The organism is Pseudomonas sp. NFX183 (assembly GCF_047943075.1).
In the GTDB taxonomy this organism is placed as follows: Bacteria; Pseudomonadota; Gammaproteobacteria; order Pseudomonadales; family Pseudomonadaceae; genus Aquipseudomonas.
Genome location: NZ_CP181333.1, coordinates 1,354,592 through 1,411,275, shown reverse-complemented (window position 1 = coordinate 1,411,275; position 56,684 = coordinate 1,354,592). Strand labels below are relative to the sequence as shown.

Sequence of the window (56,684 nt, the reverse complement as noted above, 5' to 3'; positions counted from 1 at the left end):
GCTGGTGCGGGCTACGTGGCAGAACCTGACCGGCGCGCGGGTGGTGTCGGGCGGCAGCACCTTGTCGATGCAGGTGGCGAGGCTGCTCGACCCGCACTCGCGCACTTTGCACGGCAAGCTGCGTCAGCTGTGGCGCACTGCGCAGTTGGAATGGCATTTGTCCAAGGACGAGATCCTCAATCTGTACCTGAACCGCGCGCCCTTCGGCGGTACGTTGCAGGGCGTGGCGGCGGCCAGTTGGGCGTATTTGGGCAAGTCCCCGGCGCAGCTGACCCATGCTGAAGCCGCGTTGCTCGCCGTATTGCCTCAGGCGCCGAGCCGTCTGCGCCCGGATCGCCACCCGCAACGCGCCCAGCAGGCCCGCGACAAAGTGCTGCGCCGCCTTGCCGAATTCCAGGTATGGCCGCAATCGGCCGTTGATGAAGCCCTGGAAGAGCCGCTGTTGCTCGCCCCTCGGCTCGAACCCAGCCTCGCGCCGTTGCTGGCCCGCCGTCTCAACCGTCCGGACAGCCCGCCGCTGATCCGCACCACCCTGGACGCTACGCTGCAACGCCGCCTCGAAGACCTGCTGCTGGGTTGGCGCGCGCGGCTGCCGGAACACACCTCCGCCGCCATTCTGGTGGTGGAAGAAGAAACCATGGCCGTGCGCGCTTACCTCGGTTCGGTGGATATCAATGACGCCAAGCGCTTTGGCCATGTGGACATGATCAGCGCGCTGCGCTCGCCCGGCTCCACCTTGAAACCCTTTCTGTATGGCATGGCACTGGACGAGGGGTTGATCCACTCCGAATCGCTGCTGCAGGACGTGCCCCGGCGCTATGGCGATTACCGGCCAGGCAACTTCTCCATGGGTTTCAGCGGCGCAGTGCCGGCGAGTACGGCGCTGTCCAGTTCATTGAATTTGCCGGCGGTGCAGCTGCTGGAGGCCTATGGGCCGAAACGGTTTGCTGCGCAGATGCGCATCGGCGGCGTGCCGCTGGCATTGCCGGCGTTGGCCGAACCGAACCTGGCGCTGATTCTGGGCGGGGCGGGCAGCCGTCTGGAAGACTTGGTCAGCGGTTACAGCGCCTTTGCCCGCGACGGCAGGAGTGCTGCTATCCGATTACAGCCGGACGATACGCTTAAAGAACGGCCTTTATTGTCGCCAGGGGCCGCCTGGATTGTGCGGCGCATCCTCAGCGGCCAGGCGCGGCCCGACCGAGACCCGCGTGCCGAGCTGGTGCAGCGCCCGGTGCTGGCCTGGAAAACCGGCACCAGCTATGGCTTTCGCGATGCCTGGGCGATGGGGGTGGGGCCGCGCTACTTGATCGGCGTGTGGATCGGCCGACCTGACGGCACGCCCGTGCCGGGGCAGTTCGGGCTGGCCTCGGCGGCGCCGTTGATGTTGCAGGTACATGACGTGCTGACCAACCGCGACAGCCAGCGCGGGATCAGCGCGCCCGCCAAGCCGGTGCCTGCCAATGTTGGCGTGGCCGCGATCTGTTGGCCGCTGGGCCAGCCCATGAGCCGCAGCGACCCCAATTGCCGCCGCCAGCGCTTTGCCTGGACGCTGGACAACACCACGCCGCCGACCTTGCAGGCGTTGGACCAGCCGTTGAGCATGGGATTGATGGAAAGCGTGTGGGTCAATGCCAAAGGCTTGCGGGTGGACGCGCATTGCCCTGGGGCAGTGTCAAAAAATATCGCCTTGTGGCCTGCACCGCTGGAGCCCTGGCTGCCTAGGGTGGAGCGCCGCGAGGCGCGCATCCCGGCCACCGACCCCGACTGCCCACCGCCAGCGCTGGCCGCCTCGTCGCCGCTGTCCATCGTCGGCGTACGCGAAGGCGACCAACTGCGCCTGCCCGCCGCCAGCCAGCAGGCCCTGCACTTGAAAATCTCTGCCCTGGGCGGCAGTGGCCGGCGCTGGTGGTTCCTCAACGGCGCGCCACTGGGCGATAGCGCCAACCAGGACAGCATCAACGCCAGCTTCGAACAACTGGGCCGCTACCAGCTCAGCGTCCTCGACGAAGCCGGCCAAACCGCCCGCCTCGAATTCAGCGTCGTCGATTAGCCATCCCCGCCCAACCCCCCCACCCCAACCCAACCCATTGTGGCGAGCGGGCTTGCCCCGCGTTGGGCTGCGCAGCAGCCCCAGAAATGTATCGCGTTGTCAGATTTCAGGGCCGCTTCGCGCCCCAACGCGGGGCAAGCCCGCTCACCACAACAAGCCCGCTCGCCACCACAAGCCGCTCGCCACAACATGCCCGCGAACACCTATCAAATGCAGGCGCTGGCTTGCCTGCGATGCCGCCCTCAAGCACACCACCGGGATTCACTTGCCTTCATCCCTGATCCCCCCGAAGCTATACACCTTCAGGAGCCCCCGCATGAACCTCGAACACCTCACCGAACGCCTGCACCGCATCCGCGATAACAACGACTGGAAGCAGTTCCACAGCCCGAAAAACCTGGCCATGGCCGCCAGTGTGGAAATGGCCGAGCTGGTGGAAATCTTCCAATGGCTGAGCGAAGACCAATCGCGCCAGCTACCCGCCGACACACTCGCCCACGCCGGGCAGGAAGTCGGCGATATCGTGCTGTACCTGCTGTTGCTGTGCAGCGAGTTGGGCCTGGACATGAACGAGGTGGTGCGCGCCAAACTGGCCGACAGCGAACGGCGGTTTGCCCATGAGTGATCGTCATTTCGACCAACTGGCCACGCGCTTTGCCGAGAAAATCTACGGCGGCGCCAAAGGCGCGATTCGCCTGGCGGTGCTCCAGGCCGACCTGATCGAAGCCCTGCCGGACCGTCCATTGCGTGTGCTGGATATCGGCGCGGGCCTGGGGCACATGTCGCTGTGGCTGGCCGAGCGCGGCCACCAAGTGACCTTGGCCGAGCCCGCCGAGCCGATGCTCGAAGGCGCACGCCAACGCTTTGCCGACGCCGGCCAGAGCGCAACCTTTATCCACGCGCCCTGGCAGGAACTGCTCGGCCAACTCACCCAACCTTACGACCTGGTGCTGTGCCACGCCGTGCTGGAATGGCTGGCCGAACCCCATGCGATCCTGCCGGTGCTGCACCAGCTCACCGTGCCGGGCGGCTGGCTGTCGCTGGCGTTCTATAACCGCGATGCGCTGATTTACCGCAACCTGCTCAAAGGTCACTTTCGCAAAATGCGCAAGAACGACATGGCCGGCGAGAAACAGAGCCTCACCCCGCAACAGCCGCTCGACCCACGTGAGTTGGCGGCGCAACTCGAGGGGCTCTGGCAGGTCGAAAGCCAAAGTGGCGTGCGGGTGTTCCACGACTATATGCCGGTGGAATTCCAGGCCCGCGCCGATTTACAGGATTTGTTGGAGATGGAACTCGCTCACCGTCGTCACCCAAGCTTTGCCGGACTTGGGCGTTATTTGCACTGGATGTGCCGTCCGGTTTAAGCGGCCCAGTCTGCGGAGGTCGAAATGCGTCGTCTGTGTTTGATCCTGTTGTCGGTGGGCTTGAGCGCCTGCTCCAGCCCTAATCCCTACGTGGCCGCTTCGGCGCCGATGCCGCCGGCACCGGCCCAGGCGGCCAACACCTTTGATGCCAGCGCCTACCCGGCCCCGGTGCGCGACTATGGCGCCTACCGCAGCTGGGGCTGGCTCAACGGCCAACTGCCGGCGGGCACGGCCTGGGCCGACTCGGCGCAGATTGCCGAGGCGGTCAGCGGCGCCCTCGACCAGCGTGGCCTGCGCCCCTTGCATGACAACCGTGCGCCCGACCTGCTGGTGAGCGCCGATGTGCGTCTGGAAAAACGCCTGCGCCAGGTCCAGGACGACTATGGCTACGGTTACGGCGGCTATAACCGCTATGGCAATGGCTACGGCATGTACAACACCGTACCGGTGGTGCGCACTTATGAAGTGACGGTCGCCGTGGCGCGCATCAGCCTGTTCGATGCCCGCACTCGCCAGCCGGTGTGGAGCACCAGCGCCGAAACCGCCAGCCAGGGCAGCCTGAGCCAACGGGCCGATGCCTTGCGTGAAGCGATGCAGAAGGCAATGAGCGCCTATCCACCCAGTTAGCAGCTATTCTCATTTCAGGCTGAAGCGTCTTTTGGAGATAAACCATGTTTCGTCGCATTGCTGCACTTGCTGTTGTCGTGTTGCTGGGCGGTTGCCAGTCCAACCAGGTCAACCACGACTTTGACGCCAGCCGCGACTTCGGCGCCTACCGCAACTGGGCCTGGAAAGACCCGGCGCTGCAATATCGCCCGGATGATCCGCGGATCAAGAGCGACCTCACCGAGCAGCGCATCCGCCAGGCCGTCGGCGAACAACTTGACCAACGCGGCCTGCGTCCCGCCGCAGCCGGCACCAAGGCCGATCTGAACGTGCAGGCTTACCTGATCGTCGAAGACCGCCAGCAGCAAGTCACCACCAACTACGGCGGCGCCTGGGGTGGCCCATGGAATGGCTATTGGGGCGCGCCGATGTACAACGAAACGCGCAGCATCACCTACAAAGTCGCGACCATCCAGATCGACTTGCTGGACGGCAAGGACGGCAAGCTGGTGTGGCGCGGCAGTGACGAGCAGATGATGGCCAGCAGTCCAAATCCACAGGATCGCAACAACGCCATCCGCACCACCGTCAGCAAAATCCTCTCCAACTACCCACCCCACTAAACCTTTCCCCATTTCCCTGTGGGAGGGGGCTTGCCCCCGATAGCGGAGTGTCAGCCAATAAAGCTGTGACTGACCCACCACTAACTCGGGCAAGCCCGCTCCCACATTGGATCTCCTGCAGCCTTGAGTCAGCGCACCCCTCAGCCCTTGTCTACACTCAAAGACACCCCAGGAGAGTAAGCGCTCGGCGACTCGCCGGCACAGGAGTGCTCGATGTCTCCCCGATTTCATGGCAAGCAGCGCGGCGCCATTGGCTTGATGGCCGCCGGCGTATTGGCGGTGGTGTTGGCGTTTACCCTGCTGGTGATAGACAGCGGCCGTTTGTACCTGGAAAAGCGCAAGTTGCAAGGCGTGGCGGACACCGCAGCGCTGGAAGCCGTCAGCCGCAACGGCACCTGCCTGGCGGGGTTGAGTGCGGCGGCCTACGCCGGGCAAAGCGTGGCGCGCAATTATTTCGTGGTGGGCAACGGCAACACCCTGGTGACCAGCTGTGGCTCCGTCACCACTGGCGCCTCGGGCCAGCGCACGTTCAGCGCAAACCCCGCGTTGTCGTCAGCGATCCAGGTAGTGGCCAGCAAAACCGTCACGACCAGCGTGGCCGGCGGGGTGTGGGCACTGTTTTCCGGCAACCCGGTCAGCCTCAACACGGTCTTGTCAGCCACGGCGGTGGCGGCCAAGCCCACGCCATCCTTGGCCCAACTGACCATCAACAGCACGTTGGCCAGCGTCAACAGCGCCAGCGCAAGCCTGTTGAACCCCTTGTTCAGCGGCTTGCTCGGCGGCAACCTCAACCTGACGCTCGCCGGCTGGAATGGCTTGCTCAACACCAATATCAGCCTGCTCAGTTACCTCGACCAACTGGCGATCAACCTGGGCGTGACCGCAGGTAACTACACCCAACTGCTCAACACCAATGTCACCGCCTCGCAATTGATCCAGGCCGCGATCACGGTGCTCACCGCCAACGGCGCGACGGCGGATGTATTGACGGCCCTGGGCAGCTTGAAAATCGCCGCCATCAACCAGGCCCCGCTGACCCTCGGGCAGATCCTGCAGTTGCAGACGGGCATCACCGCCGCCGCGCTGAATGCCAACCTGCAGGTGTTCCAGCTGATTCAGGGCGTGGTGCAGTTGTCCAACAGCCAGAGTGCGGCTGCCGCGATCTTGCCCGTCAGCCTGCTGGGGCTGGCCAACATCACCACCCAGGTCAAAGTGATCGAGCCGCCGCAACTCTCGGCGATGGGTGACCCGGCGCTGGCCGCGGCCAACCCCCTGGGGCCGAATGCGATTTATGTGCGTACCGCCCAGGTGCGCACCGAGGTGACGGTCAGCCTGCCGGTGCTGAGCAGTTTGTCGGGGCTCACCACGGCCGTGAATAACCTGGTGGGGCCGCTGACGCCGGTGGTCAACAGCCTGTTGAGCCTGAACCTGGTGAGCACGATCAACTCGGCGCTGTGTTTGCTGGGGGCCGGCTGCCAACAACTGGATCTGCTGGCGTTGCCGGGTAACCTGCCGCTCAATATCGTGCTGGATGCCGGCGGCGCCAGCAGCTATGTCACCGCCTACAGTTGCCCGACGGGCAGCGCTGGCACCAAGAGCCTGACGGCCTACACCACCACCTCGCTGGCGTCGCTGAATGTGGGCGCTATCACCAATGCGTTTTCCAGCACGTTACCGATGACCGTGGCGCCTTTGGCGCTGATCGACATCGGCACCAAGACCTGCCATGAAATCCTCGGAGTCGGCACCTGCGGTACGCGTGTACCGTTCGCCGCCGGTGGCGTTGCGATCAAGGTGCTAAGCCCGATTGCGGCGAGCAATCAAACCCTGGTGTTCTCCAGTACTGCGCCATTCGCCACGCCGCCTAACGTGGGCCTCACCCCGACCTATCAGGCGGCCGCGCCGGCGACCAATGTGGTCAGCAGCCTGTCGACCACGCTTAATGGCGTAGGCATTACGGCGTACCAGCCGGTTGGCAGTAACCCGCTGGGCGCACTGGCGGCAAGCGTCGTGTCGCTGCTCGGTGGCGTCAGCGCCATCGTCACCCCGGTGGTGGATAGCCTGCTGGGCCCGCTGCTCAACCCGATCCTCAACAACCTGTTGAACATGTTGGGCATCAGCCTGACGAATGTGAACGTGGGCGCCAACCTCACCTGCGGCCAGACTGGTGAGGCCTACCTGGTGATCTAAGCGTCGGTGGCCCTGGGCAGTTCCACACAAAACCGTGCGCCCTGTTCTCCATTGCTGACGCTGAGGCGTCCGCCCATGTTCTCGACGATGCCGTAGCTCACCGACAGGCCCAGCCCGGTGCCCACGCCAATGGGCTTGGTGGTGAAGAACGGTTCGAAGATCCGCTCCAGCAAGCGTGGGTCAATGCCCCCGCCATTGTCCTCGACCCAGATGCGCACGTGACGGCTATCGTGTTCGGTGTGCACGGCGATCCACGGGCGCAACTCAGGGTTTTTTTCGCGCTGGCCCAGCAGGGCATCGCGGGCGTTGACCATCAGGTTGATCAGCACCTGTTCAAGCTGGTCGACGTAACCTTTGACCTGCACGGGAACGTCCGCCTGGGTCAGGCGGACTTCCACGCCTTTGCCGCGCAGGCCTTCGCTGAGCAGCGAGAGCGTGCCCTCAACTGCCTGCGCCGGGTCGAATGGTTGTTGCTCGACTTCCGAGCGGCGGCCGAACACGCGCATATGGTCCACCACCCGGGCTGCGCGTTGAACCTGGGCGTCGATGCGCTGGAGTTTTTCGGTGAGGTAGTCGACCTGCACGTTGCCACTGCCCAGGCGCTTGAGCACATTGACGACGGCCATGCGCATCACGTTCAGCGGCTGGTTGATCTCATGGGCAAGGCCCGTGGCCATTTCGCCGAGGGTGGCCATTTTTGCGCTTTGCGTCAGTTGCTGCTGCGAGCGACGCACTTCGGTGTTGTCGCGGCCCACGGCCTGCACCTCGACCAGGGCGCCGTGCTCATCGAACACGCCGCGGTCCGACCAGACCCACCAGGCGTGTTCGCGCCCAGGCAGTTGCAGGCTGATTTCGGCGGTGCTGACCGGGAACTCCGGAGTCAACTGCCGGATGCGCTGCACAAACGCCTCGCGCTGTTCGGCTGAGAGCCAGTCGCCCAGGTTCAGCCCGCGCAACTGTGCGGGACGGCATTCGAGGTAGTTGGCCAATGGCGTGTTGCCGAAGGTCAGGGTCAGGTCCGGGCGGTAGCGGCAGATCATCGCCGGGGAGTCTTCCACCAGAATTCGGTAACGCTCCTCGCTGGCTTTGACCTGTTGCGCAGCCACGGTCGCGTCGGTGACGTCCAGCCACAGGCCAATCGCTTCCACCGGCAGGCCCAGGTCGTCGCGCAGCAATTTGGCTTCATCAAGCAGCCAGTGGTAATTGCCCTGTTTGTCCTGCACACGGTAACGACTGCGCACGCTGCCTTCGCGCAGCAGTTGGCGCGTGCGCTGGAAGTACAGGTCGCGGTCGTCGGGATGCACCCACTGCACCAGGCTGTCGTGGCTGCACTCGGCGAGGGTGCGGCCCAGCAACGGCAGCAGGCTGTCACTGAAAAACACCGGCAGCAGCGCGCCGTTCACGTAGCGTTGCACGTAGATCACCGCCGGTGAGCTGGCAATCAGGTTATCCAGGCGAGCATGGGCGGCGTCGGCGTGCACCTGCTGGTTCTTGATGTCGCTGATGTCGAGCATGAACCCGACCCAGCGGCGTTGCTCACCCACGCCCAGCACTTGGCCCTGCACCCGATACCAGGTCGGCGGTTGGGCGCTGTCGCCACGGTTGAGGCGTACGCTGGCGAGCAAAGGCTTGCCCAGGGCTTGCAGGTCGCGCAGGCGGCTGTGCAGTTCCTCTCGGTCGGCGGGGTGGATGAGCGCCAGCCAGGTGTCGAGGGCTTGCCGGGTCGCGGCTTGCTCTGAGTCGATGTTGCGCATCAATTGCGGCGCAAGTTGGATCTCGGCGCTGGCGGGCAGCAACTCGAACCACCCGGTGCCCAACAGGCCTTGCAGGGCTTCGAGGCGCTCCAATTGTTGGTGGTGGCGTTGCTCGCGCAGGCGGCTGAGCAGCGGCGCGGCGATGGCGGCGGCGAGGTTCAGCCAGTCGCGGTCGCGCATGTGCGGCTGGCCGTTGTAGGCCCCGCACAGCAACCACGCGGCCACGCCCTGGCCATCGCGATACGGCACCAGAAACCCGTCGGCATTGCCGAATACGCTGTGCAAACGCGGGTGTTCTCCGCGTCCATAAGGCGCCTGCAAACTCAGTGGGGCAGTGCCGTTGAGGCTGTCCAGGCAGGTGCCGAGGCGCTGCCCGTTGTGCCAGAACAGCGGCGCATCATGGTTGGCGTACTGGCTGTAGATCACCCAGTCCTGGTCCTCTTGATCGAGCAGCGCGAGGGCCACACACGGGATGCGCCAGCGCTGCGCGACGCTGGCCAACTGTTCGTTGAACACGTCGGGCAGCCGGCTGAGGCTGCACACACGCAGGTGTTCACTCACAAGGCTGGCCAATTGCTGATCCTGTTCGCGCTGCTCGGCCAGGTGCCGGCCGTTGAGCAAATCGCCGATGTCCACGGCATGCAGCAGCCAGCCGTTATCCTGGGCTTCAATCGTGCCTCGCGTGTGCAGCACAAGCCCGGCGGCGCCACGGAAATCCAGGTCGAGGTTATGGCGCTGCCAATCGGCAGGAACGCCTTCAACCGCCATCGCGCTGTGGGCACACAGCAGGTCCTGGAGGGGCGGTGAGTCAGTGTATTGCGCCAGGTGTGAGCGCAGTGCACCGCTGATTTCGAGCACGCGGCCGTGCGCGTCCAACCACAGGTGCAGCCCGGCGACAGGCGACGCAGGCGTGTCCAGGGCCAGCGCGCTGCTTCGGCCGAGCAGGCGCCCGAAGAGTTTTTCCCCCGAGGTCAAAACTGCAGGCTCGAGGTTGCCTGCAGCGTCGTCGGCAGCTGCGGTACGGTGCCGATGCCGGGCAGGACAATAAAGGGCATTACCGCCTGCAGATTGGCCGTGGGGTAGTTGATCTTCACTAACAACAAGCCGCTGTTGAAGGTGGTGGTGACTTGCGTCGCAGCGTCGAATTTGTAGGCGGGCGGGATCCACAGCAAACGGTTGGCGACTGCGGTTTTGGCGGTGCTTTGCACGGCGGCGGCGTAGCCCTGCATGTTGGGGTCCAGCGCCACGCTCAGACGCACAGCTTCTGCCGTTGCCTGGTTGAACGACTGCAACAGCAGCAGCGGCAGGCTATAGCTGACCATGCCGTAGAACACGGCGAAAAAAATCACGAACACAGCAATGAATTCGATTGCTGCCGCGCCTTTTTGCTTATCCGGGAGGCTTGTTTTCATCACCGCGTCTACCCTGACGGCTACTACTTGATATCAGCATAGAATCAATCGGCAAAAAGGGATGTTTTTTACGTGATCCATGGCGCAGTGGTGATGGTGTGGTTGGTGCTGTGTGCAGTGCAGGATGCTCGGCAGCGGTTGCTCGCCAATCGTCTGACGCTGGGCGTTGCCTTGTTGGCGTTGGTCTACCTGCTCTGGACGGGCACCACCTGGCTGGGGGCGTCGACCGGGCAGGGGCTGTTGGCGTTTTTTCTGGCGCTGCTGCTGACCTTGCCTGGCTACGCCATCGGTCGTCTGGGAGCGGGCGACGTGAAGCTGCTCGCAGCGTTGGCGCTGGTGTCGGATGCGGAGTACTTGCTGTGGTCGTTTGTAGGGGCGGCAGTCGCCAATTTGCTCTGGCTGATCATTGCGCCAGCGCTTTGGCCGCATATGAATCAATATCTTAAAAAGCATATGGGTTATCTCGCGCCCGGTGCGTCAAAAAAGCAGCCATTCGCCCCGTTTTTACTGGTGGGTTTTGCCGTTGCGTGGTTTTGGATCCATTAGTCGTCAGCGGGTATTAACGCTATGTACATAGTCAGAAAGTGCGTCTACGTTTAATGAGGAGATGTACCGGATATGTGTCGTAAAGGGATGGTCAATCTTTTGGCTTGAAATGCATGGAGTAGCGCGTGAACAAGCTTACCTCTGCGGTAAAAGTGCTCGTTGTCGACGATCAGCCGCTGATCGTGGAAGAACTCTGTGAATTTCTTGAAAGCAGCGGTTACCGCTGCGTCCCCTGTGAATCCAGCCAACAGGCCGTGAAGCGTTTCAGCGAAGATGCCGAGATCGGCCTGGTGCTGTGCGACCTGCATATGCCGGAAATGGATGGGATCGAGTTGGTGCAGGCCCTGCAAAAAATCGCCGGTAAGCAGCGCGCGTTCGAAGCCATTATGTTGACCGGTCGCGCCGACAAGCAGGACGTGATCAAGGCCCTGCGTGCCGGCATCGCGGACTACTACCAGAAGCCCATCAACCTGCACGAGTTGCTCGAAGGCTTGCAGCGCCAGGACGCCGCGCTGCAAGAGCGCAAAAAGGACCTGCAACTGGGTAACTTGAATCAGAAACTGCAGTTTCTTTCCGAGTCCATCAACGACCTGTATCAGGACCTCGATAAAGTGCGCAGCAGTGGGCCTGGACGGGAAAGCGACGAGGCTTCGGCCGAGGATGCCGGGCCGGTGGAAATCCCGGCGATCTTCAACCAGTTGTCGCCACGCCAATTGGATGTCGCACGGCTGGTGGGCAAGGGGCAGACCAACTATCAGATCGCCTGTGAGTTGGGCATCACTGAAAACACGGTGAAGCTGTACGTGTCCCAAGTGCTGCGCCTGACGCACATGCACAACCGCACGCAATTGGCATTGGCGTTATCGCCAAATAATTCATCGCTGCGCCAGCGAGTGACGGCGCACTGATCGGCCTGGTTGGATGCAGTCAAAAATGTGGGAGCGGGCTTGCTCGCGAATGCAGTGTGCCAGTCACCCATAGGTTGGCTGATACACCGCATTCGCGAGCAAGCCCGCTCCCACATTAGAACTGCTGTGTGTCAGTGATAGATCAATTGCTGCCTCCGGTTTTCCCCCCCACCTTCTGCTCGAAATACTCCGGAATCGGATACTTGTAGCTGTCCAGCAAGCGCTGGTGCGCCTTGTCACGTTCGGCCGCGGACGCCTTCTGAGGTGTTTGCGACGCGGCGCTGCCCGTGACCTGCAGCGTCAGCCATTGCTCGGTCAGGGCCTGCTGGGGCGACGACGGGCCGGGCTCGATGGCCATGGCGCTGAAGGGCAACACGAGCATGGCCAGGCTGGCGAGATAAGGTGTTTTCATCATCAATTCCTCGGGGTGCTTGCGGCATCACTGACAGCGGCGACTTGATCCTTGGCTTTGGCGACGGGTGTGCTTGAGCCTTTGAGTTTCTCGGCGCGGGCCTGGGCTTCAGTGACTTGCTCGGGGCTCAGGCCCATCTGGCTGACCAGTTGCGCGGCCTGCTTCCAGTTGTCCTGATAAATCAACAGCGTCACCAGGTTGACCGCCGCCAGCGGGTCGCTCTGCTTGAGTTCCATGGCGGTCATGAATTCAAAGCGCGCGTCTTCCAGGCGCAGTTGGTTGAGGTACACCACGCCCAGGTCGTTGCGGATTTTCTCGTCGGTGGGCGCCAGTCGAGCGGCGCGTTGCAAGTGGGCCATCGCTTGCCCGTTATCACCCTTGGCCGAGGCGACCTGCCCCAGGCCGTGTTCGCCTTCGGCGGCCATGCAGGTGCCGATCAGGCTGCGGTACAACGGCTCGGCTTCGCTGCGCCCGAGCAGGCGATAGGCCTTGGCCTGGCGCAGGCGCACCTGGGGCAGATTGGCCGGCAAGCCTTGCAGGTTGGCGAGGCTGGCGTGCAGCTTGCCGTCGCCGGCCATTTCATCGGCCAGGTTCAGCGACAGCTCCTGATCGGAACTGGGCTTGGGGCAACTGCCGGTGCCGGTAAACGCGCCCCACGGGGTTTGGCCATTGGTGGCGCAGCCACTTAGCAGCAACAGGCTCAAACCGGCTATCAAGGCTTTCATCGGGCGCTCCTCATAAGTTACTCAAGGCCCGGGTGATGCCGATAAAGGCGGGTCCCCCGAGCACGATCAGCAAGGCGGGAAACAAAAACACCATCATCACCACGGACATTTTTGCCGACATCTTCGAGACGAATTCCTGGATCCGCGTGAGGCGTCGGTCGTCGAGCAATTGCTTGAGCGACAGCAGCGATTTCATCGCGCCGCCGCCTTGCTGAACCAGCTGCTGGAGGATGGTGCAGGTGTCGGTGAATTCATCCACGGCCAGCAGCCGCGCGGTCTTGCCCAGCTCCTCGCTCAGCTCAAGGCCCGAGTCGACCCGTGTCAGGATCAAACGCAACTCATGGGTCAGCGCCGGCAACAAGCGTTGCGCTTCAATGCTCAGCACACGCAGCGCTTGCTCAACCGCCATGCCGGATTCGAACAGGATGCGCAGCAGCGGAATGAAGGTCGATACCTCGCGGGAGATGCGCTGCTGGCGCGCCTTGGCGGCCCAGGCCAGAATGCGCTTGGGCAACAGATAACCGATGCCCAGGGCCAGCAACGGCGCCAGCCACGGCGAGCCGGTCGCGGGGTACATCACTTGCTGAACCACCAGGGTCATGATCAACAGCAGCAACGGCGTACCGACCTGGAAGGCGGCGAACATCGAGCGCTGGTTGGCTTTGCGCCAACCGACACGGTTGAGCAGGATCTGGGTTTCGTTGTCCAGGCTCACCGAGCGTTGCGCGAGCGGGCTGCTGCCCAGCTGGCGCATCAGCGTGCCGAACCTGTGTTCGCGCGCCATCTGGCCCTGCAACCGTTGGGCAACCAGGCGCTGGCCGCGCCGGTGTTTTATCAGGTTGGCCAGCACTAACCCGAGGGCGGCGATAAACAGTACAGCGCTGATCAGCAGTGCAATCGCCATCTCATACGCTCCGCAACATGCGCCACAAGGTGAAGCAGCCCAACAACTGCATCACCAGCGCCACGAACAACAGAATGCGCCCGGTGCCGTCGTTCCACATGGTCATCAGGTACGCGGGGTTCACCGCCAGGAAGTAGCCGATCATCGAGATCGGCAGGGCGGTGAGCACATAGGCCGTGACGCGCGTTTCGCCGGTCAAGGCGCGCAGCTGGCGGGCGGCTTGCTCACGTTCGCGGATCATCTTGATCAGGTTTTCCAACAGCTCGCTGGCGTTGCCGCCATAGCGGTGGTTGACCTTCAAACCCAGCGCGAACAGGCGAAACTCATCGCGCTCGTAAAATTCGGCAAAGTCGTGGGCCGACTCCGGCAGGCTCACGCCCAGCTGCACGTTGCGCCGGATACGGCCCATGGCGTGTTGCAGCGGGTCTTCGGTAATCTCGATGCCGCCCAGCACCGCGTCGGCCAGGGTACGCCCGGCCTTGAGGCTGCGCACGGTGTGGTCGAGCAATTGCGGCAGTTGTTCGATCATGCGCTTGATCCGCCGTTGATAGCGCCAGGCGATGTACAGGCGCAGTACCAGCAGCGGCAACACCACCATCACCAACAGACCGATCCAGCCGGCAACCAGCAGGCCCAGGACTGCGCCCAGCGCCCAGATCGCCAGCCACACGCCGAGGTTGTCACTGGGTTTGCCCAGGCCTGCGCGCAGGAACATGCGCTCCACGCCGCTCCACTGGCCGTTCTCTTCAACGAGCTGCGGCTGGCCTTCGGCAAGGCGGCCGAGCACGCGTTCGGTCTGGGCGCGGCGCAAACCGATCTGGAAGGAGCGAATCGACAGGCCGATCAGAATCAGGCAGATGAGCAACAGGATGGCCCCGGTCATGCTTGCGTCCCCTTCAAGGCAGTAACGGTTCGCGGCGCAGCTTTTCACCGGCCGGGTTGACCGCCTCGCGCAGAAAGCCGAAGCCGGTGCGCCGGTCATGGCGGAACAGGGTGTTGGTCACGTACACGTCTTCACGGATGCCGACCACCTCGACCACTTCGCTGACGCAACGACGGCCGTCCGGCAGGCGGGTCAGTTGAATCACCACATCCAGCGCCGCACAGATCATTTGTCGCAGGGTTTTCTCCGCCACCACACGGCCGGTCAAGCCCACCAGGGTTTCCAGGCGCAGCAAGGCATCGGCCGCGTTGTTGGCGTGCACGGTACTCATGGAACCGTCGTGGCCGGTGTTCATGGCGGTCAGTACATCTAGCACTTCCACGCCGCGAATCTCACCCAGAATGATGCGGTCGGGGCGCATCCGCAGGGCGTTGCGGATCAGGTCGCTGGCTTTCACCTCACCATGGCCCTCGGCGTTCGGCGGGCGGGTTTCCAGGCGCACGACGTGAGGGTGACCCAGTTGCAGTTCGGCCACGTCTTCGATGGTGACGAGCCGCTCATGCGGGTTGATCAGCTGGCTGAGAATATTCAGCAGCGTGGTTTTACCGGTGCCGGTGCCGCCGCTGATCAGGATGTTGCAGCGCTTGCCCACCGCCTCCTGGAAGAAGTCGAAGATGTTCTGGTCGATGGTCTGCATGGCCACCAAATCGCTGCTCTTGAGCATGTCCTTGCGAAACTTTCGAATCGACAGACACGGCCCGTCCAGGGCAATCGGCGGGATGATCGCATTGACCCGGCTGCCATCGGGCAGGCGCGCATCCACCATGGGCGACGACTCGTCCAGACGCCGACCCAGAGGCGCGAGGATGCGCTGCATAACGCGCTCCACGTGGTGCGCGTCGATAAAGCGCAGGTCACTTTGATGCAGCACACCGTCCCGCTCGATAAACACTCGGTGCGGGCCGTTGACCAGGATTTCCGTCACCGACGGGTCGCGCAGCAGCACTTCCAGTGGGCCGAAACCGGTCAGTTCATCGACGATTTCTTCGGCCAGGCGCTCCATTTCATAGCGCGAGATCGCCAGGTGCATGCGGTTGATGTATTCGGCCACCTTGTCGATGACAAATTGCGCCAGCAGCGGGCGTGAGCCTTCCAGCAGATTCTTGCCCGACTCTTCGATGGCATCGATGATGTACCGATGCAGCACCAGCTTGAGCCCATCGTGGTCGGTGTTGCCACCGATGCCGCGAGCGGGGGCGCCGAAGAGTTTTTCGCCGTTCATTTGCCGGTGCCCAGCAGGCGGTCAAGCCAGTTGTGAGAAGGTTTTTTCATGCCTTCCGAGCGTTTTGCCAGGCGTTCGCCCAGGGTTTTCAGGCCAAGGGTCAGCGGTTCTCGCGGGGCCAGGGCGAACAAGGTTTGCCCTTGGTTTTTCGCATTCAGGCGTACCTCCGGGCTCAGTGGCAACACGGCAATTACCTCCAGCCCAAAGCTCTTTTCCAGCGCCTCGGAATCGGGGGCGCAGCTTTTGATGTAGCGATCGACCAGCAGCTTGGCGTGCTCCAGTTTCATGCCTTTTTCGCGCCACTGGTTGAGTATCGCGAGGTTGCGACGGCAGTCGAGCACGCTTTGATCGGTGCACCACAACAGCTTGTCGCAGTGGCTGACAAAGGTGCGCAGCGCTTCGCTGTCCTGCTGGCCGGCAAGGTTGACCACGATGTGCTGGAAGTGCTGGCGCAGGGCGCTGAGCAGCATGTACAGCTCGGCGGCGCTGGTCTGCTCCAGCGGCTCATCGTTGGGGGCGTAGGCGAGGATGCGCAGGCCGTCCTCGGCAGAGGTGAAGGCGCTGTTGATCAAGGTCGCGTCCAGCCGCCGCAGGTGGCGCAGGGCATCGCCAAAATTGAACGAGCTTTCCAGCCCCAGCAGCGCCAGGCTGTCACCGCGTGGCAGGCCCAGGTCCAGCAGCAGGGTTTGCTGGCCGCTCTTTTGTACAACCAGCGCCAAGTGACCTGCGAGCAAGGCGCCGTCGGCATTGCTTTGAGTGCCGTACAGCACCGTGAGGCCGCCCAGTTGGGTGTTGGTGGTCACGGGCGGCAGGCGTTTACTCAGGCGGCGCACCAGCCCGGCCACTTCGCTTGAGCGTGAACCATAGGCGACAAAATCCCGCGCCCCGGCGCGCATCGCATTGAGCACCAACTGGTTGTCCATGCCGTCACCGAGGGCGACGATGGCCAGCATCGGTTTGGCTTCCAGCGCGCCTTCGATCAGCGCGCTCTGGGCCACCACATGCTCGCGGTCGAGGCCGATAAACACCAGGTTGGCGAAGGTCACATCGACCAGCGCCAGTAACTCGTCCAGTGTGCCGCTGCCGGCACTGACCACTTGGCCAAGCGGTGCCAGCGCGCCCTGCAGCCACTCAAGGTCAGTGGTGTTGCGGGTGATTGCCAGGAAGGTCTGGCTCAGGCTATCGCTCATTGTGATAACCCATTGTTGCGGTCGAAATTGCCGTTTTCCAGGAAGTACAGGCGGTACCAGTTCGGGTCGTAGTTGCGCAGGTTCTCGCCAGGCAACGACGGCAGTTGGGCGTTGGCGGCCAGCGGCTGAACCAGGTGCGGCGTGACGATCATCAACAGCTCTTTGTCCTGGCGGTTGACCGAGGAATCGCGAAAGAACGCGCCCAGGATCGGGATGTCACCCAGGCCCGGAAACTTGCTGATGTTGGTGGTGTTGTTGCTGCTGATCAGGCCGCTGATCACGAAACTCTCGCCATCGGCCAGGGACACGCTGGTGTCGGTGCGGCGGATGGTCAGCGCCGGTACCTGGATGTTTTGAATGACCACGGCGTTGGTGTAGTCCAGCTCGCTGACTTCCGGTGCCACCTTGAGGGAAATCCGGTTGCGGTCGATGACGGTGGGGGTCAGGGTCAGGCGAATGCCGAACTCTTTGTACTCGATGGAGATGGTGTCACTGCCGCTGCTGGGCACCGGGATCGGGATCTCGCCACCGGCGAGGAAGGTCGCGCTTTGCCCGCTCATGGCCACCAGGCTTGGGCGTGCCAGGGTGTAGGCAAAGCCGCTGCTTTCCAGGGCGTTGATCATCGCCGAGACACGCCCGCCGCCAAAGCCGATGTTGAACTGGTCAGCGCTCACCGGCAGCTTGAAGGTGCTGGACGTGGGAAATAACAGGTTGGGGCTGCCGAGGAAGAAGTTTTTGCCCATGCCCAGGATCTTGGTGCTGGCTTCCTTGAGTTTGGTGCGGCTGACCTCGACAAAGCGGATGTCGGTCTGCACTTGGCTGGGCAGCGAGGGGTCGTCCGCTGGCGCCAGTGACAGGCTGGTCAGCGCCGCTGTGGCTTTGCCTTTGACAAACACCATGCTCTGGCGCGGCGTGTTGGAGCAGGCGGTCCAAACCATCAGGCTGGTGGTGCCGGAGGCGATGCCGGTCAGCAGGAAGCCGCGATCGCCGTTGAGGTGCACGTCGGCGATTTTCGGGTCGCCGATGGCCAGGCGCGTGATCGCCACCGGTGATTGCAGCTCCTGTTGCAGTCCTTCGCCCACCGAAAGGGCTGCGGGTAATTGGCCCAAGCTACTGCAGTTGCCGGTGGCGGCCACGGCCCCGCCCACCGACAGGTTCGACAGCAGCAGGGCACAGGCAATTTTCAGCGTGAACACCGGTGCGAAACGTCGGCTCATGCACAGCATCCTTGTTCAATCAGGCGTTTGTTGGGTGGCTTGGTTGCCGCGGATCACCTCCACACCGGTGCGGTGCGGAGCGCTCTGGGCGACTTTTTTCGGGGCTTGGGCAAAGGCCAGTTGCGTGAACTGGTAAAGGTCGCGATTAGCGCTTTGCAGCTTGTCCGGTGCGTTGCTTTCGCCGGCCCAGTACTGGCTCAGCAAGCGTTCGTCGGCACTGCGCACGGCCAGGCGCAAAGTGCCGGCCTGGGAGGCAAGCATCAGTCGGCTCAGCAGTTGCTCGGGCACCGCCAGCACAACCGTGCGCGAGGGTGCACGGCGTTGGGCTTTTTCTTCGGCGGTCATCGCCGGCGGGGAGGCGGGAGTGCCGTCGTTGGTCAGGCCCATTTGGTCGCCGACGCTGAGCAAGCGCATGGCGGGGACGACCACTTGGGCCGATTGTTCGAGGTTGGCGGTGTCCTGGCGCAGGTAGAGCAACACGTCCACGTAGTCGCCGGGACTCAATTGGCCGGCGGCGCCGATCACTTCATCCACGGCCACCGCCAGGGCGCGTTCGTCAGGGCGGATCATGCGCGCCAGCGGCCCGCCGGGCGTGAAGCTTTCTTCGTTGAGCCAAGTGCCGGCCTGCAATGCGCGCCAGGGCGTGCGGCCAATGGCCTGGTCGACACTGGTCATGCTGCCAGCCGGCACGGTGCGCAGTTTTTCTACACTGAGGTCGGCGGCATTCAGGGCGACAAAGGGCGGTACATCGTGGGCCAGTACGACCACTGGCTGGCGGGTCTGGTCTTCCACCACGGCGACGGCTTTTTCGACCGGCGCGGTCTGTGGAGGCGGTGGCGGCGCCGGGGCAGGTTCACGACTGAGCACCAATCCCCAATAACCGGCAAACAGTGCACCGACCAAAAGCACGCCGGCCAGTATCATACTCAGACGTGTGTTCACGACGGCTCTCCCTTTCCTGTTGCACCACAGCCTGTCTATCCGAACAGGCTAATCACGCAACCGGCTGCTATGAACAGCGGACTAACTATTTCGCTATTTGAAGGTAGTTCAGCTAGGACGAAATGCCATTACTGACAGAAAGATTTCTTCGCCCCGCCATAACTAGCCTTTTAAATCACGGATTTAAGGCGTCAGTAAGGCGACCTCTACTTTGTAATTAATCAGTTCTTACAGTTGTGAGCGCGTGGTTTGTTGACAATGCTCAGGTGGCACATCGCAATTACTGTGCAGGACACTGTGATAGGGCGCCTGGTCGCCAAAGGAGCAGTACAAATGATCCTTGATCTGTTGATTAAACTTCACGTTCAACTCCAGCTGCTTTTTCATCGCAAGGAAGGCGCCACGGCGATTGAATACCTCATTCTCGTGGCAATTGTGGCGTTGGTGATACTGGCAGCCGGTACTACGCTAGGACCGAAGATCACGACGTTCTTTGGCAAAATCCAGACCGCCATTACCACAACGTAAATAATGATTGTGCAAACCCTTGATTGGGCGTTAAGTCGCCAGAGGAGAAGTACGATGGTCCTTGATCTGTTGATGAAACTGCATGTTCAGCTTCAGCTGCTCTTGCGCAATAAAGAGGGGGCGACGGCGATTGAATACCTCATCCTCGTGGCTATTGTGGCGTTGGTGGTACTCGCCGCAGGCACGACACTGGGGCCTCAGATCACGACCTTCTTCGGTAAAATTCAGAGCGCCATTACCACGACGTAAGTCGCAGGCAGCATCTTGTGAGTACGCTCGTTATTGATCGGCTATGCCAGGTAGTGCCCATGAATGCTGCATCTGCACCTTTACGCCAACAGATCCTGTTGGTGGATGACGAAGAAGATGCCCTCGTAGAACTGGCGGAGTCGCTGGAGAACGAGGGCTTCGTTTGTTTTACCGCCACCTCCGTGACCTTCGCGCTGCAGGAGCTGACCCTCAACCCTGACATCGCGCTGGTCATCACCGACCTGCGCATGCCTGAAGAAAGCGGGATCTCGCTGATCAGGCGCCTGCGCGAACATACCGATCGCCAACACCTGCCGGTCATCGTGATGTCGGGCCATGCCGAGATGGATGACGTCAGCGACATGCTGCGCCTGCAGGTGCTGGACCTGTTTCGCAAACCCATCTATCTGGTGCGGTTGATCGATACCCTCAACAGCCTGTTTCCGCTGATCAAACACAAACTGTAGGCGCGGGCTTTCTGCGGCCAGAGGCCTGCCTGTGGCTAGCGTGCTTGTCTGTGGCGAGCGGGCTTGCCCCGCGTTGCGCTGCGAAGCAGCGCCAAAAAACCTGCCAACGCGGTTTTGACTGGGAAAATGCGGCGTCTGGGTCAGGGCCGCTTCGCGACCCAACGCGGGGCAAGCCCGCTCGCCACGGATAAGACCCTGGCGACAGATCAGCCCATTGGCTAAGGACAAGCCACTGACTACAGATAAGTCCACTGGCCAAAGACAAGTCTATTGGCCAGGAACACGCCTGCTCCCGCAAACACTCAAAGTTGATAGCTGAAACTCAGTGTATACCGCGGCCGCCGGTTGAAGCTGTCCAGGGCGATGTCCGACATCGGCTTGGCGGCTTCAAGGGCGATGTTGTAGTACTTGTTGTCGCCAAAGCGCAGTCCCACAGCCGCCGACGACATGTCGTTACCTTTGACCGGCAGCTCGTTGAACCAGGTTTTGGCGCGGTCGAGCACCACGTAGGGTTGCAGGACCTTTACCCAATCGCCGGCACGGTTGAAGCTGTAGTTGACCTCATAGGCCACGCCCCAACCCTTGTCGCCCGAGGCTTGGTCGTCGGGATAGCCGCGGCCGAAATTCTGCCCGCCGAAGGTGGCGCGTTCACTGTCGGGCAAAGTGTCGTCGCTCCAGTAGAACGCCCCCGACAGCACACCTTGCCAGTTATCGAAAAACTTGTCGCTTTGCACGCCGGACAGGCGCAGGCGGAAGAAGTCCAGGTCAGGCTTGGTGACTTCCAGGTCGCTGCGGGTAGTGGCCCCCAGACCATTGATGCCTTGGTACAGGCCGGCGCTGAGGATGCGTAATTGGCGAGTGTCGGCTTTGCGCCAGTCGGCCTCGAACGCCAGCGCGCGCAGATTGGTTTCGATGTCGAATCGGTTGGGGTAGCCCACCAGTTGATAGCGCGTGGTCTGGTCAACGGCATACAGGCGTGTACCCAGGGTCAAGGATTCGGTGGGTGAGGCAATCAGCGGGTGGCTGAGGCCAATGGTGTAGCGATCGATCGCCTGATGTGGCTTGAGTTCGAAGCCGCCGTCCAGCTGTATGTTGCTTTTGGGGTCGGCGCGGTAGCGCTCGGCGCCCAAGACCAGCTGGCTGCCCTCGGCATTGATGAACTGGCTGTAGCCCACACGGTAGTAGTGTTCTTTATCGTCGCCCGGCGGGAACAGGCCGCTGACGTTGAGCTGTTCGCCCATGGAGGTCTGGGAGTTGCTGGTGGCGGTGAGCAGGGCTTGAGTGCCGCCACGGTTTTCGTCGACCAGGCTCATGCTGGTAGTAAACGGCTTGCGTGTGGCTTCGATTTTCATGTGCGTGGCGCCATCCGTGGTGCCCGGCGGTGGCACTTGCGCTTGCAGGGTTACGCCGGGGATACGGCCCATCAGGGTGGTATAGCGCTCGAACGTCTTGCGCGTGAGCGGCCGTTCGGCCAACAGTTTTTCTGCCAGTTTATCGACGTAGGCCGACACCGAGCCGATGTCGCCGCTTTGCTGATAATCCTTGATGTAACCCTCCACCAATACCACGCGCACCAGGCCGTTTTCGAAGGACTGTTGCGGCAGGAACGCGTAGGACAACAGGTAGCCGTCGTCCTGATAGCGACGGGTGATGCTGCGGGTGGCTTCGATCAGTTGCGCAAGGTTGGTCTCATGGCCAATCAGCGATGCGTAGGCCTTGGCCGTGTCCGTCAGTGGGTAGATCGTACCGCCCTCGATCTGCAGCTTGCGGATGGTGACTTTGGTGTCCATCTGCAACGGCTGGTTCTGGGTCGCAGGCGCTTGCGGCACCTGGGTTTGGGGTGTGACCGGTCGATAGGCATCGGCGGGAAGGTTGGGCACCGGCAGGGTGCGAATGGTGTCGTTGCTGTTAAGAAAGCTGGGAAGGGTCTCGGCCTGGACGTAGGCACTGAGGGTTAGCAATAACAACGGCGTCAACACGCGCATAGGACACTCCATGGTCAAACTGCAGCAGCGTTTCGGGCCCGCCGGTTTCTTGGACGCGGTGCGGGAGGGCGCGGCAGTCGTTAACGCCAGCCCATAAAAAAGACGAGAGACTGATAAGGGTCTCTCGTCTCAACCAAGCGTAGGCGCTGTAGGGGAGGCCGTCTAATCGGCCAGGTGCAATTCTATTTTTTGCCGGTCAGGCCGTTGAGCAAACCTCCCAGACCGCCGCTTGTGCCAGTGCTTGCACTGCCATTGGCCGAAGTGCTGGCGCCAGCGCCTACGGTCAGCCCACCGAGCAGACCACCACTGCCACCTGCGCCACTGGTGCCGCCGGTGACCAGGCCGCCCACTGCGCCTACGGTGTTGCCGACGGCCGTGACGGTGGTGCCTACAGCGTTAGTGATCGGGTTGGCATTGGCGGCGGTCAGGTTGGTGCCTATACCGCTGACTGCGCCGCCGACTTGAGTCACCAGGCCGTTGACGGGAGCGCCGACACCTGTGGTGGTGCCGATGTTTTGCGTCAAGGTGCTAACCCCGGTCGTCACAGGATTGAGCGCCGCGCCGACGTTAGTGGCCAAGCCAGCCACCGGTGCGGTGGCGGCGGTGTTGGCGACGCCGGTGCCGCCCAGCACGGTGCCGAGCGAGGCGACCGTGTTGCCCACTGCGCCACCGGTTACACCCGCTGCACTCACTGTGCCGTTGGTGTTGCCGGCATTCAGACCATTACCCACGTTAGCCACCAGGCCACCGACAAACTCCGGCAAGCCAGGCGCCGCAGCGCCACTGGCTGGGGCGACATAACCACCCGACTTGTCGAGCACGCCACCGACGCCGGTCAGCGCACCGCCGACGATCGTGGTGACCGGGTTGCCGGCGCCGCCGGCGCTGGCAACCTGGCCGCCCAGGCCGGTGACCGTGGCGCCAACTTTATCCAGCACACCATTGACCGGGTTGCCCAGGCCCGTTGCCTTGCCGAGGTTGCCGGTGGTGTTTTCCACCAGGGACACCACCGGCACCAGTACTTTGCCGCCAACGGTGTTAGTCAGCGAACCCAATGGGCCCGTGGTACTGGACGTGCTGAGGGTGTCGCCGAGCATCGTGACTGCTTGACCGACGTTATTCACCAGCCCCCCCGCCGCAGTGCCCACACCACCGGTCAGGCCGCCGACAACAGGGATGCCACCCAGTGTGGTGCCCAGGGATTTGCCAGCGCCTGAAACACCGGTGCCCAGGTCGGCAACGCCGTTGGCCACACCGGCAACCGTTTTGCCCAGGGAGTTGCTGTCAGTGCCCAATGAGCCCAGACCGGTCGTTACACCGCTGCCGATGCTGGTCACCGCAGTACCGGCGGAGGTCACCAGGCCGCCAGCGGTGACGCCGACGATAGGAACGCCGTTCAGGGTCGAGCCAATTTCACCGACCGCTGTACCGACATTGCCCACCGTGGTGCCCAAGGTGCCAGCAATCTGGCCTGTTACCAGTGGAGTTGTAATCGAGCCGGTGCCGCCACCAGTGCCACCGCCGGTGCCGCCTCCAGTGCCGCCGCCAGTACCACCACCCGTGCCACCGCCGGTGCCGCCACCAGTGCCACCGCCAGTTCCGCCACCAGTGCCACCGCCGGTTCCGCCATCAGTGCCACCGCCAGTTCCGCCGCCAGTTCCGCCGCCGGTGCCTCCACCAGTGCCACCATCAGTACCGCCGCCGGTTCCACCGCCAGTGCCGCCGCCGGTGCCTCCACCAGTGCCACCATCAGTACCGCCGCCGGTTCCACCGCCAGTGCCGCCACCGGAGCCACCGCCTGTACCGCCTCCGGTACCTGTGCCGGCGCCTGCGTCAGGCGACGACGCGGCCACGCTGCTGTGATGTCCACCGCCACCGCTGCTGCAGCCACCGAGGCTCATCGCCATGATCAGGGCCAGCGCAGTACTTGCTTTCCATAGCACTACTTGAGTTTGAGTTTTCATGATTGAGTTCCCTTGCACCTGTACAACCGTGGTTGTTTCAAACGCTCGTTACTTCTAGGGATAGCGATACGTTTGTCCGTGGGGTTATCACAGACCCGGGCACTCTTTCTCGCAACGCTCAACTTGGTATTAACGATTTATATACGGGTCGCCCGACAGTGCTTAGCGACTAATGCCAAAGGTATAGAGAAGGGAGGTATATCGTTTATAAAACAAAGACTTGAATAAAAAAGCGGACCTTTAAAGGTCCGCTATAACTTAAGGTGTATATATACAATTAATCAGCGTTATTCAGGCAATCGGTTGCCACTTTCCTACCATGTGTTCAATGTTACCCGCGCCGGTTAACAGCAACTCACCGCTGGAACCTGGCGCACTGGCCAGCAACGTTACTTCACTGGGCAGGCGGACCGGTTTCTTGAACTCGACCACGATTTCAATATTGGCCGCAGGCAAGTGTTCACCCAGCGCCGCGAGGGTGCGTGCCGTGTTCCATAGCCCATGCGCGATAGCCTGGGGAAAGCCGAATAACTTGGCGGTCAGGGCGCTCAAGTGGATCGGGTTGTAATCGCCTGACACCCGGGCATAGCGGCGGCCGATATCGGCGGGAGCTTTCCAGCGAGCCAGTTCGGTGACCTGAGTGGGGCTGGGCAACACGTCATTCACCGACTCGCCTTCGAGCTTCACGCCCCGGCAGAGCATCTGGCTTTCGGCTTCCCACAGCAGGCCAAGGGCGTCTTCGACGGTGGTGACCACTTCAAAGGTGGCACCCTTGGCGTGCGGCTTGAGGTTTTGCGCGTGCACGGCCACCGTCAGCTCGCTGACCGCGCCCAATGGGCGATGGACGCGAATACGGTTGCTCAGGTGAATCAACCCCAGCAAAGGGAACGGAAAGTTGTTTGCGGTGAGCAATTGCATCTGCAAACCGAACGCCAGGATGTGCGGGTAAGTGGCCGGCAGAATGGGGCTGTCGGCAAAGCCGCAGACCTTGCGATAGGCCGCCACGGCCTTGGGATTGACGCTTACCCGGCAGCGCAGTCCCTGTTCGGGCAAGGTGCTGCCGGTGATCTTGCGCTTGAGCGCTGCACGCCAGTACAGCGGCGGCAGAAACGGGGTGGTGCCTAAGGTCTGCCAATCCATGCTTATGCTCCCAGCAGGCTTTGCCCACACACCCGCAGCGCTTGGCCGCTGACCGCTCCGGAACCCGGTTGGCCGAGCCAGGCCACTGCCTCGGCCACGTCCTGCGGCAAGCCGCCCTGGCCCAGTGAACTCATGCGCCGCCCGGCTTCGCGCAGGGCGAAGGGAATGTGCGCGGTCATCTGGGTTTCGATGAAGCCAGGCGCCACGGCATTGATGCTGATCCCGCGTTCGCTCAACAAGGGTGCCCAGGCCTGGGCCAGGCCGATCAGCCCGGCCTTGCTCGCGGCGTAGTTGGTTTGCCCGCGGTTGCCGGCGATGCCGCTGATGGACGCCAGCAGCACCACGCGCCCGTTGTCGTGCAGGGCGCCGCTGTCGAGCAGGGCCTTGGTCAGCACCTGCGGCGCGTTGAGGTTGACCGCCAGCACCGCGTCCCAGTATTCCGGGGTCATATTGGCCAGGGTTTTGTCGCGGGTGATGCCGGCGTTGTGCACCACGATGTCGATGCCGTCCGGCAGGTGTTCGATCAATTGCGTTGCCGCGTCTTCGGCGCAAATATCCAGCACCACGGTGCGGGCGCCCAGGCGTGCAGCGAGGGCGTCGAGATCGGCCTTGGCCTGCGGCACATCAAGCACGATCACCTCGGCGCCGTCGCGCGCCAGGGTTTCGGCGATCGAGGCGCCAATCCCACGCGCGGCACCGGTGACCAGCGCCTTGCGCCCGGCCAACGGGCGAGTCCAATCCTCGACCGGCGTGGCGCAGGCTTGCAGGCGGATCACCTGGCCAGAGATGTAGGCGCTTTTAGGCGACAGGAAAAACCGCAACGCGCCTTCCAACTGGTCCTCGGCACCTTCGCCCACATACAACAATTGCAACACGCCGCCGCTGCGCAGCTCCTTGGCCAGCGAACGGCTGAAACCCTCCAGGGCACGCTGTGCACTGGCGGCAAACGGATCGCTGAGGCTTTCCGGCGCTCGGCCAAGAATCACCAGGTGCGCGCTGTGGTCGAGATTTTTCAGCAGCGGCTGAAAGAATTCCCGCAGCTGCTTGAGCTGATCGGTGTGCTGCAGGTCGCTGGCGTCGAACACCACGGCCTTGAGCTTGGGGCCGTGTCCGGGAATCCAGGCTGGCGCGGACAGCGGTGCGGCACCGTAACTGTAAATAGCGTCCGTGAGTTTATTGGCAAACGGCAGCACCTTGGCCGCCAGTGCGCCGCCGCCCAACAGCAGTGCGCCTTCCACCGGACGCAGGCGCCCGGCCTGCCAGCGTTCCAGGCGTACCGGTGACGGCAGGCCAATGGCGGCGACCAGGCGATGGCCGAGGCTTGAGTTGGCGAAGTCGATATAACGGTCAGACATGGAACGCTCTCCGAAGACTGGGGTTCAAAGGGTTGACCACCCCGGTGCGGCAGTCGTTCGATCAGCCTAGGCTAGGCTGGATGATTCCACCCACAACCTTCAGGGAGCTTTCCATGACTCAATTGCGCCGTGTAGCGATCATTGGCGGTAATCGCATCCCCTTCGCCCGGTCCAACGGCCCGTATGCCACGGCGAGTAACCAGGCGATGTTGACCGCAGCCCTGGAAGGCCTGATCGAACGCTACAACCTGCACGGCCTGCGCATTGGCGAAGTGGCCGCGGGTGCGGTGCTCAAGCATTCCCGCGACTTCAACCTCACGCGCGAATGCGTGCTGGGTTCGCGCCTCTCGCCGCAAACCCCGGCCTACGATATTCAACAGGCCTGCGGCACCGGGCTTGAGGCGGCGTTGCTGGTGGCCAACAAGATCGCCCTGGGGCAGATAGAGTGCGGGATCGCCGGTGGCGTCGACACCACGTCCGACGCGCCGATCGGTGTCAATGAAGGCCTGCGCAAGATCCTGCTGCAGGCCAACCGCAGCAAGTCCATGGCGGACAAATTAAAAGTCTTGTTACAACTCCGTCCCCATCACCTCAAGCCGGAACTGCCGCGCAACGGCGAACCGCGCACGGGACTGTCCATGGGCCAACACTGCGAGTTGATGGCGCAGACCTGGCAGATTCCCCGCGCCGAACAAGACCAGTTGGCCCTTGAAAGCCATCAGAAAATGGCCGCGTCCTACGCCGAAGGCTGGCACAACGATTTGCTCACGCCCTTTCTCGGCCTGACCCGCGACAACAACCTGCGCCCGGACCTGACCCTGGAAAAACTCGCCAGCCTCAAACCGGTGTTCGAGCGCAGCGAGAAGGGCACGCTGACGGCCGGCAATTCCACGCCGCTGACCGATGGCGCCTCGTTGGTGCTGCTGGGCAGTGAAGCCTGGGCCAGGGAGCGCGGCTTGCCGATCCTGGCGTACCTGCGCGATGGCGAAGCGGCGGCCGTGGATTTCGTCAACGGCGCCGAAGGCCTGCTGATGGCGCCGGTGTACGCCGTGCCCCGTTTGCTGGCGAGAAATGGCCTGACGCTGCAGGACTTTGATTACTACGAGATTCACGAAGCGTTCGCTGCCCAAGTGTTGTGCACGCTCAAAGCCTGGGAAGACCCGGAATATTGCAAAACCCGCCTGGGGCTGGACGCGCCGCTGGGTGCCATCGACCGCAGCCGGCTCAACGTCAAGGGCAGTTCATTGGCTGCCGGGCACCCGTTTGCGGCCACTGGCGGGCGCATTGTCGCCAACTTGGCCAAGCTGCTGGACGCGGCGGGCAAGGGCCGTGGGCTGATTTCGATCTGCGCCGCGGGCGGGCAGGGCGTGACCGCGATTATCGAGCGCTGAATTGCGCAGAAAAATTGGCATATTGGATGCATTCTTAAGTGTCAAAGGTCGCTAGCCTCTCCCCGAGGCGAGCCGATTGCCGTATAACGAGTGCCATACGCGTGTTTGGTAATAAAGGACCCACAATAAAAGCTGATGAAGACTCCTAAACGCATTGAACCCCTGATCGAAGACGGTCTGGTCGACGAAGTGCTGCGCCCACTCATGAGTGGTAAAGAAGCAGCTGTTTATGTGGTGCGCTGCGGCAACGAATTGCGTTGCGCCAAGGTTTACAAGGAGGCGAACAAACGAAGTTTTCGTCAGGCGTCCGAATACCAGGAAGGCCGTAAGGTCCGTAACAGCCGCCAGGCCCGAGCCATGGCCAAAGGCTCCAAGTTCGGCAAGAAAGAAACCGAAGATGCCTGGCAGAACGCCGAAGTCGCAGCGCTGTTCCGCCTCGCCGGTGCGGGCGTTCGGGTGCCCAAGCCGTACGACTTCCTTGAAGGCGTGCTGTTGATGGAGCTGGTGGCCGACGAGTACGGCGATGCGGCGCCACGTCTGAATGACGTGACGCTGGAGCCGGACCAGGCGCGTGAATACCACGCCTTCCTGATTTCCCAGATCGTGCTGATGCTGTGTACCGGTCTGGTGCACGGCGACTTGTCCGAGTTCAACGTGCTGCTCACGCCGACCGGCCCGGTGATCATCGACCTGCCTCAGGCGGTGGATGCGGCGGGCAACAACCACGCGTTCAACATGCTGGAGCGGGATGTGGGCAACATGGCTTCCTACTTCGGGCGCTTTGCTCCGGAGTTGAAGAAGACCAAGTACGCCAAGGAAATGTGGGCGTTGTACGAAGCCGGCACCTTGCACCCGGCCAGCGCATTGACCGGCGAGTTCGACGAACCGGAAGAACTGGCGGACGTGGGCGGTGTGATTCGCGAGATTGAAGCGGCGCGGTTGGATGAAGAGCGCAAGCAAGCGATTCGCGCGGCGGATGATGCGCCACCGACCAAGACGGCAGAAGAACCGCCGCCGCCTTGGATGCAGTGATCCAGCGACGGTCCACCGGCTTGGTGAAGATCTAATGTGGGAGCGGGCTTGCTCGCGAATGCGTAGTGTCAGTCATACATCATTTGACTGATCCACCGCATTCGCGAGCAAGCCCGCTCCCACATTTTGCTCTGCGTGTGTCTGATAAAAATTGCTCAGGCGCAACAGCTGCCAGACGCCAACTCCTTGAGAATCGGGCAATCGGGCCGGTGATCGCCCTGGCAGTGTTCCACCAGGTCCTGCAACGTATCGCGCAGTTGCCCCAGCTCCAGAATCTTCTGGTTCAGCGCCTCGATATGCTCGCGCGCCAAGGCTTTCACATCGGCGCTGGCGCGCTGTCGGTCTTGCCACAAGGTCAGCAGCTTGCCGACTTCCTCCAGCGAAAACCCCAGATCCCGCGAGCGTTTAATAAACGCCAGTGTGTGCAAGTCATCGCTGCCGTACACGCGGTAACCGCTGTCGGTGCGGTGGGCGGCTTTGAGCAGGCCGATGGATTCGTAGTAACGAATCATCTTTGCGCTCAGCCCGCTCTGACGGGCGGCTTGGCCGATGTTCATGGGCGTTGATCCTCCAAATCCTTGGGCTTCCAGGTTTTCAACAGTAACGCATTGCTCACCACACTGACGCTGGACAGGGCCATGGCCGCGCCCGCCAGCACCGGGTTGAGCAAGCCGAATGCCGCCAGTGGGATGCCGATCAAGTTATACACAAAGGCCCAGAACAGGTTCTGGCGGATTTTTGCGTAGGTTTTGCGGCTGATCTCCAGCGCGGCGGGCACCAGGCGCGGGTCGCCGCGCATCAAGGTGATGCCCGCCGCGTGCATCGCCACGTCGGTGCCGCCGCCCATGGCGATGCCGATATCGGCGGCCGCCAGGGCCGGGGCGTCGTTGATGCCGTCGCCGACCATCGCCACTGCGCCGGTTTTTTTCAGCTGCGCGACGATGGCGGCTTTGTCGGCCGGGAGTACTTCGGCGTGTACATCGTCGATGCCCAATGCCTCGGCCACCACACGGGCGCTGCCGCGGTTGTCGCCGGTGAGCAAGTGGCTGCTGATGTGCTGGGCCCTGAGGTGTTCCACGGCCTCCAGTGCGCCGGGCTTGAGCGTATCGCCAAAGGCGAACAGGCCCAGCACGCGCGGTTGCGCGCCTTGTTCGATCAACCAGGACAACGTGCGCCCTTGGGCTTCCCACGCGCTGGCGGACGCCGCGAGGTCACCCGCGCTCAAGCCGTTTTCTTCCAGCATCCGGCGATTGCCCAACGCCAGTTGTCGGCCACCCAAGGTGCCCGCAATACCGCGCCCGCTCAGCGCCTGGCTGGCCGTCACATCTGGCACGTTCAAGCCTTGTGCGTTGCAGGCATCCAGCACGGCTTTGGCCAGCGGGTGCTCGCTGCCGCGCTGCAGTGCGCCGGCGTGTTGCAGCAGCAGCGACTCATTGCCATCCACCGCCGCCAAATGCGCAATTTTCGGCGCGCCGGAGGTGAGGGTGCCGGTCTTGTCAAACACCACGGCGCTGACTGCATGGGCGCGTTCCAGAGCTTCGGCGTCTTTGATCAGGATGCCATAGCGCGCGGCGACGCCGGTGCCGGCCATGATCGCGGTCGGCGTGGCCAGGCCCAGCGCACACGGACACGCAATCACCAGCACCGCCACGGCATTGATGATCGCGGTTTCCAGCGGCGCGCCGTAGAGCCACCAGCCCGCCAGGGTGATCAGCGCCAGTACCAGCACGGCGGGCACAAACACCTGGCTGACCTTATCCACCAGTTTCTGGATCGGCGCCTTCGCCGCCTGGGCGTCTTCCACCAGACGAATGATGCGTGCCAGCACGCTTTCGGCGCCCAGCGCCTGGGTACGCACCAGCAACCGGCCTTCACCGTTGATGGCGCCGCCGGTGACCTTATCGCCGGGCTGTTTCGGCACCGGCAGGCTCTCGCCGCTGATCAAGGCCTCGTCGGCATGGCTCTGGCCCTCCATCACTTCACCGTCCACCGGGAAGCGCTCGCCGGGTTTGACCAGCACCCGGTCGCCGAGCTTCAACGCGCTGATGGCGACGTCTTCTTCGCGGCCGTCCAGCACGCGAATCGCCCGCCCCGGGCGCAAGGCTTCGAGGGCGCGGATGGCGCTGGCGGTCTGGCGCTTGGCGCGGCTTTCCAGGTATTTACCGAGCAGCACCAGCGCGATCACCACGGCCGAGGCTTCGAAATACAGGTGCGGCATGTTGCCAGCGGGCGTGGTGAGCCATTCATAGATGCTCAAGCCATAGCCGGCGCTGGTGCCGATGGCCACCAGCAGGTCCATGTTGCCGGCGCCAGCACGCACGGCTTTCCATGCAGCGCTATAGAAGCGCGCACCCAAGATGAATTGCACCGGCGTAGCCAGGGCGAACTGCACCCAGGCGGGCAGCATCCAGTGCAGGCCGAAGGGCTGCACCAGCATCGGCAGCACCAGCGGCAGGGCCAGCACGATCGCCAACAGCAGCGACCAACGCTCGCGATGCAGGCGTTGGGCTTGATTGGCGTCGGTGGCGGTTTCGCTTTGCGCCAGGGTGGCGGTGTAGCCGGCCCTGTCGACGGCGGCGATCAGTACGCCGGGGTCCATTTGGCCCAGCACTTCGACGTGGGCGCGCTCGTTGGCCAGGTTGACGCTGACACGTTGCACGCCCGGCACCTTGCCCAGCGCGCGCTCGACACGGCCGGCACAGCTGGCACAGGTCATGCCGCTGATGGGCAGGTCAAACGTGGTGGATCCATTCATGGGGCAGTCCTCTAGAAGACGATGCCCCTAGAATCAACCTTGACCTGTGGGGAAGGTCAAGGGGCTATTTGCCTCAGGCGGTTGGCTGGCTGGCGATGACGGCCGCCATTCAGGCGCGTACGCAAGGACCTGAGGCCGGCAAGGCAGGTGTTCAGTATTCGAGGGCGGCGGGTTTCAGGTACATGCCGTCCGGACCTTGGGCAATACGCAACTTGCGCACATCACCGGCCTTCAGCGTGATGTTCTGCGCGGGCGGTGCGAGCATGCCCGGCAAGCAGCCAGGGGCTTGGCCCGGCAGCAGTTTCAAGCGCAGCGACACGTTACCCGCCGGCAAGTTGAACGACGTGGCCTGTTCCTGAAACAGGCGCCCGGCCAACTGGTCCTGGATATACAGGCCGATCTCGCAGCTGGTCGGCACTTCCAGGCGCTCCCGGGAGATGATCAGCACCGCATAGTCTTCGTCGGCGAAGGCCATGGGCGCAGCGGCAGACAAGCTCAACAGGCCGGTAAGGGCCAAAAACGACCAGCGCATGGCGAATGCTCCGTGGTTCAAATCCAAGATGGATGAAGCTTGGCCGAGGCGGCGGCTGAATACCAGCCCGGCGAATGTTTTTGAAACTTGACCTTGCCATCGTGGCAAGGTCGAGACTGGCGTCAACCTCATCAAAGGAGTCATGTCATGCAAGTATTCAACGTGGAAGGAATGACCTGCGGCCATTGCGTTCGGGCGGTGACCCAGGCGGTGCAGAGCAAGGACCCTGCGGCGAGCGTCAACGTCAACCTGGCGGCGAAGGAAGTCGGTGTGGAAAGTCGCTTGTCCGCCGAGCAGGTTATCGAGCTGATCACCGAAGAAGGCTACAGCGCCAAGCTCGCGTAATTTTTCTGATAGTTAGCGAGCTAACGTAATGTTCATGGCACCCAAGCGCGGCTAGACTGTCGGGCTGCCGACTCACTTGGGTGTCCGATGAACCTCCGCATAATCCTGATTCTGGGCGCCTTGAGCGCCTTCGCGCCGTTGGCGATCGACTTTTACTTGCCGGGCTTTCCGGCGATGGCCACGGCGTTCGCCACCGACGAAAAACATATCCAGCTGACGTTGGCGGTGTATTTCGCCGGTCTGGCCATCGGCCAATTGATCTACGGCCCGCTGGCCGACCGCTTTGGCCGGCGCGTGCCGCTGCTCAGTGGCGTAACGCTGTTTACCATCGCCTCCTTTGCCTGCGCGTATGCGCCGTCCCTGGACTGGCTGATCGGCGCACGCTTCGTGCAAGCCCTCGGCGGGTGTGCGGGCATGGTGATTTCCCGTGCGGTGGTCAGCGACAAATGTGATGCCGTGGGCTCAGCCAAGGTTTATTCGCAACTGATGCTGGTCACCGGCCTGGCACCGATCCTCGCGCCGTTGGCGGGTGGCTTGATGGTCGGGTTGTGGGGCTGGCAGTCGATTTTCCTGGCGCTGTCGATATTCAGCGTGATGGCAGCCATCGCCGTGGCAGTCGGTTTGCCGGAAACCTTCCCGGCCCACCAGCCGCGCCAGCCGCTGTCCGGTTCGCTGCGCCGCTATGGCGCGCTGCTGTCGGACCGCGTGTACCTGGGCTACGCCCTGACCGGCGGCATCTCGATTGCCGGGATGTTTGCCTACATTGCCGGCTCACCTTTCGTATTCATCAAACTCTACGGCGTGCCTGCCGAGCATTACGGTTGGCTGTTCGGCTCCAACGCGGCCGGCTTTATCCTGGTGGCGCAGCTCAATGCGCGGTTGCTGGCCAAGCGTGGCCCGGCGTTTTTGTTGTCGCGCACGGTGTGGGTGTATGTGGCAGCGGCGTTGTCGCTGTTGGGCATTGCCGCCTTGCGTACCGAAGCGTTGTGGCCGTTGCTGGTGCCGCTGTTTATCTGCATTGCCAGCCTTGGCTGCATTTTGCCCAACACCTCGGCCTGCGCCATGAGCGGGCAGGGCGCACGGGCCGGCAGCGCGTCGGCGTTGCTGGGCTGCATTCAGTTTGGTGTGGCGGCGGGCGCGGCGTCGCTGGTCGGCGTGCTGCACGACGGCACGGCGATGCCGATGGCGATGGTCATCAGCTTGTGCGGTGTACTGGCCGTAACGATTGCAATGTCGACCCAGCGCCTGCAACGGGCGAGGGCCGTGCAAGCGCAGGTCTGAGGTGCGGATCAGCCAGCGGCGGAGCGTTGCTGGCTGAGGGGAATGCGGTGCGGCGCCTGGATGCGCGCTTGCAGGGTGTCGGCGAAGGCCCGGGCTTCGGCCTCACTGCGGAAGGTGAACGCGTCGCCGTCGAGGCTGACCTGCCATTTGTTGCCGGGGGATTTTGCTAACGCTCTTATCAGGATCTTCATTGCTGACTTCCTCACGTAAAAGAATCGTGGCAAAGGCGGCCAATATAAACCCGAATGCGCTCACAAATATGACAAAGGTCAACTCTCTGACTAGCGGCGTCGTCCATTACTCACAGGAATAAAGGACGACGCTGACAGACCGTTTTAAAAGCCTTCCAACACGATCTTGCCCTTGGCCTTACCGCTTTCCAGCAGCGTGTGCGCACGGCGCAGGTTCTGGGCATTGATCACACCGAAGTGCTCGCCCACCGTGGTTTTCAAGGTGCCGGCGTCGATCAGTTCAGCCACGCGGTTGAGCAGGTTGTGCTGTTCGATCATGTCTGGCGTCTCGAACATCGAGCGCGTGTACATGAACTCCCAATGCAGCGACAGGCTCTTGCGCTTGAGCTTGCTCACATCCAGCGACTTCGGATCGTCGATCAACGCCAACTTGCCTTGTGGCTCCAGCGCTTCTACCAACTGGTCGAGGTGATGATCGGTCTGGGTCAGGCTGGCGACGTGGGTCACCTGCGGGTGGCCGGCGTTTTTCAGCGCTTCGCTCAGCGGTTGGCTGTGATCGATCACCAGGTCAGCGCCGAGCGCCTTGGCCCATTCCTGGGTTTGCGGACGCGAGGCGGTGCCGATGACTTTCAGTGCGGTGAGCTGGCTGGCCAACTGGGTCAGAATCGAACCCACACCCCCGGCGGCGCCGACGATCAGCAGGCTCTGGCCTTCATCTTCCTTGCCTTCACGCACTTGCAGGCGTTCGAACAGCAACTCCCAGGCCGTGATGGCGGTCAGCGGCAGCGCGGCGGCGTCGGCAAACCCCAGGCTCTTGGGCATATGACCGACGATGCGCTCATCCACGGTGTGCAGTTCGCTGTTGCCACCCGGGCGTACCAGCGAGCCGGCGTAGAACACTTTGTCTCCGGCTTTGAACAGGGTTACTTCGCTGCCAACGGCCTTGACCACACCCGCCACGTCCCAGCCCAGCACCTTGGCGGCACCGTTTTCCGGGGCGACGTTCTGGCGCACCTTGGTGTCCACCGGGTTGACCGAGATGGCTTTGACTTCCACCAGCAGGTCGCGCGGGCCGGCGACCGGCTCCGGCAGCTCGATGTCTTGCAGGGAGTTTGGATCGGTGATTGGCAGTGCAGCGTAGTAGGCAATGGCTTTCATGGGGACTCCGGAAAAAGGGCAGTGATCAGGCAATAAATTTCAGGCGCTTGAGTTCGAAGTGTTCGATCACATCAGCGGCCTTGGCGCGGAAGTTCTGGATGTGCGCGCTCTGGTCGTGGTCGGCCAGTGCTGCGTCGTCGCTCCAGCGTTCGAGCATGTAGAAGGTCTCGGGATGTTGCAGGTCCTGGTGCTGGTCGTATTGCTCGCAACCGGCTTCCAGGCGGGTCGGTTCCAGCAGGCCGCGCAGCAGGGTTTCCAGGGTTGCCTGTTGGCCGGGTTTGGCGATCAGCGTGGCGATGACGTTAAAGGCAGTGGACATATTCAACTCCTGGCACGTGGTGAAGGGGATGGGCAGATGATTGGCTATTTCCCGTGAAGATAAAACCCGCTAAAACAGCAGTCTGTTTCAATAGAATTTTGATAATTGGCGGTAATGCATGCTGCGTTTTGATGATTTGCAGTTGTTTGTACGCGCGGCAGACCTGGGCAGTCTGTCGGCTGCCGCGCGGGTCATGGATCTGTCGCCGGCCGTGGCCAGCGCGGCGCTCAAACGCATCGAACAGCAACTGGGCGCGCGGTTGCTGGCGCGCTCCACCCGCAGCCTGCGGTTGACCGCCGAAGGTGAAGGCTTTCTGGAATATGCCCGCGCAGCCTTGAGTTCGCTGGACGAAGGGCGGCGCTTGTTGGCCAGCGGCCAGGACCATGTCAGCGGCGTGCTGCAGCTGTCGGCGCCGTCGGATTTCGGGCGCAACCAGCTGTTGCCATGGCTCGATGAGTTCCAGCGCGACTACCCGCAACTCACCGTGCGCCTGCTGTTGGGCGACCGGATCGCCGACCTGTTCCGCCAGCCGGTGGATATCGCCCTGCGTTACGGCGAGCCCGAAGACTCCAGCCTGATCGCGCTGCCCATCGCCCCGGACAACAGGCGTGTGCTGTGTGCCGCGCCCAGCTACCTCGCCCGCCATGGCGAGCCGCGGCATCTGGAGCAATTGGCGCAACACAATTGCCTGCTGTACATGCTCGGCAGCCGCGTACACGACCACTGGGGTTTTCACGACGGCAAGCGTGAAGTCAGCCTGACGGTGAGCGGTGACCGCTTCAGTGATGACGCCGATGTGGTGCGGCGCTGGGCGGTGGCGGGTGTCGGTATCGCCTACAAGTCGTGGCTGGATGTGAGCAGCGACGTGTTGGCCGGGCGTTTGCGCGTGATCCTGCCGGAGCTGCGCGGTGAGCGCACGCCGCTCAACCTGCTGTGCGCGCATCGTGCGCAATTGAGCAAGCCCATCAACCTGTTGCGGGAAATGCTCGTGGCCCGCTGTGCGACATTGACTGCGCAATGGCCGGAGCGATTGAGCACCGAGCAATAGCCTCCATCAAAGCAAGAAATTTCACTCAGATCCTGTCCCTATCCGCGCTGTCAGACGCCGCGGAACGGGCGGTTTGCGCCCCTATACTTTGGTTCCAACCGCAGCAGACAAATGGTTTAACAAGGAGTGAATACATGGAAGAAGCACCCTGCATCAGCCACATCGCCAGCTTGCTCTGCGAGCCCAAGCGCACCGCCATGCTCTGGGCCTTGATGGACGGGTCGGCGAAATCGTCAGAGGAACTGGCGAGGCTTGCCGGGCTGTCGTCGGCTTCGGCGATCGCGCATTTGTCGCGCCTGACTGGAAGCGGTTTGCTGCGGGTTGAAGCCCAGCGTGGCAAGCGCGTGTTTCGTGTCGCCGCCGTCGACGTCAGCGTTGCCATCGACGCGTTGGCCAGTACCACCATGGCCAGCGCCGTGCGCAGTGCGCCGCAGGGTCTGCCGCCGACGCTGGTGGCGCCGGCGGCGTTGCGGCGAGCCCGGTTATGCCATGGCCACCTGGGCGGAGAACTGGGCGCAGGGCTTTACCAGCGCATGTTTCAGGCCGGTTGGATCGACCGTCATGAACAGCGTACCGAGGTCACCGTCAAGGGCGCTCAGTGCCTGGCAGGCCTGGGCATTTTTACCCACGCGTTGGCCTCGCCCCTGGCGTGCGATTGTTTTGACTGGAGTCAGCAGCAACCGCACTTGGGGGGCGCATTGGGGGCGGGGCTGTTGCAGCTGTTTTTGCAATCGGGCTGGGTCAGCGTGGTCAACGAGTCCCACGCCCTGCAGTTCTCCGACATCGGGCTTGGGGAAATCAACCGCCTGGCCGCGCCCCAGGAGGGCAATGGTCGCTCAGAGTTTCAGTCAGGTCGCATCCAGCAATAACCAGGCAAAACGATACCGCACACTCGCGTTGGGGATTTTTCATACAGGGGGTGCGGCATGGGCATGCAAGGCTATAGCGCAGCGGAACGGCTGGAACGGTTGCCCATCAGCGGCTACCACCGAATCATCTTTATCATCATCGCGCTGGCGTTTTTCTTCGACTCCATGGACCTGGCGATGATGACTTTCCTGTTGGGTTCGATCAAAACCGAGTTCGGCCTCAGTACGGCCCAGGCCGGGTTGCTGGCCAGTTCGAGTTTTTTCGGCATGGTGGTCGGCGCATCTTTATCGGGAATGTTGGCGGACCGGTTTGGACGCAAACCGGTGTTCCAGTGGAGCATCGTGTTGTGGGGCGTCGCCAGCTACCTGTGCTCCACTGCGCAGACGGTGGAGACGCTGACGCTGTTTCGCATTTTGCTGGGGATCGGCATGGGCATGGAGTTCCCGATTGCGCAGTCGATGCTTTCTGAGCTGATTCCTGCCAAGGGGCGCGGGCGCTACATCGCCCTGATGGATGGCTTCTGGCCGTTGGGTTTTGTGGCGGCGGGCGTGCTGTCTTATTTCTTGCTGCCGGTGATTGGTTGGCGTGACATCTTTTTGGTGTTGGCGGTGCCGGCGGTATTTGTGTTGGCGATCCGGTTTTTTATCCCGGAGTCGCCGCGCTGGCTCGAGCAGGCCGGACGGCACGCGGCGGCGGATAAGGTGTTGCAGGGTATCGAGCAAAAAGTGCGCGATTCGCTGGGGCGCGCCGACTTGCCGGCGCCCATTGCCCTGCCACGGGTTGAGAGCGTGCCGGGGACGTTTTTCTCGGCGTTTCAGCAGCTGTGGTCGCCGCAGTATCGGCAACGCACGATGATGATCTGGAGCGTGTGGTTCTTTGCGTTGCTCGGCTTCTACGGGCTCACCTCCTGGTTGAGCGCGTTGTTGCAGCAGTCGGGGTTTGCGGTCACTCAGTCGGTGTACTACACGGTGATTATTTCCCTGGGCGGGATTCCCGGGTTTCTGATGGCCGCCTGGCTGGTGGAGCGCTGGGGGCGCAAGCCGGTCTGCGTCGTGACCTTGCTGGGCGGTGGCGTGATGGCGTTTGTGTATGGGCAAAGCGCAGTGTTTGGCGGCAACGTGGGGCTGCTGATTACGTCGGGTCTGTTGATGCAGTTCTTCCTGTTTGGCATGTGGGCGGTGCTGTACACCTACACGCCAGAGCTGTATCCCACTTCGGCGCGGGCAACCGGTTCCGGGTTTGCCTCGGCGATTGGTCGGGTCGGCTCGTTGCTCGGGCCTTTGGTAACGGGGCTGGTGTTTCCGATCACGGGGCAGGGCGGGGTGTTTGCCTTGGGCGCGCTGTGTTTTGCCGTGGCGGCGCTGGTGGTGTGGGTATTTGGGATGGAGACGAAGGGCAAGACGCTGGAAGAATTGACCGAAGTCTGAGGAACAGTACAAAAACCACTGTGGGAGCGGGCTTGCTCGCGAAAGCGGTGTTTCAGTCGACACATGTATTGACTGATACATCGCCTTCGCGGGCAAGCCCGGCTCCCACATTGATTTTGTCGTGTCAGCCGTTGTTGCTTAAGGCTTCACGAGCCGTGCATCCAGGCTGTTCTGCGCCAGGCGTTTGGCCTGGTCCTGGGTCATGCCCAGCGAGGTATACAGCGCGTGGAAGTTCTCGGTGACATAACCGCCGAAGTACGCCGGGTCATCCGAGTTCACTGTGACTTTCACGCCACGCTCGAGCATGTCGAGGATGTTGTGCTGGGCCATGTCGTCGAACACGCACAGCTTGGTGTTGGACAGCGGGCACACGGTCAGCGGGATTTGCTCGTCGATGATCCGCTGCATCAAACGTTCGTCTTCGATGGCGCGCACGCCATGGTCGATACGCTGGATTTTCAGCAGGTCGATGGCTTCCCAGATGTACTCGGGCGGGCCTTCTTCGCCGGCGTGGGCCACGGTGAGGAAGCCTTCGTGCCGGGCGCGGTCGAACACGCGCTGGAACTTGCTCGGCGGGTGGCCCATTTCCGAGCTGTCCAGGCCCACGGCCACAAATGCGTCGCGAAATGGCAGCGCCTGGTCGAGGGTTTTTTCAGCTTCGGCTTCACTCAGGTGGCGCAGGAAGCTGAGGATCAAACCGCTGGTGATGCCCAGTTGCTGCTCGCCATCTTTGAGCGCAGCGGCAATGCCGTTGAGCACGACTTCGAACGGTACGCCACGGTCGGTGTGGGTTTGCGGGTCGAAGAAGGGTTCGGTGTGGATCACGTTCTGTTCTTTGCAGCGCAGCAGGTAGGCCCAGGTCAGGTCGTAGAAATCCTGGGAGGTGCGCAGCACATCGGCGCCCTGGTAATACAGGTCGAGAAACTCTTGCAGATTGTTGAAGGCGTAAGCCTTGCGCAGGGTTTCGACGTCGTTCCAAGGCAGTGCAATCTTATTGCGTTCGGCCAGTGCGAACAGCAACTCAGGCTCCAGCGAGCCTTCCAGGTGCAGGTGCAATTCAGCCTTGGGCAGGGCGTTGAGCCAATCGTACATTTTCTAAATTCTCATCAGGTGCAATGGCGGCATTCTACAGGCCATGGCCGAAATAATCGGCAAAACCTGACCAGCAGGAGAGTATTGGTTTTATTCACGCAAGGGCCACGTGAACTAAGGTGTAACGAAACGTTAGCGGCGTGGTGCAGTCTGTACCCCATCAATGACTGATTTGCTGCATGAAAAGGCCCGGAATGCTCACATCCCTCAAGCAAGAAAAATACATGTTACTGGCGCTGATTGCCGCCATCGTCGCCTACCCGTTGGAGCACTGGATGCTGCACAGCGGGCAGATGGTGGCGTTACTCAGTGGCGTGGCGCTGATCGTCTTCATTGTCGTGGCTTCGATGCGCGTTGCCCACCACGCTGAACAACTGGCGGAAAAGGTCGGTGACCCTTACGGCACCATGATCCTGACCCTCGCCGCGGTGTTGGTGGAGGTGGTGATCCTGGCGATCATGATGAGCAACGAACCCTCACCGACGCTGGTGCGCGACACGATTTATTCGGCTGTGATGCTCGATATCAACGGCATCCTCGGCCTGGCTGCGCTGATGGGCGGCATCAAACATGGCGAACAGTCCTACAACGATGACTCGGCACGCAGCTACAGCGTGATGATCCTCACGGCCATGGGCGTGTCGATGGTGGTGCCGGAATTTATCCCCCAGGCTGACTGGAAAATTTACTCGGCGTTCACCATCGGTGCGATGGTGCTGCTTTACACCCTGTTTTTGCGCATGCAGGTGGGGCCGCACAGTTATTTCTTCAGTTACAGCTACCCGGAAAAACGCCGCAAGAAACAGCCGGAAGAACAGCAGGAGCCGCCGATCAGTTTGGCTTTCTCCATTGGCACCTTGGTGTTTGGCGTGATTGTGATCGGCGCACTGGCCGAGGTGATGTCCAAGACCCTCGACCTGGGCCTGGAAGGCACGGGCGCACCGCCGGTGATCACGGCGATTGTGGTTGCGGCTATTTCGGCGGCGCCGGAAATTCTGACGGCCTTGCGCGCAGCTTTGGCCAACCGCATGCAGTCAGTGGTCAACATCGCACTCGGTGCGTCGTTGTCGACGGTGATTTTGACAGTGCCGGTGATGGAGGCCATGGCGCTCTACACCGGCCAGCCGTTCCAGATGGCGATGACGCCGGTGCAAACCGTGATGGTGTTGATCACGCTGGTTGTCAGTGCGATCAACCTCAACGATGGCGAGACGAATGCCATCGAAGGGATGACCCATTTTGTGTTGTTTGCGACGTTTATCATGCTGTCGTTGCTGGGGTTGTAACCAAGCCAATGCGGGAGGGGGCAAGCCCCCTCCCGCATTTTGGTCTGCGCCTGACTTAGGTTCCGGCGATCAACTGTCGCGCCGCCTGGCTGTGATCGGCAATCAAGCCTTTCAGATCCAGCCCTTCAACCTGCCCGTCAATCACTCGCCATTTGCCCCCGATCATCACCCGATCCGCCCGGTCGGCGCCGCACAGCAGCAGCGCCGAAATCGGATCGTGGCTGCCGGAAAAACGCAGCTCATCGAGCTTGAACAGCGCCAGGTCAGCCTGTTTGCCCACGGCCAGTTCACCGATATCCGTACGCCCCAGTAATTGCGCCGATCCTTTGGTCGCCCAGCCCAGCACGCCTTCTGGGGTGATCTTTTCTGCGCCGTAACGCAGGCGCTGGATGTACAGGGCCTGGCGCGCTTCAAGGATCATGTTCGAGGCGTCGTTGGACGCCGAGCCGTCCACGCCCAGGCCAATCGGCGCACCGGCGGCGAGCAGGTCCAGGGTCGGACAGATGCCGGAGGCCAGGCGCATGTTCGAGCTTGGGCAATGGCAAATACCGGTGCCGGCGGCGCCCAGGCGTGCGATTTCATCCGGGTTGAAGTGAATGCCATGGGCCAGCCAGGTGCGTGGGCCGAGCCAGCCGACGCTGTCGAGATAATCCACAGTACGCAGGCCGAAGCGCTGCAGGCAGAAGTCTTCTTCGTCGAGGGTTTCCGCCAGGTGCGTGTGCAGGCGCACGTCGAGGCTGTTGGCCAGTTCGGCGCTGGCTTGCATGATTTGCGGGGTGACCGAAAACGGCGAGCAGGGCGCCAGGGCAATCTGGATCTGTGCGCCGTCGCCGCGCTCATGGTATTCGCGGATCAGGCGTTGGCTGTCGTCGAGGATCACTTGGCCTTGTTGCACGGTCTGCTGCGGCGGCAGACCGCCGTCGGCTTCGCCCAGGCTCATGGAACCGCGGGTGAGCATGGCGCGCATGCCCAGTTCGCGCACGCTTTGCACTTGCACGTCGATGGCGTTTTCCAGGCCGTCAGGGAACAGGTAGTGGTGATCGGCCGCGGTGGTGCAGCCCGAGAGCAGCAATTCCGCCAAGGCGACTTTGGACGCCAGGGCGAGTTTTTCCGGGGTCAGCCGGGCCCACACTGGGTAGAGGGTTTTGAGCCACGGGAACAACGGCTGGTTGACCACCGGTGCCCAGGCGCGGGTCAGGGTCTGATAGAAGTGATGGTGGGTGTTGATCAGCCCCGGCAGGATCACATGTTCGCGCGCGTCGAACACCTGTGCGCAGGGCACCGCAGGCTCTTGTCCCCAGCCCAGCAGTTCGGTGATCACACCGTCTTGCAGCACCAGGCCGCCACGGGCATCGAGGCCATTGGCAGTGAAAATCGCGAGGGGGTTTTTTAACCAGATACGGGTCGCAGGCATTGGCCGGCTCCTCTGAATGATGGGTTCAGGTTTGCCAGCTCAGTGTTGCCCTGTCTGCTGATCCAGGGTCGCCGGTTGAGGCGAGGTCGGTAGATTACGTGGAGTTCTGGATCCGGTCCAGCTGCAGGCGCGAGGTGCTCTTGAGTCACCAGTGCCGTTCAGCGAAGCGGGCCCCTGTGGGAGCGGGCTTGCCCGCGATAGCGGTGTGCCAGTCAACATTAAGGTTGGCTGGGCCGACGTCTTCGCGGGCAAGCCCGCTCCCACATTTTGATCCGTGGTATTACCAGGCGATGGTGTCGCCTTTGTAGTCCACGAAGTGATGGCCGCCCTTGCCCGTGTAGGCATTTACCTGATCGATCAGGCCGCGCACGCTGGTGTCGACATCAATGAGCGCGTTTTCACCGCCCATATCCGTCTTCACCCAGCCCGGGTGCAGCGACAGCACGGTGAGCTTGTGGTCGCCGAGTTGGGTGATAAAGCTGTTGGTCATGGAGTTGAGTGCAGCCTTGCTGGCCTTGTACAGCGCCAGGTCCGCACCGTCGGGAATGGTCACGCTGCCAAGCACCGAGCTCATGAAGGCCAGCACGCCGCTGTCTTTGCGAATCTGCCCGACAAAACGCTGGGCCAGGTTGATCGGCGCCACGGCGTTGGTGAAGAACAGCTGGCCGACTTCCGCCAGGGTGGCGTGGCCAGGCTCTTGATTGGCGGGGCCTTTGACGCCGGCGTTGACGAACAGCAGGTCGAAGGTGCGGTCCTTGAGGCGCTGGCTCAGGGCGATCACGGCTTGCTGATCATCCATGTCCAGCTTTTCGACGTGTACCGGGCCTGCGGCTTTGAGCGCATCGGCCTTGTTCGGATCGCGCACGGTGGCGGTCACATCCCAACCGTCCTGAAGCAATTGCTTGACCAGGCCAAGGCCCAGCCCGCGCGAGGCGCCGATGATCAGTGCGGTTTTTGGCGTAGACATGAAAGGCTTCCTTTGGAATGGAGGTTCACGGATTCAGTGGACAACGTTGCCCCAGCCTTTGCTGCAACTCCTGGCGCAGGTGGCCTAGTTCGCTGATACGGGTTTCGATCAGGTTGAGCTTGTCTTGCAGCAATTGCGTGACAGCGCTGTCGGGGTCGGGCGCCTGCCACAGGGCGGCGACGCTGCTGCCGATCTCGCCCAGGCTGAAGCCCAGGCGTTGCGCGGTCTTGATGTAGAGCACCAGTTGCACCATGTCCGGCGGGTAGTCGCGGTAACCGTTGGCGCTGCGTTGTGCTGCGATCAACCCGCGCTGCTCGTAGAAACGCAGGGTGTCGCGGCTGACCTGGCTGGCCTGGGCTAGTTCGCCGATACGCATGGGGCGGGCTCGAAAGGGCTTGACCCTGGAGCATACTCCAGGCTTTAGCCTGCTGGCTTCTTAATTCAAGGAGCTTGCCGATATGTGGACCGCTGCCCAATACCGAACACTGGTGCGCGCCAGCGCCTGGTATGACTTGATCGTGACCGCGGCGTTTGTCACCCCGTGGAGCTTTGTGTTTGTGCACAGCGTGCTGCAGGGTTTGAACCTGCCGGGGACGCTGCCGGCTTTTGCACCGGCGCATGTGCTGATGGCCAATTTGCTCGGCTCGATTGTGTGCGTATGGGCGGTGCTGCGAATTCGCGACCCGCAGCGCCAGTTTGGCCTCTATGACGCGGCCGGCCGCGCGCTGTTCGCGACCTGGCAGCTCTATGCGCTGATGCAGGGCGCGACGGCGGTGCTGTGGGTCACTTTGCTGTTTGAGGGGGCGTGGGGCATCGCGCAGATGGTCCCCGTGGAGACTGATCAAAAAATGACCGGCGCCCGTAAGCCCTTATGACAGAAGGGTTACAGGCGGATGTGCGCAGGTTATCCACAGGCAGGTGCACAGTAGATGTGGGCAGTTTCAGCGCGCCAGCAGGATGCGCCCACGGCTCAGGTCGGCAAGTTGGGTTTGCAGCGTGTCGATAGCCGCCTCGCCCAGTGCCAGCTGCAGCTCCACGCCATTGGCGGTGAAGGTTTCCTCCAGCACCAGCCCGCCCAGTTCGGCGACCCGCAGTTTCACCAGGTTCAGCTCGGAAAAGCCGCAGGCGCAGCTCAGTGGCACGCGGCTGATCAGCTCGATGCGCTCGGCATTTTGCAGGCATTTGTTCGCGCCGCCGCCGTAGGCACGGGCGAGGCCACCGGTGCCCAGTTGGATGCCGCCGTACCAGCGAATCACCAGCACGGCGACTTGATCAAAGCCTTGGGCCTCGATGGCGGCCAGAATCGGCCGCCCCGCGGTACCGCCGGGTTCGCCGTCGTCGTTGCTGCGGTACTGGTCGGCGAGTTTCCAGGCCCAGCAGTTGTGCGTGGCGTTGAGGTCGCTGTATTGCTCGAAAAACGCTTGGGCGTCTTGCGCGCTGCTGATCGGCGCCGCGAGGGTAATAAAGCGGCTTTTGCGTATTTCTTCACGAAATTCGCAAAGGCCGGTAAGCGTGAAAGGCATAAGTCGCTTCGTTTAGAGGGCTGGCTGGATGCCACAGCCTTTGAGAATGATGTGGATCAGGTTGCTGCCGGCGTCTTCCATGTCTTGTTTGGTCAGCTTGGTGCGGCCGGTGACGCGGCAGATCTGGGTGGCAAAGTCGGCGTAGTGCTGGGTGCTGCCCCACAGCAGGAAGATCAGGTGCACCGGGTCGATGGGGTCCATCTTGCCGGCGTCGATCCAGGCCTGGAACACGGCGGCGCGACCACTGAACCAGGCGCGGTAATCCTGGCTGAAGTATTCGGTGAGGCATTCGCCGCCACTGATGATTTCCATGGCGAAGATCCGCGAGGCCTGTGGGTGACGCCGGGAAAACTCCATCTTGGTGCGGATGTAGCTGGTGAGCGCCACGGCCGGGTCGTCCTCGGCGGTCAGCGCGTTGAAGGTGCTGTCCCACAGTTCGAGGATATTGCTGAGCACCGCGATGTACAGGCCGAGCTTGTTGGTGAAGTAGTAATGCAGGTTGGCCTTGGGCAGCCCGGCACTCGAGGCAATGGTATTCATGCTGGTGCCTTTGTAGCCATGGCGCGCGAACTCGTCTTCAGCAGCCTGCAGAATCGCTTGTTCGTTCTTTTGCCGAATGCGGCTGGCGGGTTTACCGGCGTGGTTGCTGTGGGCAGGAACTTCGAGGCTCATGGAGGTTTCCGTGCTGATCGATAGAGACGACGTGTGCACAGATAACCCACCCTCAAGCCTCAGACAAGTCCCGATGCAATAAAACCGTCAAAGCGGTTCCAGCGTGTCGCTTTCCGGCGCGTGGTTTGCGCCAACGCAGGTCGCTTTGGTTTCCGGTAACAACAGGCACAACACGATGGCGGTCAGGCCGCCGCTGGTGATGGCTGAATCGAACAAGTTTCGCACCAGGGACGGCATCAAGTGCAACAGGTCCGGTTGGGCGGCAATGCCCAGGCCGACGCCGAACGAGGTGGCGATGATCAGCATGCTGCGCCGGTCCAGTGGCGCCTGGGCAAGGATGCGCACACCGGCAGCGGCCACGCTGCCGAACATCACCAGGGTGGCGCCGCCCAATACCGGCTTGGGAATTTGCTGCAGCACGGCACCAATCGACGGAAACAAGCCGAGACAGAACAGCAGCACGCCGATGTACAAACCGACGTAGCGGCTGGCGACGCCGGTGAGTTGGATCACGCCGTTGTTCTGCGCGAAGGTGGTGTTGGGAAAGGCGCTGAAAGTAGCGGCGATCATGCAACTCACACCATCGCCCAATACACCGCCTTTGAGTCGGCTTATATAAGAAGGGCCGCTGATGGGTTGGCGCGCAATCATGCAATTGGCGGTGAGGTCACCGACGGTTTCGATGCTGCTGATCAGATAAATCAGCGCGATGGGCAAAAAAGCGCTCCAGTCGAAGTTGAAACCAAAGCGAAAGGGCATTGGCACGCTGATCAAGGGCAAGTCGGGCAGGGCTTGGGGCACCAGTTTGCCGCTGAACCAGGCGGCCAGGCTGCCGAGGGCCAAGCCGATGATGATCGCCGAAAGGCGTACCCACGGAGTGTTGGAGCGGTTGAGCAGAATGATGGTCAGCACCACGAACACGCCCAGCGCCAGGTTCACCGGAGCGCCGAAGTCGGGCGCGTTAAAGCCGCCGCCGAGGTCGGTGATGCCCACCTTGATCAGGCTGATGCCGATCAGCGTAATCACAATCCCGGTGACCAGGGGCGTGATCACTCGGCGCAGTTGGCCGATAAAGCGGCTCAGCACGATCTGTACCGCCGCGCCGAAAAAGCACACGCCGAAGACCATCGCCATGATGTCTTCCGGGCTGCCACCGCGTTGCTTGACCAGAAAGCCTGCCGACAATACTGCGCCGAGAAACGCAAAGCTGGTGCCTTGCAGGCAGATCATCCCGGCACCGATGCCAAATGGCCTGCGCGCCTGAATGAAGGTGCCGACGCCGGAGACCATCAGCGCCATGCTGATCAGGTAGGGCAAATGGGCGGTGAGGCCCAGCGTGGATCCAATAATCAAAGGCGGCGTGATAATGCCGACGAACGCCGCCAGCACGTGTTGCGCGGCGGCCAGTATTGCCGGGATGGGTTTTGGGCGGTCGTTGAGGCCGTAGATCAGGTCGCTGGGGCTGGAGGTTTCTGGTGGCATGGCGGGCAAACTCAGGGCGGACGGTTCAAGGTCCTTGTGCCTTGCAAAAAGCTGTCCAGTTGCTCAGCTTTTGCCGAAAGGCCCGAGCTAGCGCGTTGCCGCCAGACTCTCGAGAAAGCTTTCCAGCACCAAATGAGGGCGACGGCCCTTGCGCGTGACCGATGCGAGGCTCAAATCGTAAAAACGTGTAGTCGGTTTCAGCGCACGCAGTCGGCCTTGTTGCACCCACAGGCTGGCGTAGTGGTCAGGCAGGTAACCAATGTAGCGACCCGTGAGGATCAGGAACGCCATGCCTTCGCGGTCCGAGGCACTGGCGGTGCAGTTGAGTGCCTGGTAATGGGCCTGGATCTCGGCGGGCAAGCGGAAGGTGGGGGCGATGGCGTCCTGGCTGTCGAGGCGGGTGTCGTCCAGTTGTTTGTCGTCGGCATAAAACAGCGGGTGGCCAACCGCGCAATAGAGCAGCGAACGTTCGCTGTACAGCGGCTGGTATTCCAGTCCCGACAGCGCGCTGGCCTGGGGGACAACGCCGACATGCAGGCGGCCGTCGAGTACGCCTTGCTCGACTTCATTGGGGGCGATCATGCGGATTTGTATCTGCACGTCCGGGCCGCGTTCCTTCAACTGTGCCAACGCGTGAGTGATGCGCATGTGGGGCAGGGTGACGAGGTTGTCGGTGAGGCCGATGATCAGCTCACCACGCAAATGCTGATGCAGGCCGTTGACCTCAGTGCGAAAGCTTTCCAGGGCACTTAATAGCTGCAGGGCCGATTGGTAGACCTCGCGGCCTTCTTCGGTGAGCGAGAAACCGGCACGCCCGCGTTGGCACAGGCGCAATCCCAGGCGCTGTTCGAGGTCGCTCATCTGCTGGCTGATGGCCGAGCGGCCAATGCCGAGCACGGTTTCTGCTGCCGAGAAGCCGCCGCACTCCACCACGCTGCGAAAGATGCGCAACAGGCGGATATCGAAGTCACTGACTTGGGCCAGGGGGTCGGGTCGACGGCTGCTCATAGTTTAGTGAAGGCCTGACTGAAGGTTAGAAAAGTTGAATTTCACCGACTTTATCCCCGTGGCAATTTAGCTGCAAGAACGCTTTTCAATCCCGACGCTGCCTTTTGCCCTGCGAGGTTTTGCTGATGAACATGCCCGAAAACGCCCCTACGTCCCTGGCCAGCCAATTGAAGTTGGATGCGCACTGGATGCCCTACACCGCCAACCGTAACTTCCAGCGTGACCCGCGCCTGATCGTGGCCGCCGAAGGCAGCTGGTTGACCGATGACAAGGGCCGCAAGGTGTACGACTCGTTGTCGGGCCTGTGGACCTGCGGCGCCGGGCACACCCGCAAGGAAATCCAGGAAGCGGTCGCCAAGCAACTGGGCACCCTGGACTACTCCCCGGGCTTCCAATACGGCCATCCGCTTTCGTTCCAGCTGGCAGAAAAGATTACCGACCTGACGCCGGGCAATCTGAACCACGTGTTTTTCACGGACTCGGGCTCTGAGTGCGCCGATACCGCGGTGAAGATGGTGCGCGCCTACTGGCGCCTTAAGGGCCAGGCGACCAAGACCAAAATGATCGGCCGCGCCCGTGGCTATCACGGTGTCAACATCGCCGGCACCAGCCTGGGCGGCGTCAACGGTAACCGGAAGCTGTTTGGTCAGGGCTTGATGGATGTGGATCACCTGCCTCACACCTTGCTGGCGAGCAATGCGTTTTCTCGTGGCATGCCGGAGCAGGGCGGTATCGCCTTGGCCGATGAGCTGCTCAAGTTGATCGAACTGCACGACGCGTCGAACATCGCCGCCGTGTTTGTTGAGCCGATGGCCGGCTCCGCTGGCGTGCTGGTGCCGCCACAGGGCTACCTCAAGCGTCTGCGTGAGATCTGCGATCAGCACAACATCCTGCTGGTGTTCGACGAAGTGATCACCGGGTTCGGCCGTACCGGCTCAATGTTCGGCGCCGACAGCTTCGGCGTGACCCCGGACCTGATGTGCATCGCCAAGCAAGTCACCAACGGCGCGATCCCGATGGGCGCGGTGATTGCCAGCAGCGAGATCTATCAGACCTTCATGAACCAGGCGACGCCGGAGTACGCCGTGGAATTCCCCCACGGCTATACCTACTCGGCACACCCGGTGGCGTGCGCGGCTGGCCTGGCGGCATTGGACCTGCTGCAGAAGGAAAACCTGGTGCAGAGCGTGGCCGAAGTCGCGCCACACTTTGAGAATGCGCTGCACGGTTTGAAGGGCAGCAAGAACGTGATCGACATTCGTAACTACGGCCTGGCCGGTGCGATCCAGATTGCTCCGCGTGACGGTGATGCCATCGTGCGTCCATTCGAGGCCGGCATGGCCTTGTGGAAAGCCGGCTTCTACGTGCGCTTTGGCGGCGACACCCTGCAGTTCGGGCCAACCTTCAACAGCAAGCCGCAGGACCTGGATCGTCTGTTTGACGCGGTCGGCGAAGTGCTGAACAAGATCGACTGATTTCTCCTTCTATATAGAACACCTTTTCAGGAGCCCTGCATGAGCCTTATCCAGCATTTGATCAACGGTGAGTTGGTCAATGACAGCGGCCGGAGTGCCGACGTGTACAACCCGTCTACCGGCCAAGTGATTCACCAAGTGCCGCTGGCCAGTCGTGAAACCATTCAACAGGCGATCGACTCGGCCAAGGCCGCGTTCCCGGCGTGGCGCAATACCCCGCCGGCCAAACGTGCCCAGGTGATGTTTCGTTTCAAGCAATTGCTGGAGCAAAACGAAGCACGCATCTCGCAGTTGATCAGCGAAGAGCACGGCAAGACGCTGGAAGACGCGGCGGGTGAATTGAAGCGCGGGATCGAGAACGTCGAGTACGCGTGCTCGGCGCCGGAGATTCTCAAGGGCGAGTACAGCCGTAACGTGGGGCCGAACATTGATGCCTGGTCGGATTTCCAGCCGTTGGGCGTGGTGGCTGGTATTACGCCGTTCAACTTCCCGGCGATGGTGCCGTTGTGGATGTACCCGCTGGCCATTGTCTGCGGCAACTGTTTCATCCTGAAACCGTCGGAGCGTGATCCAAGTTCTACCCTGCTGATCGCGCAGTTGCTGCAGGAAGCCGGCCTGCCTAAAGGCGTGTTGAGCGTGGTGCACGGTGACAAGGGCGCGGTGGATGCGCTGATCGAGGCGCCGGAAGTCAAGGCGCTGAGCTTTGTGGGCTCGACGCCCATTGCCGAATACATTTATTCCGAAGCGACCAAGCGCGGCAAACGTGTGCAAGCGCTGGGCGGGGCGAAGAACCACGCGGTGCTGATGCCGGACGCAGACCTGGATAACGCCGTGAGTGCCTTGATGGGCGCGGCGTATGGTTCGTGCGGTGAGCGTTGCATGGCGATCTCGGTGGCGGTGTGTGTGGGTGATCAGGTGACGGATGCGTTGATCGCCAAGCTGGTGCCGCAGGTCAAGGCGCTGAAGATTGGTGCGGGCACGTCCTGCGGCCTGGATATGGGGCCGTTGGTGACTGGCCAGGCGCGGGATAAGGTCAGTGGCTATATAGAAGACGGTGTGGCTTCGGGCGCTGAGCTGGTGGTGGATGGTCGCGGGTTAAGTATTGCGGGCCATGAAGAAGGCTTCTTCCTGGGTGGCAGCCTGTTTGATCGCGTGACGCCTGAGATGCGTATCTATAAAGAAGAGATTTTTGGGCCGGTGCTGTGTGTGGTTCGGGTGGATAGCCTGGAAGCGGCGATGCAACTGATCAATGATCACGAGTACGGTAATGGCACTTGCATCTTTACTCGTGACGGTGAGGCGGCGCGCCTGTTCTGTGACGAGATTGAAGTGGGCATGGTCGGGGTGAACGTCCCGCTGCCGGTGCCGGTGGCTTATCACAGCTTCGGCGGCTGGAAGCGCTCGCTGTTTGGCGACTTGCATGCCTATGGGCCGGATGGGGTGCGTTTCTATACCCGTCGCAAGGCGATCACCCAGCGTTGGCCGCAACGAGCCAGCCATGAAGCGTCGCAGTTTGCCTTTCCTAGCCTGTAAGGCGGGATAAAAGCCGGCCCCCTGGGGCCGGCTTTGTCGTTTTTGGGGCTTTATTGACCGATATGACAGAAATGTGAAAAAAGGTGTTGACGGCAGATTCTGGAAGTCTATAATTCGCCCCACTTCCGGCGCAGTCGAAACGGAAAACTCCTTGGTAAACAAAGAGTTACGCGAGATTCGACAGCGAGTTGCTTCAGTTCATCGAAGCCCAGAAGGAGTTGGTAGGGCGGTGTTGTTTGGCTCTATTAGCGTTTCGATCTTCTCGGTCGAAAGCGGAGAAAAAGAGGTGTTGACAGCAGCGTGTAACGCTGTAGAATTCGCCTCCCGCTAACGAGAGATCGGAAGCGCAAGTGGTTGAAGTTGTTGAAGAAATCTTCGAAAACTTCTGAAAATAATCACTTGACAGCAAATGAGGCTGCTGTAGAATGCGCGCCTCGGTTGAGACGAAAGATCTTAACCAACCGCTCTTTAACAACTGAATCAAGCAATTCGTGTGGGTGCTTGTGGAGTCAGACTGATAGTCAACAAGATTATCAGCATCACAAGTTACTCCGCGAGAAATCAAAGATGTAACCAACGATTGCTGAGCCAAGTTTAGGGTTTCTTAAAAACCCAAAGATGTTTGAACTGAAGAGTTTGATCATGGCTCAGATTGAACGCTGGCGGCAGGCCTAACACATGCAAGTCGAGCGGTAGAGAGAAGCTTGCTTCTCTTGAGAGCGGCGGACGGGTGAGTAATGCCTAGGAATCTGCCTGGTAGTGGGGGATAACGTTCGGAAACGGACGCTAATACCGCATACGTCCTACGGGAGAAAGCAGGGGACCTTCGGGCCTTGCGCTATCAGATGAGCCTAGGTCGGATTAGCTAGTTGGTGAGGTAATGGCTCACCAAGGCGACGATCCGTAACTGGTCTGAGAGGATGATCAGTCACACTGGAACTGAGACACGGTCCAGACTCCTACGGGAGGCAGCAGTGGGGAATATTGGACAATGGGCGAAAGCCTGATCCAGCCATGCCGCGTGTGTGAAGAAGGTCTTCGGATTGTAAAGCACTTTAAGTTGGGAGGAAGGGCATTAACCTAATACGTTAGTGTTTTGACGTTACCGACAGAATAAGCACCGGCTAACTCTGTGCCAGCAGCCGCGGTAATACAGAGGGTGCAAGCGTTAATCGGAATTACTGGGCGTAAAGCGCGCGTAGGTGGTTTGTTAAGTTGGATGTGAAATCCCCGGGCTCAACCTGGGAACTGCATTCAAAACTGACTGACTAGAGTATGGTAGAGGGTGGTGGAATTTCCTGTGTAGCGGTGAAATGCGTAGATATAGGAAGGAACACCAGTGGCGAAGGCGACCACCTGGACTAATACTGACACTGAGGTGCGAAAGCGTGGGGAGCAAACAGGATTAGATACCCTGGTAGTCCACGCCGTAAACGATGTCAACTAGCCGTTGGAAGCCTTGAGCTTTTAGTGGCGCAGCTAACGCATTAAGTTGACCGCCTGGGGAGTACGGCCGCAAGGTTAAAACTCAAATGAATTGACGGGGGCCCGCACAAGCGGTGGAGCATGTGGTTTAATTCGAAGCAACGCGAAGAACCTTACCAGGCCTTGACATCCAATGAACTTTCTAGAGATAGATTGGTGCCTTCGGGAGCATTGAGACAGGTGCTGCATGGCTGTCGTCAGCTCGTGTCGTGAGATGTTGGGTTAAGTCCCGTAACGAGCGCAACCCTTGTCCTTAGTTACCAGCACGTAATGGTGGGCACTCTAAGGAGACTGCCGGTGACAAACCGGAGGAAGGTGGGGATGACGTCAAGTCATCATGGCCCTTACGGCCTGGGCTACACACGTGCTACAATGGTCGGTACAGAGGGTTGCCAAGCCGCGAGGTGGAGCTAATCCCATAAAACCGATCGTAGTCCGGATCGCAGTCTGCAACTCGACTGCGTGAAGTCGGAATCGCTAGTAATCGCGAATCAGAATGTCGCGGTGAATACGTTCCCGGGCCTTGTACACACCGCCCGTCACACCATGGGAGTGGGTTGCACCAGAAGTAGCTAGTCTAACCTTCGGGAGGACGGTTACCACGGTGTGATTCATGACTGGGGTGAAGTCGTAACAAGGTAGCCGTAGGGGAACCTGCGGCTGGATCACCTCCTTAATCGACGACATCAGCTGCTCCATAAGTTCCCACACGAATTGCTTGATTCATTGAAGAAGACGATAAAGAAGCAGCCCGAAATTGGGTCTGTAGCTCAGTTGGTTAGAGCGCACCCCTGATAAGGGTGAGGTCGGCAGTTCGAATCTGCCCAGACCCACCAATTTTGTGTGGGAAACGCCTGTAGAAATACGGGGCCATAGCTCAGCTGGGAGAGCGCCTGCCTTGCACGCAGGAGGTCAACGGTTCGATCCCGTTTGGCTCCACCACTACTGCTTCTGAAAGTTTTGAAAGCTTAGAAATGAGCATTCCATCCAGGTGATGGTGAATGTTGATTTCTAGTCTTTGATTAGATCGTTCTTTAAAAATTTGGGTATGTGATAGAAAGATAGACTGAACGTTACTTTCACTGGTAACGGATCAGGCTAAGGTAAAATTTGTGAGTTACTCGTAATTGAGTATTATCGAATTTTCGGCGAATGTTGTCTTCACAGTATAACCAGATTGCTTGGGGTTATATGGTCAAGTGAAGAAGCGCATACGGTGGATGCCTTGGCAGTCAGAGGCGATGAAAGACGTGGTAGCCTGCGAAAAGCTTCGGGGAGTCGGCAAACAGACTTTGATCCGGAGATGTCTGAATGGGGGAACCCAGCCATCATAAGATGGTTACCTTACACTGAATACATAGGTGTAAGGGGCGAACCAGGGGAACTGAAACATCTAAGTACCCTGAGGAAAAGAAATCAACCGAGATTCCCTTAGTAGTGGCGAGCGAACGGGGACTAGCCCTTAAGTGGCTTTGAGATTAGCGGAACGCTCTGGAAAGTGCGGCCATAGTGGGTGATAGCCCTGTACGCGAAAATCTCTTAGTCATGAAATCGAGTAGGACGGAGCACGAGAAACTTTGTCTGAATATGGGGGGACCATCCTCCAAGGCTAAATACTACTGACTGACCGATAGTGAACTAGTACCGTGAGGGAAAGGCGAAAAGAACCCCGGAGAGGGGAGTGAAATAGATCCTGAAACCGTATGCGTACAAGCAGTGGGAGCAGACTTTGTTCTGTGACTGCGTACCTTTTGTATAATGGGTCAGCGACTTATTTTCAGTGGCGAGCTTAACCGAATAGGGGAGGCGTAGCGAAAGCGAGTCTTAATAGGGCGTCTAGTCGCTGGGAATAGACCCGAAACCGGGCGATCTATCCATGGGCAGGTTGAAGGTTGGGTAACACTAACTGGAGGACCGAACCGACTACCGTTGAAAAGTTAGCGGATGACCTGTGGATCGGAGTGAAAGGCTAATCAAGCTCGGAGATAGCTGGTTCTCCTCGAAAGCTATTTAGGTAGCGCCTCATGTATCACTGTAGGGGGTAGAGCACTGTTTCGGCTAGGGGGTCATCCCGACTTACCAAACCGATGCAAACTCCGAATACCTACAAGTGCCGAGCATGGGAGACACACGGCGGGTGCTAACGTCCGTCGTGAAAAGGGAAACAACCCAGACCGTCAGCTAAGGTCCCAAAGTTATGGTTAAGTGGGAAACGATGTGGGAAGGCTTAGACAGCTAGGAGGTTGGCTTAGAAGCAGCCACCCTTTAAAGAAAGCGTAATAGCTCACTAGTCGAGTCGGCCTGCGCGGAAGATGTAACGGGGCTCAAACCATACACCGAAGCTACGGGTATCACGTAAGTGATGCGGTAGAGGAGCGTTCTGTAAGCCTGTGAAGGTGAGTTGAGAAGCTTGCTGGAGGTATCAGAAGTGCGAATGCTGACATGAGTAACGACAATGGGTGTGAAAAACACCCACGCCGAAAGACCAAGGTTTCCTGCGCAACGTTAATCGACGCAGGGTTAGTCGGTCCCTAAGGCGAGGCTGAAAAGCGTAGTCGATGGAAAACAGGTTAATATTCCTGTACTTCTGGTTATTGCGATGGAGGGACGGAGAAGGCTAGGCCAGCTTGGCGTTGGTTGTCCAAGTTTAAGGTGGTAGGCTGAGATCTTAGGTAAATCCGGGATCTTAAGGCCGAGAGCTGATGACGAGTTAACTTTTAGTTAACGAAGTGGTTGATGCCATGCTTCCAAGAAAAGCTTCTAAGCTTCAGGTAACCAGGAACCGTACCCCAAACCGACACAGGTGGTTGGGTAGAGAATACCAAGGCGCTTGAGAGAACTCGGGTGAAGGAACTAGGCAAAATGGCACCGTAACTTCGGGAGAAGGTGCGCCGGTGAGGGTGAAGGACTTGCTCCGTAAGCTCATGCCGGTCGAAGATACCAGGCCGCTGCGACTGTTTATTAAAAACACAGCACTCTGCAAACACGAAAGTGGACGTATAGGGTGTGACGCCTGCCCGGTGCCGGAAGGTTAATTGATGGGGTTAGCTAACGCGAAGCTCTTGATCGAAGCCCCGGTAAACGGCGGCCGTAACTATAACGGTCCTAAGGTAGCGAAATTCCTTGTCGGGTAAGTTCCGACCTGCACGAATGGCGTAACGATGGCGGCGCTGTCTCCACCCGAGACTCAGTGAAATTGAAATCGCTGTGAAGATGCAGTGTATCCGCGGCTAGACGGAAAGACCCCGTGAACCTTTACTATAGCTTTGCACTGGACTTTGAATTTGCTTGTGTAGGATAGGTGGGAGGCTTTGAAGCGTGGACGCCAGTCTGCGTGGAGCCAACCTTGAAATACCACCCTGGCAACTTTGAGGTTCTAACTCAGGTCCGTTATCCGGATCGAGGACAGTGTATGGTGGGTAGTTTGACTGGGGCGGTCTCCTCCTAAAGAGTAACGGAGGAGTACGAAGGTGCGCTCAGACCGGTCGGAAATCGGTCGTAGAGTATAAAGGCAAAAGCGCGCTTGACTGCGAGACAGACACGTCGAGCAGGTACGAAAGTAGGTCTTAGTGATCCGGTGGTTCTGTATGGAAGGGCCATCGCTCAACGGATAAAAGGTACTCCGGGGATAACAGGCTGATACCGCCCAAGAGTTCATATCGACGGCGGTGTTTGGCACCTCGATGTCGGCTCATCACA

General features: G+C 61.2%; 50 protein-coding genes, 2 tRNA genes and 2 rRNA genes (2 of these 54 running past the window's edge). 26 read left to right on the top strand and 28 right to left on the bottom strand.

The genetic code is table 11. The features are described 5' to 3' along the window. The 6 genes from pbpC to ACM530_RS06720 form a co-directional block, all read left to right on the top strand. A protein-coding gene (gene pbpC, locus ACM530_RS06745) for a peptidoglycan glycosyltransferase PbpC (protein ID WP_416365081.1) crosses the window boundary here: on the top strand, positions 1-2,050 show its 3' portion. 263 nt of this gene lie to the left of the window's left edge; 2,050 of the gene's 2,313 nt are visible here — the last part of the coding sequence; its start codon lies off the left edge, out of view; its stop codon occupies positions 2,048-2,050. 316 nt (positions 2,051-2,366) lie between these two features. Then, positions 2,367-2,675 carry a MazG-like family protein gene (locus ACM530_RS06740; RefSeq protein WP_119737788.1) on the top strand — a complete coding sequence of 103 codons (309 nt, stop codon included), beginning with the start codon at positions 2,367-2,369 and terminating at the stop codon, positions 2,673-2,675. Further along, positions 2,668-3,417, top strand: a complete 750-nt coding sequence (locus tag ACM530_RS06735) for a methyltransferase (RefSeq protein WP_145160319.1) — start codon at positions 2,668-2,670, stop codon at positions 3,415-3,417. Before ACM530_RS06740 ends, ACM530_RS06735 begins: the two co-directional genes overlap by 8 nt. 24 nt (positions 3,418-3,441) lie before the next feature. Then, positions 3,442-4,044, top strand: a complete 603-nt coding sequence (locus ACM530_RS06730; RefSeq protein ID WP_106577710.1) for a DUF4136 domain-containing protein — start codon at positions 3,442-3,444, stop codon at positions 4,042-4,044. Positions 4,045-4,088: 44 nt separating this feature from the next. Next, positions 4,089-4,646, top strand: coding sequence for a DUF4136 domain-containing protein (locus ACM530_RS06725; protein WP_145160321.1), 558 nt, complete (start codon positions 4,089-4,091; stop codon positions 4,644-4,646). A gap of 213 nt (positions 4,647-4,859) precedes the next feature. Next, positions 4,860-6,836 (top strand): pilus assembly protein TadG-related protein, encoded by a 1,977-nt coding sequence (locus ACM530_RS06720; RefSeq protein WP_416364477.1) that lies wholly within the window; start codon positions 4,860-4,862, stop codon positions 6,834-6,836. Here ACM530_RS06720 and ACM530_RS06715 read toward each other — a convergent pair. Together ACM530_RS06715 and ACM530_RS06710 are read right to left on the bottom strand one after the other, a co-directional pair. Beyond that, positions 6,833-9,565, bottom strand: a complete 2,733-nt coding sequence (locus tag ACM530_RS06715; RefSeq protein WP_416364476.1) for an ATP-binding protein — start codon at positions 9,563-9,565, stop codon at positions 6,833-6,835. The genes ACM530_RS06720 and ACM530_RS06715 overlap by 4 nt on opposite strands. Continuing rightward, on the bottom strand, positions 9,562-10,002 hold the full coding sequence (locus tag ACM530_RS06710) for a TadE/TadG family type IV pilus assembly protein (protein ID WP_145160327.1): 441 nt from the start codon (positions 10,000-10,002) through the stop codon (positions 9,562-9,564). The genes ACM530_RS06715 and ACM530_RS06710 overlap by 4 nt, the downstream gene beginning before the upstream one ends. 72 nt (positions 10,003-10,074) lie before the next feature. Between ACM530_RS06710 and ACM530_RS06705 the strand changes: the two genes are divergently transcribed. Together ACM530_RS06705 and ACM530_RS06700 are read left to right on the top strand one after the other, a co-directional pair. Beyond that, positions 10,075-10,548: a prepilin peptidase gene (locus ACM530_RS06705; protein WP_416364475.1), complete on the top strand. Its 474-nt coding sequence runs from the start codon at positions 10,075-10,077 to the stop codon at positions 10,546-10,548. Positions 10,549-10,673: 125 nt separating this feature from the next. Beyond that, positions 10,674-11,456, top strand: coding sequence for a response regulator transcription factor (locus ACM530_RS06700; protein WP_242199087.1), 783 nt, complete (start codon positions 10,674-10,676; stop codon positions 11,454-11,456). A gap of 142 nt (positions 11,457-11,598) precedes the next feature. Here ACM530_RS06700 and ACM530_RS06695 read toward each other — a convergent pair whose 3' ends face one another. Genes ACM530_RS06695 through cpaB form a run of 8 tightly spaced genes read right to left on the bottom strand, consistent with a single transcriptional unit; the run spans position 11,599 to position 19,011 of the window. Then, a complete protein-coding gene (locus tag ACM530_RS06695) occupies positions 11,599-11,868 on the bottom strand; it encodes a DUF3613 domain-containing protein (protein WP_242199090.1) in 270 nt (89 codons plus the stop codon). A gap of 2 nt (positions 11,869-11,870) precedes the next feature. Then, positions 11,871-12,593 carry a tetratricopeptide repeat protein gene (locus ACM530_RS06690; protein ID WP_369301510.1) on the bottom strand — a complete coding sequence of 241 codons (723 nt, stop codon included), beginning with the start codon at positions 12,591-12,593 and terminating at the stop codon, positions 11,871-11,873. A gap of 10 nt (positions 12,594-12,603) precedes the next feature. Beyond that, complete coding sequence (locus ACM530_RS06685; protein WP_416364474.1) at positions 12,604-13,497, bottom strand: type II secretion system F family protein; 894 nt, start codon at positions 13,495-13,497, stop codon at positions 12,604-12,606. Between the two features lies 1 nt (position 13,498). Further along, positions 13,499-14,380 (bottom strand): type II secretion system F family protein, encoded by an 882-nt coding sequence (locus tag ACM530_RS06680; RefSeq protein ID WP_416364473.1) that lies wholly within the window; start codon positions 14,378-14,380, stop codon positions 13,499-13,501. A 13-nt stretch (positions 14,381-14,393) separates the two neighbouring features. Beyond that, entirely contained in the window at positions 14,394-15,662 is a 1,269-nt protein-coding gene (locus ACM530_RS06675; protein WP_145160341.1) for a CpaF family protein, read from the bottom strand. After that, positions 15,659-16,852, bottom strand: coding sequence for an AAA family ATPase (locus ACM530_RS06670; protein ID WP_416364472.1), 1,194 nt, complete (start codon positions 16,850-16,852; stop codon positions 15,659-15,661). Before ACM530_RS06670 ends, ACM530_RS06675 begins: the two co-directional genes overlap by 4 nt. Then, on the bottom strand, positions 16,849-18,069 hold the full coding sequence (locus ACM530_RS06665) for a type II and III secretion system protein family protein (protein WP_416364471.1): 1,221 nt from the start codon (positions 18,067-18,069) through the stop codon (positions 16,849-16,851). Before ACM530_RS06665 ends, ACM530_RS06670 begins: the two co-directional genes overlap by 4 nt. Positions 18,070-18,084: 15 nt before the next feature. After that, positions 18,085-19,011: a Flp pilus assembly protein CpaB gene (gene cpaB / locus ACM530_RS06660; RefSeq protein ID WP_416364470.1), complete on the bottom strand. Its 927-nt coding sequence runs from the start codon at positions 19,009-19,011 to the stop codon at positions 18,085-18,087. Between the two features lie 333 nt (positions 19,012-19,344). On the opposite strand from cpaB, the gene ACM530_RS06655 reads away from it, so the two are divergent. Genes ACM530_RS06655 through ACM530_RS06645 form a run of 3 tightly spaced genes read left to right on the top strand, consistent with a single transcriptional unit; the run spans position 19,345 to position 20,255 of the window. Continuing rightward, positions 19,345-19,539, top strand: coding sequence for a Flp family type IVb pilin (locus ACM530_RS06655; protein ID WP_119737765.1), 195 nt, complete (start codon positions 19,345-19,347; stop codon positions 19,537-19,539). Between the two features lie 54 nt (positions 19,540-19,593). Next, the gene (locus ACM530_RS06650; RefSeq protein ID WP_145160347.1) at positions 19,594-19,788 is read left to right on the top strand and encodes a Flp family type IVb pilin; all 195 of its coding nucleotides are present in this window, start codon (positions 19,594-19,596) and stop codon (positions 19,786-19,788) included. 59 nt (positions 19,789-19,847) lie between these two features. Next, positions 19,848-20,255, top strand: coding sequence for a response regulator (locus ACM530_RS06645; protein WP_145160348.1), 408 nt, complete (start codon positions 19,848-19,850; stop codon positions 20,253-20,255). Positions 20,256-20,557: 302 nt separating this feature from the next. On the opposite strand, the gene ACM530_RS06640 is transcribed toward ACM530_RS06645, so the two are convergent. The 4 genes from ACM530_RS06640 to ACM530_RS06625 all read right to left on the bottom strand — a co-directional run bounded on the left by ACM530_RS06640 (position 20,558) and on the right by ACM530_RS06625 (position 26,699). Further along, positions 20,558-22,240: a ShlB/FhaC/HecB family hemolysin secretion/activation protein gene (locus ACM530_RS06640; RefSeq protein ID WP_145160350.1), complete on the bottom strand. Its 1,683-nt coding sequence runs from the start codon at positions 22,238-22,240 to the stop codon at positions 20,558-20,560. Positions 22,241-22,422: 182 nt separating this feature from the next. After that, complete coding sequence (locus tag ACM530_RS06635; protein WP_416364469.1) at positions 22,423-24,204, bottom strand: collagen-like triple helix repeat-containing protein; 1,782 nt, start codon at positions 24,202-24,204, stop codon at positions 22,423-22,425. 291 nt (positions 24,205-24,495) lie between these two features. Beyond that, positions 24,496-25,344 carry a MaoC family dehydratase gene (locus ACM530_RS06630; RefSeq protein ID WP_416364468.1) on the bottom strand — a complete coding sequence of 283 codons (849 nt, stop codon included), beginning with the start codon at positions 25,342-25,344 and terminating at the stop codon, positions 24,496-24,498. A gap of 2 nt (positions 25,345-25,346) precedes the next feature. Then, complete coding sequence (locus ACM530_RS06625) at positions 25,347-26,699, bottom strand: 3-oxoacyl-ACP reductase (protein WP_416364467.1); 1,353 nt, start codon at positions 26,697-26,699, stop codon at positions 25,347-25,349. A 113-nt stretch (positions 26,700-26,812) separates the two neighbouring features. On the opposite strand from ACM530_RS06625, the gene ACM530_RS06620 reads away from it, so the two are divergent. Both ACM530_RS06620 and ACM530_RS06615 read left to right on the top strand, forming a co-directional pair. Continuing rightward, positions 26,813-28,090, top strand: coding sequence for an acetyl-CoA C-acetyltransferase (locus ACM530_RS06620; RefSeq protein WP_145160356.1), 1,278 nt, complete (start codon positions 26,813-26,815; stop codon positions 28,088-28,090). 135 nt (positions 28,091-28,225) lie between these two features. Beyond that, entirely contained in the window at positions 28,226-29,122 is an 897-nt protein-coding gene (locus ACM530_RS06615; RefSeq protein ID WP_106577732.1) for a PA4780 family RIO1-like protein kinase, read from the top strand. Between the two features lie 155 nt (positions 29,123-29,277). Here ACM530_RS06615 and cueR read toward each other — a convergent pair whose 3' ends face one another. The 3 genes from cueR to ACM530_RS06600 form a co-directional block, all read right to left on the bottom strand. Then, complete coding sequence (gene cueR / locus ACM530_RS06610; RefSeq protein ID WP_106577733.1) at positions 29,278-29,679, bottom strand: Cu(I)-responsive transcriptional regulator; 402 nt, start codon at positions 29,677-29,679, stop codon at positions 29,278-29,280. Further along, on the bottom strand, positions 29,676-31,877 hold the full coding sequence (locus ACM530_RS06605; RefSeq protein ID WP_416364466.1) for a heavy metal translocating P-type ATPase: 2,202 nt from the start codon (positions 31,875-31,877) through the stop codon (positions 29,676-29,678). The genes cueR and ACM530_RS06605 overlap by 4 nt, the downstream gene beginning before the upstream one ends. Before the next feature lie 151 nt (positions 31,878-32,028). Next, on the bottom strand, positions 32,029-32,409 hold the full coding sequence (locus ACM530_RS06600) for a hypothetical protein (RefSeq protein ID WP_416364465.1): 381 nt from the start codon (positions 32,407-32,409) through the stop codon (positions 32,029-32,031). 147 nt (positions 32,410-32,556) lie between these two features. Here ACM530_RS06600 and ACM530_RS06595 point away from each other — a divergent pair, with 147 nt between their 5' ends. Together ACM530_RS06595 and ACM530_RS06590 are read left to right on the top strand one after the other, a co-directional pair. After that, positions 32,557-32,754: a heavy-metal-associated domain-containing protein gene (locus tag ACM530_RS06595; protein ID WP_106577736.1), complete on the top strand. Its 198-nt coding sequence runs from the start codon at positions 32,557-32,559 to the stop codon at positions 32,752-32,754. 87 nt (positions 32,755-32,841) lie between these two features. Beyond that, positions 32,842-34,035 (top strand): multidrug effflux MFS transporter, encoded by a 1,194-nt coding sequence (locus ACM530_RS06590; RefSeq protein ID WP_404486710.1) that lies wholly within the window; start codon positions 32,842-32,844, stop codon positions 34,033-34,035. 8 nt (positions 34,036-34,043) lie between these two features. Here the strand turns inward: ACM530_RS06590 and ACM530_RS06585 are convergent, their stop codons facing one another. The 3 genes from ACM530_RS06585 to ACM530_RS06575 form a co-directional block, all read right to left on the bottom strand. Then, the gene (locus ACM530_RS06585) at positions 34,044-34,226 is read right to left on the bottom strand and encodes a hypothetical protein (protein WP_017134711.1); all 183 of its coding nucleotides are present in this window, start codon (positions 34,224-34,226) and stop codon (positions 34,044-34,046) included. A gap of 144 nt (positions 34,227-34,370) precedes the next feature. After that, positions 34,371-35,384: a zinc-binding alcohol dehydrogenase family protein gene (locus ACM530_RS06580; RefSeq protein ID WP_145160365.1), complete on the bottom strand. Its 1,014-nt coding sequence runs from the start codon at positions 35,382-35,384 to the stop codon at positions 34,371-34,373. 25 nt (positions 35,385-35,409) lie between these two features. Continuing rightward, on the bottom strand, positions 35,410-35,703 hold the full coding sequence (locus ACM530_RS06575; protein WP_416364464.1) for a putative quinol monooxygenase: 294 nt from the start codon (positions 35,701-35,703) through the stop codon (positions 35,410-35,412). A gap of 118 nt (positions 35,704-35,821) precedes the next feature. Between ACM530_RS06575 and ACM530_RS06570 the strand changes: the two genes are divergently transcribed. From ACM530_RS06570 to ACM530_RS06560, 3 genes are all read left to right on the top strand, one after another. Next, a complete protein-coding gene (locus ACM530_RS06570; protein ID WP_262208981.1) occupies positions 35,822-36,751 on the top strand; it encodes a LysR family transcriptional regulator in 930 nt (309 codons plus the stop codon). 134 nt (positions 36,752-36,885) lie between these two features. Next, positions 36,886-37,620 (top strand): winged helix-turn-helix domain-containing protein, encoded by a 735-nt coding sequence (locus tag ACM530_RS06565; protein ID WP_242199119.1) that lies wholly within the window; start codon positions 36,886-36,888, stop codon positions 37,618-37,620. 57 nt (positions 37,621-37,677) lie between these two features. Next, positions 37,678-39,048 carry an MFS transporter gene (locus tag ACM530_RS06560; RefSeq protein ID WP_369301496.1) on the top strand — a complete coding sequence of 457 codons (1,371 nt, stop codon included), beginning with the start codon at positions 37,678-37,680 and terminating at the stop codon, positions 39,046-39,048. 138 nt (positions 39,049-39,186) lie between these two features. Here the strand turns inward: ACM530_RS06560 and ACM530_RS06555 are convergent, their stop codons facing one another. Further along, the gene (locus tag ACM530_RS06555; RefSeq protein ID WP_119737737.1) at positions 39,187-40,140 is read right to left on the bottom strand and encodes an adenosine deaminase; all 954 of its coding nucleotides are present in this window, start codon (positions 40,138-40,140) and stop codon (positions 39,187-39,189) included. 194 nt (positions 40,141-40,334) lie between these two features. On the opposite strand from ACM530_RS06555, the gene ACM530_RS06550 reads away from it, so the two are divergent. After that, on the top strand, positions 40,335-41,426 hold the full coding sequence (locus tag ACM530_RS06550; protein ID WP_145160376.1) for a calcium:proton antiporter: 1,092 nt from the start codon (positions 40,335-40,337) through the stop codon (positions 41,424-41,426). Between the two features lie 55 nt (positions 41,427-41,481). Here the strand turns inward: ACM530_RS06550 and ACM530_RS06545 are convergent, their stop codons facing one another. From ACM530_RS06545 to ACM530_RS06535, 3 genes are all read right to left on the bottom strand, one after another. Further along, positions 41,482-42,840, bottom strand: coding sequence for an 8-oxoguanine deaminase (locus tag ACM530_RS06545; RefSeq protein ID WP_145160377.1), 1,359 nt, complete (start codon positions 42,838-42,840; stop codon positions 41,482-41,484). 280 nt (positions 42,841-43,120) lie between these two features. Further along, positions 43,121-43,807 (bottom strand): SDR family oxidoreductase, encoded by a 687-nt coding sequence (locus ACM530_RS06540; RefSeq protein WP_416364463.1) that lies wholly within the window; start codon positions 43,805-43,807, stop codon positions 43,121-43,123. Positions 43,808-43,832: 25 nt separating this feature from the next. Continuing rightward, positions 43,833-44,183 (bottom strand): MerR family transcriptional regulator, encoded by a 351-nt coding sequence (locus ACM530_RS06535; protein ID WP_106577748.1) that lies wholly within the window; start codon positions 44,181-44,183, stop codon positions 43,833-43,835. Between the two features lie 82 nt (positions 44,184-44,265). Between ACM530_RS06535 and ACM530_RS06530 the strand changes: the two genes are divergently transcribed. Then, positions 44,266-44,682 (top strand): hypothetical protein, encoded by a 417-nt coding sequence (locus ACM530_RS06530; protein ID WP_262208897.1) that lies wholly within the window; start codon positions 44,266-44,268, stop codon positions 44,680-44,682. 66 nt (positions 44,683-44,748) lie between these two features. On the opposite strand, the gene ACM530_RS06525 is transcribed toward ACM530_RS06530, so the two are convergent. The 4 genes from ACM530_RS06525 to ACM530_RS06510 all read right to left on the bottom strand — a co-directional run bounded on the left by ACM530_RS06525 (position 44,749) and on the right by ACM530_RS06510 (position 48,492). After that, the gene (locus ACM530_RS06525) at positions 44,749-45,330 is read right to left on the bottom strand and encodes an IMPACT family protein (protein ID WP_416364462.1); all 582 of its coding nucleotides are present in this window, start codon (positions 45,328-45,330) and stop codon (positions 44,749-44,751) included. 12 nt (positions 45,331-45,342) lie between these two features. After that, a complete protein-coding gene (locus ACM530_RS06520) occupies positions 45,343-46,002 on the bottom strand; it encodes a TetR/AcrR family transcriptional regulator (RefSeq protein ID WP_416364461.1) in 660 nt (219 codons plus the stop codon). A gap of 87 nt (positions 46,003-46,089) precedes the next feature. Further along, positions 46,090-47,484, bottom strand: a complete 1,395-nt coding sequence (locus tag ACM530_RS06515) for a uracil-xanthine permease family protein (protein ID WP_262208893.1) — start codon at positions 47,482-47,484, stop codon at positions 46,090-46,092. A gap of 87 nt (positions 47,485-47,571) precedes the next feature. Further along, a complete protein-coding gene (locus ACM530_RS06510) occupies positions 47,572-48,492 on the bottom strand; it encodes a LysR family transcriptional regulator (protein ID WP_145160389.1) in 921 nt (306 codons plus the stop codon). Between the two features lie 125 nt (positions 48,493-48,617). Here ACM530_RS06510 and ACM530_RS06505 point away from each other — a divergent pair, with 125 nt between their 5' ends. From ACM530_RS06505 to ACM530_RS06480, 6 genes are all read left to right on the top strand, one after another. Continuing rightward, positions 48,618-49,967 (top strand): aspartate aminotransferase family protein, encoded by a 1,350-nt coding sequence (locus ACM530_RS06505; RefSeq protein WP_106577754.1) that lies wholly within the window; start codon positions 48,618-48,620, stop codon positions 49,965-49,967. Positions 49,968-50,006: 39 nt separating this feature from the next. After that, entirely contained in the window at positions 50,007-51,500 is a 1,494-nt protein-coding gene (locus tag ACM530_RS06500) for a CoA-acylating methylmalonate-semialdehyde dehydrogenase (protein ID WP_416364460.1), read from the top strand. Positions 51,501-52,124: 624 nt separating this feature from the next. Beyond that, positions 52,125-53,661 (top strand): 16S ribosomal RNA (locus ACM530_RS06495). An 83-nt stretch (positions 53,662-53,744) separates the two neighbouring features. Next, positions 53,745-53,821 (top strand) — tRNA-Ile (locus tag ACM530_RS06490). Positions 53,822-53,851: 30 nt separating this feature from the next. Next, positions 53,852-53,927, top strand: a tRNA-Ala gene (locus tag ACM530_RS06485). A 251-nt stretch (positions 53,928-54,178) separates the two neighbouring features. Then, positions 54,179-56,684, top strand: a 23S ribosomal RNA gene (locus ACM530_RS06480) (it continues 386 nt past the right edge of the window). Together the 16S and 23S rRNA genes with 2 tRNA genes alongside form the textbook arrangement of a ribosomal RNA operon.

Bases quoted from the DNA above. Each gene is read 5' to 3' on its own strand.
- ACM530_RS06740 (WP_119737788.1), top strand. From the start codon at position 2,367: ATGAACCTCGAACACCTCACCGAACGCCTGCACCGCATCCGCGATAAC.
- ACM530_RS06735 (WP_145160319.1), top strand. From the start codon at position 2,668: ATGAGTGATCGTCATTTCGACCAACTGGCCACGCGCTTTGCCGAGAAA.
- ACM530_RS06730 (WP_106577710.1), top strand. From the start codon at position 3,442: ATGCGTCGTCTGTGTTTGATCCTGTTGTCGGTGGGCTTGAGCGCCTGC.
- ACM530_RS06725 (WP_145160321.1), top strand. From the start codon at position 4,089: ATGTTTCGTCGCATTGCTGCACTTGCTGTTGTCGTGTTGCTGGGCGGT.
- ACM530_RS06720 (WP_416364477.1), top strand. From the start codon at position 4,860: ATGTCTCCCCGATTTCATGGCAAGCAGCGCGGCGCCATTGGCTTGATG.
- ACM530_RS06710 (WP_145160327.1), bottom strand. From the start codon at position 10,002: ATGAAAACAAGCCTCCCGGATAAGCAAAAAGGCGCGGCAGCAATCGAA.
- ACM530_RS06695 (WP_242199090.1), bottom strand. From the start codon at position 11,868: ATGAAAACACCTTATCTCGCCAGCCTGGCCATGCTCGTGTTGCCCTTC.
- ACM530_RS06690 (WP_369301510.1), bottom strand. From the start codon at position 12,593: ATGAAAGCCTTGATAGCCGGTTTGAGCCTGTTGCTGCTAAGTGGCTGC.
- ACM530_RS06685 (WP_416364474.1), bottom strand. From the start codon at position 13,497: ATGGCGATTGCACTGCTGATCAGCGCTGTACTGTTTATCGCCGCCCTC.
- ACM530_RS06680 (WP_416364473.1), bottom strand. From the start codon at position 14,380: ATGACCGGGGCCATCCTGTTGCTCATCTGCCTGATTCTGATCGGCCTG.
- ACM530_RS06675 (WP_145160341.1), bottom strand. From the start codon at position 15,662: ATGAACGGCGAAAAACTCTTCGGCGCCCCCGCTCGCGGCATCGGTGGC.
- ACM530_RS06670 (WP_416364472.1), bottom strand. From the start codon at position 16,852: ATGAGCGATAGCCTGAGCCAGACCTTCCTGGCAATCACCCGCAACACC.
- ACM530_RS06665 (WP_416364471.1), bottom strand. From the start codon at position 18,069: ATGAGCCGACGTTTCGCACCGGTGTTCACGCTGAAAATTGCCTGTGCC.
- ACM530_RS06655 (WP_119737765.1), top strand. From the start codon at position 19,345: ATGATCCTTGATCTGTTGATTAAACTTCACGTTCAACTCCAGCTGCTT.
- ACM530_RS06650 (WP_145160347.1), top strand. From the start codon at position 19,594: ATGGTCCTTGATCTGTTGATGAAACTGCATGTTCAGCTTCAGCTGCTC.
- ACM530_RS06645 (WP_145160348.1), top strand. From the start codon at position 19,848: ATGAATGCTGCATCTGCACCTTTACGCCAACAGATCCTGTTGGTGGAT.
- ACM530_RS06640 (WP_145160350.1), bottom strand. From the start codon at position 22,240: ATGCGCGTGTTGACGCCGTTGTTATTGCTAACCCTCAGTGCCTACGTC.
- ACM530_RS06635 (WP_416364469.1), bottom strand. From the start codon at position 24,204: ATGAAAACTCAAACTCAAGTAGTGCTATGGAAAGCAAGTACTGCGCTG.
- ACM530_RS06630 (WP_416364468.1), bottom strand. From the start codon at position 25,344: ATGGATTGGCAGACCTTAGGCACCACCCCGTTTCTGCCGCCGCTGTAC.
- ACM530_RS06625 (WP_416364467.1), bottom strand. From the start codon at position 26,699: ATGTCTGACCGTTATATCGACTTCGCCAACTCAAGCCTCGGCCATCGC.
- ACM530_RS06620 (WP_145160356.1), top strand. From the start codon at position 26,813: ATGACTCAATTGCGCCGTGTAGCGATCATTGGCGGTAATCGCATCCCC.
- ACM530_RS06615 (WP_106577732.1), top strand. From the start codon at position 28,226: ATGAAGACTCCTAAACGCATTGAACCCCTGATCGAAGACGGTCTGGTC.
- cueR (WP_106577733.1), bottom strand. From the start codon at position 29,679: ATGAACATCGGCCAAGCCGCCCGTCAGAGCGGGCTGAGCGCAAAGATG.
- ACM530_RS06605 (WP_416364466.1), bottom strand. From the start codon at position 31,877: ATGAATGGATCCACCACGTTTGACCTGCCCATCAGCGGCATGACCTGT.
- ACM530_RS06600 (WP_416364465.1), bottom strand. From the start codon at position 32,409: ATGCGCTGGTCGTTTTTGGCCCTTACCGGCCTGTTGAGCTTGTCTGCC.
- ACM530_RS06595 (WP_106577736.1), top strand. From the start codon at position 32,557: ATGCAAGTATTCAACGTGGAAGGAATGACCTGCGGCCATTGCGTTCGG.
- ACM530_RS06590 (WP_404486710.1), top strand. From the start codon at position 32,842: ATGAACCTCCGCATAATCCTGATTCTGGGCGCCTTGAGCGCCTTCGCG.
- ACM530_RS06585 (WP_017134711.1), bottom strand. From the start codon at position 34,226: ATGAAGATCCTGATAAGAGCGTTAGCAAAATCCCCCGGCAACAAATGG.
- ACM530_RS06580 (WP_145160365.1), bottom strand. From the start codon at position 35,384: ATGAAAGCCATTGCCTACTACGCTGCACTGCCAATCACCGATCCAAAC.
- ACM530_RS06575 (WP_416364464.1), bottom strand. From the start codon at position 35,703: ATGTCCACTGCCTTTAACGTCATCGCCACGCTGATCGCCAAACCCGGC.
- ACM530_RS06570 (WP_262208981.1), top strand. From the start codon at position 35,822: ATGCTGCGTTTTGATGATTTGCAGTTGTTTGTACGCGCGGCAGACCTG.
- ACM530_RS06565 (WP_242199119.1), top strand. From the start codon at position 36,886: ATGGAAGAAGCACCCTGCATCAGCCACATCGCCAGCTTGCTCTGCGAG.
- ACM530_RS06560 (WP_369301496.1), top strand. From the start codon at position 37,678: ATGGGCATGCAAGGCTATAGCGCAGCGGAACGGCTGGAACGGTTGCCC.
- ACM530_RS06555 (WP_119737737.1), bottom strand. From the start codon at position 40,140: ATGTACGATTGGCTCAACGCCCTGCCCAAGGCTGAATTGCACCTGCAC.
- ACM530_RS06550 (WP_145160376.1), top strand. From the start codon at position 40,335: ATGCTCACATCCCTCAAGCAAGAAAAATACATGTTACTGGCGCTGATT.
- ACM530_RS06545 (WP_145160377.1), bottom strand. From the start codon at position 42,840: ATGCCTGCGACCCGTATCTGGTTAAAAAACCCCCTCGCGATTTTCACT.
- ACM530_RS06540 (WP_416364463.1), bottom strand. From the start codon at position 43,807: ATGTCTACGCCAAAAACCGCACTGATCATCGGCGCCTCGCGCGGGCTG.
- ACM530_RS06535 (WP_106577748.1), bottom strand. From the start codon at position 44,183: ATGCGTATCGGCGAACTAGCCCAGGCCAGCCAGGTCAGCCGCGACACC.
- ACM530_RS06530 (WP_262208897.1), top strand. From the start codon at position 44,266: ATGTGGACCGCTGCCCAATACCGAACACTGGTGCGCGCCAGCGCCTGG.
- ACM530_RS06525 (WP_416364462.1), bottom strand. From the start codon at position 45,330: ATGCCTTTCACGCTTACCGGCCTTTGCGAATTTCGTGAAGAAATACGC.
- ACM530_RS06520 (WP_416364461.1), bottom strand. From the start codon at position 46,002: ATGAGCCTCGAAGTTCCTGCCCACAGCAACCACGCCGGTAAACCCGCC.
- ACM530_RS06515 (WP_262208893.1), bottom strand. From the start codon at position 47,484: ATGCCACCAGAAACCTCCAGCCCCAGCGACCTGATCTACGGCCTCAAC.
- ACM530_RS06510 (WP_145160389.1), bottom strand. From the start codon at position 48,492: ATGAGCAGCCGTCGACCCGACCCCCTGGCCCAAGTCAGTGACTTCGAT.
- ACM530_RS06505 (WP_106577754.1), top strand. From the start codon at position 48,618: ATGAACATGCCCGAAAACGCCCCTACGTCCCTGGCCAGCCAATTGAAG.
- ACM530_RS06500 (WP_416364460.1), top strand. From the start codon at position 50,007: ATGAGCCTTATCCAGCATTTGATCAACGGTGAGTTGGTCAATGACAGC.